Below are 55,690 nucleotides of genomic sequence, written 5' to 3'. Positions count from 1 at the left end.
CCTCCACCGCGCGGCCGCCGCGCCCGGGCCCGCTCACGGCGGCGCTCACCTTCGGCTGGCGGGGCATGCTCAAGGTCCGGCACGTGCCCGAGCAGCTGCTCGACGTCACCGTGACGCCGGTGATGTTCGTGCTGATGTTCACGTACCTGTTCGGCGGCGCCATCGCCGGTTCCACCAGCGCGTACCTGCAGTACATCCTGCCCGGGATGCTGGTGATGTCGGTGCTGTTCACCACCGTCTACAGCGGCGTCTCGCTCAACACCGACCTCACCAAGGGCGTGGTCGACCGGTTCCGCTCGCTGCCGATCTGGCGTCCGGCCCCGCTGCTGGGGTCGCTGCTCGGCGACAGCGTCCGGTACGTGATCGCCGGCACGGTGATCATCGTGCTGGGCGTGGTGCTCGGTTACCGGCCCGAGGGCGGCGCGGCCGGGGTGGTGGCGGCGCTGGGGCTGGTCGTCGTCTTCTCGTTCGGCCTGTCGTGGGTCTTCTCCGTGCTCGGGCTGCTCATGCGCTCGCCGAACGCGGTGATGAACGCCGGGTTCACCGGCATCTTCCCGCTGACGTTCCTGTCCAACGTCTTCGTCGACCCCGACACCCTGCCCGGGCCGCTGGCCGCCTTCGTCGAGGTCAACCCCGTCTCGGTGCTGGCGACGGCGTCGCGGTCGCTGATGGCGGGGCAGTCCGACGGCGTCGCGATCGGCGTCTCCCTGGCGGTGGCTGCCGGTCTGGCCGCGGTGTTCCTGCCGGTCACCACCCGGCTCTACCGCAGCCGCTGACGCGCAACTCCGGGGAACGTGCGGTCCGGACTGGCCGCGGGGCAGAACCTTCCCCGGAGTTGCGCGGGCTCAGCGGCCCAGGTGCGCACGGATCGCCGCGACGACCATGCGGTGGTCCTCGACCTGCGGGAGCCCGGAGACCACGACCGCGCCGATGGGGCCCACCGACCGCACGATCACGGGGAAGGCGCCCCCGTGGGCGGCGTACCGGGCCGGGTCCAGCCCGAACTCCTCCTCGAACGTCGTCCCGCGCTCGATGGAGGCCTGCCGCACGTAGAGGCTGCTGTGCCCGAAGCGGTGCACCACCCGCGTCTTGCGCTCGATCCACCGCTCGTTGTCGGGGGTCGCCCCGGTCAGGGCGGCGGAGAACAGCCGGTGGCCGTTGCGGACGACGGCGACCGCGACCGGCGCGGCGTCCCGGCGGCCGGCCGCCACGAGCGCGGCGCCGAGGTCCCAGGCGTCGTCGTTGGTGAAGCTGCTGAACTGCAGCTCCCGCTCCTCGGCGGCGAGCTCGGCGAGTTCGGGGAAGGCGTCGGCCATGGCCCCTTCCTACCCGGCGTGCGCGCGCGGCCGTCGGCGGGACGGGGTAGAGGTGGGGCACCCGAGCCGACAGGGGTGCGCGATGACAGTCACCGAACGGGTGGACCGGTTCCAGCGGCGGCACCCCGCGGCGGGGTTCCCGATCGCGGTGCTCTACAAGTTCTTCGACGACGACGGCCACTTCCTCGCCGCGCTCATCACCTACTACGGCTTCCTGGCGCTGTTCCCGGTGCTGCTGCTCCTGGCCACCGTGCTGGGGCTGGTGCTGGCCGGCAACCCCGAGCTGCAGCGGCAGCTACTGGACTCCGCGCTCGCCGAGTTCCCCGTCATCGGCGAGCAGCTGGGCACGCCCGAGGCACTCGGCGGCGGCTTCACGGGGGTGGTCGTCGGCGGGCTGGTCGCCCTCTACGGCGCGCTGGGGCTCGGGCAGGCGATGCAGCACACGATGAACACCGTGTGGGCCGTGCCCCGGCACAACCGGCCCGACCCGATCACCGCGCGCGGCCGCAGCCTGCTGCTGCTGTGCACCCTCGGGGTGCTGGTGCTCGCCTCGACCGTGCTCTCCGCACTGGGCAGCGGCGCAGCGGCCTACGGCGGCGGGTTCAGCGGGGCGGTGCACGTCCTGGTGACCGTGGGGTCGGTGCTGGTGAACGCCGCGGTGTTCGTGCTCGGCTTCCGGATCACCACCGCGCGCCGGCTCCGCACCCGGCAGGTGCTCCCCGGCGCCCTGGCCGCCGCGGTGCTGTGGCAGCTCCTGCAGTCCTTCGGCGGCGTGTACGTCGCCCGCGTCGTCGCGAACGCCAGCGCCGTCGACGCGGTGTTCGCGCTGGTCCTGGGCCTGGTCGCGTTCATCTACCTGGCGGCCGTCGCGCTGGTGCTGTGCGCGGAGGTCAACGTCGTCCGGGTCGACTCCCTCCACCCCCGGGCGCTGCTCACCCCGTTCGTCGACCACGACGACCTCACCGAGGGCGACGAGCGGGTGTTCGCCGAGGCCGCCCGCGCCCAGCGGGCGGTGCGGCACCAGCGGGTCGACGTCGCCTTCGAGAAGGAGGGGGCCGACGACGGCCGGCCGGAGCCGCACGCGCAGGACTGAGGCGGCCCCGCTCAGGGCTGCGGGGCGCCGTCGCCCGGGTCGGTGCGGGGGGCGTCCGTGCCGGCCCGCCCGTCGATGCGGAGCAGCGCGGTCTCGAGCCGTTCCCGCAGCTGCTCGTCGATCCCGGGCGACCAGCGGCTCCGGTGCCGTTCGCTCTCGGCCGTGGCGACGACGACCGCCGGCTGGTCGAAGCGGAGCTGCCGGCGGGCGGCCGCGTCGTCCGCCGGCCGGTCGTCGGAGAGCAGCTCCAGCGGCAGGTAGTCAGGGGCCTGGGGTTCGTGCCGACCCCTGGTCAGCGGGGTGAAGTCCCACGGGGACGTCACGCCGGGCGCCGATGGTCGCGACCGCACCGCCGCCAGGGTCAGCGCCCCGGCGACCAGGGTGCTGACCGCAGCCGGCAGCACCAGCCAGTGGTCGAGGTCGGGCGCGAGGGCGACGATGCCGGCCCCGACGAGTGCGGCCAGCGTCGAGATCCCCGCCAGTCCCTTGGCGAAGCCGAGCAGGCGGCTGAGCATGGGGTGGGCGTCCTGCTGGGCGGCGACGGTGCTGCCGAAGCTGATGAAGACGACCAGCAGGGTCACCGCCAGCTCGGCGTCGGTGCCCCCGTCGCCCCACCGGGTGAGCGTCAGCACGAGCAGCATGAGGCTGTTCACCCAGCACGCGATGGTCATGGACAGCAGCCAGCCGCTCACCTCCGCGCGCAACTCCACCTGCGCGTGAGAGAAGGCGCCCGAGGGGACGTCGGTCAGGTGCAGGTCGACCGTCGGGTGCATCCCCGAGACCTGGTCGAAGGGCAGGTCCCCGGCACCCCGGCCCAGCACCTCCGTGGCGGAGCCCGGGGGACCGGCGGTGGACACCTCCTCGGGAGGGTCGGTCGGCCTGGAGGCGAGGGCCTGCCCGGCCCGGATCACCGCTCCGGGCGGGGCCGTGACCTCCAGGTGGAAGCTCTGGGCGCTCTCGGCGGCGTAGACGGGGAAGCGGATCCGCACCGGGTCCACGCCCAGACCTGCCCGCAGGCGGGACAGGCGTGTGCGGTTGTCGGCGGGCCGCAGGCTGTAGGCGGTCGGCCGGCCCAGGTCCGGGTGGGCGCGCAGCCCCGTCGTCCCCGCCTCGTAGCGCAGGTCCAGCGGCTCGTCGTACCCGAACTTGACGATCCGCCGGGTGAGGTCCTCCCGCTGCAGGAGCAGGCACATGACCCAGCTGTCGAGCAGCCGCTCGCAGGTCATCAGGAACAGGGCGTCGTCGCGGAGGGCCCGGTACCCGGGGTCGTGCAGGAGGTCGCGCATGGCCTGGTGGACCTGCGGCCGGTCACCGAAGACCAACCGGTCCACCAGCCGGTCGACGGGCGGGGGGAGGTCGGCCTCGGGGTGGCCGTCCCCGATCGACGCCGCCAGGCCCTTGAGCGCCGCCGCGGTCAGTGTCTGCTGCTGGCGGAGACCGAGCAGGGACAGCGCGGTGCCGGCGTGGTCGCGGAGGTCGAACTTCACCAGGCTCCGCTTCTGCAGCAGTGCCATCGGGACCGTGTCGAGCACCCTCCCGGCGAGCTCCAGGCTCGGTGTGTAGGGCGGCAGGATGAAGTCGACGGTGACCTGGCGCCGGACAGTGCGGCCGTCGATGAAGGTCACCGCCTCCGTCCTGCGGCGGACCCAGTCCCGGCTGTTCAGCCAGAGGTGGAGGATGCGCAGACCGCAGTGGCGGCACAGGGCGACGTTGTAGTCCTGCACCTCCCGTGTCGAGGCGAACCGGTGGTGGTGCGGCCCCAGGGCGTCCCAGGGGAAGCGGACGACCGGCCTCTGCACGCGCGGCTCGGACGGGGCGGCCACCCCGAGGTCCTCGGCGTCCCCGACGGTCATGCGCTCGACCTCTCACCGTCCACCCGGCCTGCGGTGCTCGGGTCGAGGAGAGCACGACCGCCCGGCCGGCGCATGCGCAGCGGGTTCGTGTGGGTAGCCACGCGTCGTGACCAGTGGGCCCCGTCGCGGGCGCGGGGCCTGATCCGGATGGGGCCGCTCGAGGGCGTGCGGCGCGCGCTGACCGGGTCGGGTGCGGTGCGCCGGCCGGAGCTGCGCACCGGCGAGGGCCGCACCGCCTCGCGCCTGGAGCTGTTCTTCGACCTCGCCTTCGTCCTGGTCGTGGCGGAGCTCGCGATCGCGCTCCGGGAGGACGTGACCTGGCACGGGGAGCTGCTGTTCGCCGGCCTGTTCACCACCGTGTGGTGGGCGTGGGTCAGCGCGACCCTCTACGCGAACCGGTTCGACCACGACGACGTCGTCTACCGGCTGCTGAAGCTGGCCAGCATGGCCGCCGTCGTCGGGCTGGCCGCGTCGGCCACCGGCGCGACGGGGGAGTGGTTCGCCGTCTTCGTGGGCTGCCAGCTGCTGCTGCGGGCGACGCTGCTGCTGCAGTACTGGCGGGCGTACCGGCACGTGGCCGAGGCGCGTCCGGTCGTCCGGCTGTACATGGCCGGGGCGGCGGTGGGCGCCGCGCTGTGGGCGGTCTCGCTGCTGGTGCCGCGGCCGGCGGCCTACGGGCTGTGGGCCGCCGCCCTGCTGGCCGAGGCGCTGGTGCCGCTGCTGGCCACCCGCTCCTCGGCCGACGTCCCCCTGCACGTCGAGCACCTGCCCGAGCGGTTCGCCCTGTTCGTGATCCTGGTGCTGGGCGAGTCGGTCGCCGCGATCGCCCACGGGCTGACCGACGCGCAGTGGTCGTCGTCCGCGCTGCCGGTGGCGCTGCTCGGCTTCGTGCTGGCGGCCGCGCTGTGGTGGAGCTGGTTCGACCTCGCCGGCGCCCGCGCGAAACGCCTGCTCGACGAGGTCGGCGAGGTCCCCAGCGACCACTCCCACGACGTGTACGTCTTCGCCCAGCTGCCCCTCACCCTCGCGCTGGCCACGGTCGGCGCGGGCCTCGAGCTCGCGGTCGTGCAGAGCGGGCAGGGCGACGTCCCGCCGGGCACCCGCCTGCTGCTCGCCGGCGGCGTCGTGGTCTACCTGCTGTCGATCACCGTCACCGACGCCGGGATGTCGCGCCGCACCCGCCGCGGCTGGTGGTGGCCGCTGGCCGCCGCCGTCGTCGCGGGCCTCGACGCGCTCCTGGACCTGCCCGCGGTGGCCGTGGTCGGCGGACTGGCCGCCCTGCTGGTCGCGGTGGTGGCGGTCGGGACGGTGGAGCGGGCGACCGGCCGGCTCCCGGTCTCACCGGCCTGAGCTCAGAGGAACGTGACCCAGCCGTCGGCGACCACCGACTGCCCGGTGATGAAGCCACTGCTGCGGGAGCAGAGGAAGGACACCGCCGGGCAGAGGCCGTCGGGGAGCATGCCGCGCGGCACCGAGCGGCCTCGCGCCGACGTCGCGACGTAGCCGGGGTCATCGAGCGCACGGCGGCCGAGTGTCCGGCGACCGCGGCGGGATCTCCCGCCGCCCACCGGGACGGCCGTCCACTGGGTGAGACCCACGTCACACCCCGGTTTGACGGCACCGGGCGGGAGCGAGAGGCTGCCGACGTACCGGTGCCGGAGCCCACGGCCCGCAGTCGCGGACCGTCTCCGGCCAGGAACGACTGGGCATGCCCCCGGCCGAGGAGGTCTCCGTGACAGCCACGCAGGAAAGTCGGACGCGAGCCGGCGACAAGCTCCTCGGCAAGGTCGCCTTCGTGACCGGCGGCACCCGGGGCATCGGTGCGGCCATCTGCCGCAGCCTGGCCTCCCAGGGCGCGGACATCGCCGCCGGCTACAGCGGCAACACCCAGGCTGCCGAGGCCTTCGCCAGCGACTTCGGCGCCACGTTCCCCACCAGCCACGCCACGGTCCACCGCGGCGACATCGGGTCCGCCGAGGACTGCAAGCGCACCATCGGCGAGGTCATCGAGCAGCACGGCAGGCTCGACATCCTGGTCAACAACGCCGGCATCACCGCCGACAAGACGGCGCTGAAGATGACCGCCGACGACTGGCGCCGGGTCATCGACGTCAACCTGTCGGGCGCGTTCTACCTCTCCCAGGCCGCGCTGACCCACATGCTCGAGCGCGGCAGCGGCCGCATCGTGATGATCTCGTCGGTCATCGGTGAGACCGGCGGCATCGGCCAGGCGAACTACGCGTCGGCGAAGGCGGGCCTGCTCGGTCTCACCAAGACCCTCGCCCTCGAGACCGCCATGCAGCTGCAGCGCAAGGGCATCACCGACGGCCCCGGCATCACCGTCAACGCCGTCACGCCGGGCTACATCGCCACCGAGATGCTCGACACCGTCCCCGAGAAGGTGCTCGACGGGCTCAAGGCGAAGATCCCGCTCGGCCGGCTGGGCCGCCCCGAGGAGATCGCCCGCGTCGTGCACTTCCTCGCCGCCGACGCCTCCTCCTACATCACCGGGCAGACCTGGGGTGTCAACGGCGGCCTGGACATGTAACAGGTCGGGAGGGACGAGCCGACCGATCCGAACCGGGAGGGGTGCAGGGTGTTCAGCCGCATCGCCGTCGTCAACCGGGGCGAGCCCGCCATGCGGCTCATCCGCGCCGTCCGCGAGCTCGATGCCGAGCACGGGTCGCGGACCCGCGTCATCGCCCTGCACACCGAGGCCGAGCGGCGGGCCACGTTCGTCCGCGCCGCCGACGAGGCCGTCCTGCTCCGGGAGACCGGCGCGGGCAACCCGTACCTCGACCACGCCGAGCTGGCCCGCGCGCTGCGCGCCAGCGGCGCCGACGCGGCCTGGGTGGGCTGGGGCTTCGTCGCCGAGGACCCGGCCTTCGCGGAGCTGTGCGCCGACCTCGGGGTCACCTTCATCGGGCCGACGCCGGAGTCGATGCGGCTGCTCGGCGCCAAGATCGAGGCGAAGGCGCTGGCGGAGAAGGCCGGCGTCCCCGTGGCGCCGTGGAGCGGCGGCCCGGTCGAGACCGTCGACGAGGGCCGCCGGCACGCCGAGACCATCGGCTACCCGCTGATCGTCAAGGCCCGCAGCGGCGGCGGCGGCCGCGGCATCCGCGTGGTGCGCAGCGAGGCCGAGCTCGAGGAGGCGCTGACCCGCACGCAGGCCGAGGCGCAGCGCACCTTCGGCGACCCGGTCGTGTTCATGGAGCGGCTGGTCGAGGGCGGCCGGCACGTCGAGGTCCAGGTCATCGCCGACCAGCACGGCACGGTGTGGGCACCCGGGGTCCGCGACTGCTCCGTGCAGCGGCGCAACCAGAAGGTGCTCGAGGAGTCCAGCTCCCCGGCGCTCAGCGACGAGCAGGACGCCGCCCTGCGCGGCTCGGCGATCGCCCTGGTCAAGGCCGCCGGCTACGTCGGCGCGGGCACCGTGGAGTTCCTGTACCAGCCCGACGAGCGGCTGTTCACCTTCCTGGAGGTCAACACCCGCCTGCAGGTCGAGCACCCGGTGACCGAGGAGGTCACCGGGCTGGACATCGTCAAGCTGCAGCTGCACGTCGCCGCCGGCGGCCGCCTGGAGGGCGACCCGCCCCCGGCGAACGGGCACGCCATCGAGGCCCGGCTCAACGCCGAGGACGCCGAGGCCGGGTTCGCCCCGGCGCCCGGCCGCGTCGAGCTCATGCGGCTGCCCACCGGCCCCGGGGTCCGCGTGGACACCGGGATGAGCGTCGGCGACGTCATCCCGCCGGCCTACGACTCGATGGTCGCCAAGGTCATCGCCTGGGGCCGGGACCGCCCCGAGGCGCTCGCCCGGCTGCGCTGCGCCCTGCGCGAGACCACCGTCGTGCTGCGCGGCGGCACCACGACCAAGTCCTTCCTGCTGGACCTCCTCGACCGGCCCGAGGTGGTCTCCGGCACCGCGGACACCGGCTGGCTGGACCGTGAGGGCACCGGCGGCGGCGTCCCCGACGCGGCGTCGGCGTGGATCGCCCTCGTCCAGGTGGCCATCGACGTCTCCGACGCCGAGGAGGCCTGGGAGCGCACGGCGTTCCTGGCCTCGGCGCGAGGTGGACGGCCACGCGCCCCGCACGGGGTGGGCCGCCCCATGGACCTCGGCTACCGCGGGCAGGTCTACCGGCTCACCGTCGCCCGCACCGGCCCCGACCGCTACCGGGTGGAGCTCGACGGCCGCTCGGTCGACGTCGAGCTGGACCGGCTCAGCCCGCTGGAGAGCCGGCTGGCCGTCGGCGGCCGGCGCCACGCCATCGTCGCGGTGACCGCCCCCGGCTCCCACCTGGTCGAGGTCGACGGCGTCGCCCACCGGGTGAGCCGGGACGCCGGTGGCACCGTGCGGGCCCCGGCCCCCGCCGTGGTCGTCGCCGTCCGCGCCCGCCCCGGCGAGGAGGTCGAGGCCGGCCAGGCGATCGTCGTCCTCGAGAGCATGAAGATGGAGACCGCGGTGCGCGCGCCCTTCGCGGGCCGGGTCCGCGAGGTGCTCGCCGCGGTGAACGCGCAGGTCGACGCCGGCGCCGCGCTGGTGAGCCTGGAGCGCGCCGGCGGGGACGCCGCCGAGGCGACCGGCGACCGGGTGGAGCTGCCCGGCGGCGAGGTGACCGAGACCTCCGCCGACGCCCGCGAGCGTGCGCGGGCGCTGCTGGCCGGCATGCAGGCGCTGATCACCGGCTACGACGTCGACGCCGCCCACGCCAAGGCACTGGTCGCCGAGTACGGCCGCGTCCGCGGCGAGCTGCCGGTGGACGACCCCGAGCTCGTGCAGGCCGAGCTCGCCGTCCTCACCACCTTCGCCGACCTCGCGGAGCTCTCGCGCAACCGGCCGGCCAGCGAGGAGGAGGAGGCCGACCAGCAGGTCCACAGCCCGCGCGAGTACTTCCACTCCTACCTGCACTCGCTGGACGTCGAGCGGGAGGGCCTCCCGGACAGCTTCCGCGACCGCCTGTCCCGGGCGCTGCGGCACTACGGGGTGGAGGACCTCGAGCCGGTGCCGGCGCTGCAGGAGGCGGTGCACCGCGTCTTCCTCGGCCAGCAGCGCGTCGCCGACCAGCTGCCCGCCGTCCTCGCGCTGCTGGACCGCTGGCTCACCGCCGCCGACCTGCCCGCCGACCCGGTGCGCGCGCAGGTGGGCGAGGTGCTCGACCGGCTCGTCGTCGCCACCCAGCTGCGCTACCCGTCGGTGGGCGACCTCGCCCGCGCCGTCCGCTACCGGCACTTCGAGGAGCGGGTCGTCGTCGCCGCCCGCCAGCAGGTGCTGGACGACGCGCGGCGGCTGCTCACCGAGCTCGACGAGGCCGCCGAGCGGGGCGACCCGCGCACCGGCGTGGACCGCATGGAGGCGCTGGTCGCCAGCCCCGAACCGCTGATCACCCTGCTGGCGCAGCGGTTCGAGCGGGAGACGACCGTCCCGGACCCGGTGCTGGAGGTGCTCACCCGGCGCTACTACCGCAGCCGCGCCCTCCAGGACGTCCGCACCACGCTGCTCGACGGGCGGTCCTGCGTCACCGCCGACTACGAGCTGGCCGGCTCCCGGCTGCACCTGGTCGCGCTCATGGTCGAGGACGGCGGCCTGCCCGCGGCGCTGGCCTCCCTCGAGCCGGTGCTCGCCGGCGTCGCCGACCCGGCCGGCCTGGTCGTCGACCTCTACCTCTCCTGGCCCGACCGGCCCGCCGACGGCGACGAGGTGTCCGCGCGCCTGCGCGAGCAGCTCATCGGGAGCGCGGCGCTGCGGGCCGGCCGCCGCGTGACGGTGAGCGTCTGCACCCCCGACGGCGACGTCGAGGCGATCACCTTCCGACCGGCGCCCGGGGACGTCGACGGCGGCGGGCTGGCCGAGGAGCGGATCATCCGCGGCCTGCACCCGCTGACCGCGCAGCGGCTGAACCTGTGGCGGCTGAAGAACTTCGACGGCGAGCGGCTGCCCTCCCCGGAGGACACCTACATCTTCCACATCTGGGCGAAGGACAACCCGGGCGACGAGCGGCTGATCGCCATGGCCGAGGTGCGCGACCTGACGCCGGTCCGGGACGCCGGCGGGGACATCGTCGGGTTCCCGACCGTGGAGCGGCTGCTGACCTCCTGCCTCGACGGGCTGCGGCGCTCCCAGTCGCGCCGCCGGTCGCGCCGGCCGCTGGAGCACAACCGGGTCTTCCTCTACGCCTGGCCGTCGATCGAGCTGCCCCTGGCCGAGCTGGCCAGCATCGCCCGCACCACGGCGCCGCAGACGGTGGGGGCCGGGCTCGACGAGATCGTGCTGCTGGCCCGGCTCCAGGAGGAGGCCGGCCGCCCGCCGCGCGAGGTGGCGCTGCGCTTCTCCTACCGGCCGGGGACCGGCGTGGTCATGAACATGACCGACCGGCCCACCGAGCCGATGCGGCCGCTGGACGAGTACACCGACAAGGTGCTGCGCTCGCGCGCCCGCGGCGCGGTCTACCCCTACGAGCTGGCCCCGTACCTGGCCGGGCCCGACGGCAGCTTCGTCGAGCACGACCTCGACGACCGCGGCCGGCTGGTGCCGGTCCAGCGGCCACCGGGGCGCAACCGCGCCGGGCTGGTCTGCGGCGTCGTCACCACCCCCACCGAGCGCTACCCCGAGGGCGTCACCCGGGTGGCCCTGTTCGGCGACCCGACCAAGCAGCTGGGCACCGTCTCCGAGCCCGAGTGCGCCCGCGTCGTGGCGGCGCTGGACCTGGCCGAGGAGCGCGGCATCCCGGTCGAGTGGTTCGCGCTGTCCTCCGGTGCCCGCATCTCGATGGACAGCGGCACCGAGAACATGGACTGGGTCTCCCGGGCGCTGCGCCGCATCATCGAGTTCACCCAGGCCGGCGGCGAGATCAACGTCGTCGTCGCCGGGATCAACGTCGGCGCCCAGCCCTACTGGAACGCCGAGGCCACGATGCTCATGCACACCAAGGGCATCCTGGTCATGACGCCGGACAGCGCGATGGTGCTCACCGGCAAGCACTCCCTCGACTACTCCGGCGGGGTGTCGGCGGAGGACAACTTCGGCATCGGCGGCTACGACCGCGTGATGGGGCCCAACGGGCAGGCGCAGTACTGGGCGCCCAACCTCACGGCCGCCTGCCAGCTGCTCACCCAGCACTACGAGCACACCTACCGGGCGCCGGGGGAGCGGTGGCCCCGCCCGGGCCGCACCACCGATCCGCGGAACCGCGACGTGCGCGACTTCCCGCACACCCACCCGGCCAGCGACTTCACCCGGGTCGGCGACATCTTCTCCCCGGAGACCAACCCCGACCGCAAGAAGGCCTTCGACATCCGCACGGTCATGCGCGCGGTGGCCGACGCCGACCACCCGACGCTGGAGCGCTGGGCCGGCATGGCCGACGCCGACACCTCCGTCGTCTACGACGCGCACCTGGGCGGCCACCCGGTGACCCTGCTGGGCATCGAGTCCCGGCCGGTCCCGCGGCGGGGCAGCTACCCGGCCGACGGGCCGGACCAGTGGACGGCGGGCACCCTGTTCCCGCGGTCGTCGAAGAAGACCGCCCGGGCGATCAACGCCACCAGCGGCACCCGGCCGCTGGTGGTGCTGGCCAACCTGTCCGGCTTCGACGGCTCCCCGGAGTCGCTGCGCAACCTGCAGCTGGAGTACGGCGCGGAGATCGGCCGGGCCATCACGAACTTCGACGGGCCGATCGTCTTCTGCGTGGTCTCCCGGTACCACGGCGGCGCCTTCGTCGTCTTCTCCGGCGTCCTCAACGACAACATGGAGGTCCTCGCCGTCGAGGGCTCCTACGCGTCGGTCCTCGGCGGGGCGCCGGCCGCCGCCGTCGTCTTCACCCGGGACGTCGACCAGCGCACCGCGAAGGACCCCCGCATCCAGGAGCTGGAGGCCGCCATCGCGGCCGCCGACGGCGTCGAGGCCGCGCACCTGCGGGTGCAGATGGCCGAGCTGCGCACCGCCGTCCGCTCCGAGAAGCTCGGTGAGGTGGCCGCCGAGTTCGAGGCGATCCACAACATCGAGCGCGCCCAGCAGATGGGCTCCGTGCACGCGATCATCCCCGCCGCCGAGCTCCGCCCGCGCCTGATCGACGCGGTGGAGCGGGGGATGGCCCGCACCGCCACCCCGCCGTCCCCGTAGCCCCCGCCGTCCCCGTAGCCCCGAGGAGAACTGGCATGAACGCGTTCGTCCTGAACCGGCACGGCCGCATGGTGTTCCCGTCCAACATCGTCCCGGAGCTGGACTTCTCCACGGTGGAGACCCTGGAGCAGCTCGACAGCGTCATCCGCCGGGACTTCGAGACCAAGGCGCCCAGCGGCACCGACATCCTCGACAAGGTCCGGACCGGCGGCTACGCGACGCGGTACGCGCTCATGCGCGACCTCGCCCTCAACCTGTTCTGGGCCAACCGGTTCTCCATCACCATGTACGAGAAGCGGCCCACCCGCTGGGCCGACGTCCCTCGGAACCGGCCGGACGTCTTCCTCCCGGTCGTCGAGCCGTGGGAGGAGGGGGAGACCAAGGTCGCCGCGGTGCAGGAGGCGTACGCGACCCTGCCGGCGCAGTGGGACGCCGAGGTCGAGGACCGCATCTTCGGGGTCCTGTTCGACGTCTTCGGCAACCGCAAGCACCACGCCACCACGCTGCCGGCGATCAAGCCGACCGTGGCCGAGTTCCTGGAGAAGCCCGGCAGCCTCACCTTCCGGCTGCCCAGCTACGACCCCGACTACCCGGTCTACGGCTACCGCGACATCCTCGACTGCGACGAGGATGTGCCCGAGCTCGAGGCGCTGCACCGCTGGGCGATGGTGCTGCACAACCAGTACCCGTGGGACCGCACCCAGGTGGAGCTGGCCGAGGCGAGCCAGCTGTCCGACGACGACTACGTCGTGGTCTTCACCCCCCGCGACAAGGCGGTGCGCGACTTCCTCCGCCGGCTCGAGGACGGCGCGCAGAGCCGGCCGGCGCCGCAGCCGCGGGAGTCCCGGCAGCCGGCGCGGCCGTACCGCGAGATCGACGTCCGCCGCGACTTCCGGGTCATGCCGCGGCTGGAGTCGCTGGCCGCGGTGCACGGCGACCAGGTGTGCCGCAACGACGACCTGATCCGCAACACCGCCTACAACTGGTCGCCCATGAGCGCCGAGGAGATCAGCCAGAAGACCGGCATCGAGCAGCGCCGGTACAGCTCGGTGACGGTGGAGGAGCTCGCGCTGCAGGCCGCCGAGGCGGCGCTGGCCAAGGCCGGCCGCGAGCCCGAGGAGATCGGCGCGGTGCTGGTCTGCACCTGCACCAGCTCGCGGCTGATCCCGTCGCTGGCCACCTACCTGTGCGGCCAGCTCGGCATGTACCAGGTCGCCGCCGCCTACGACCTCATCGCCGCGTGCGCCGGCATGCCCTACGGCCTGGCCGACGCGACCCGGCTGCTGCAGGAGGTCGAGCGGCCGGTGCTCGTCGTCTGCGTGGAGAAGTTCTCCGACAAGATCGGCAACGTCCGCACCTCGCGGATGATCTTCGGGGACGGCGCGGCCGGGCTGGTGGTCGGCCCGGCTCCGGAGGGCGCCGACCCCGACCTGCTGGTCATGAAGACCTACGCCAGCGGGCCGGCCAGCGAGGTGAACTCGATCCTGTGGCCCAACCCGGAGTTCGACAACAACATCACCGTGTTCGGGCCGCAGGTGAAGGCGCTGGCCGGCCGGTACCTCGCGCAGATGATCGAGGAGCTCTCCGCGCTGCCCGACCCCGACGGCCGGGCCGGCTCCCTCATGGAGAGCGTCGACCTGATCGTGCCGCACCAGGCCAACAAGACGATGGTCATCCAGCTGGCCGAGCGCGCCGGGCTGACCGCCGACCAGCTCTACTTCAACATCGAGCAGGTCGGCAACACCTCCTCGGCGAGCATCCCGCTGGCCATCCACGACGCGGTGCGCGACGGCGTCCTGACCGGGCCGGTGCGCATCTTCGCCCCCGGGTTCGGCGCCGGCGCCGTGGCGGGCTACGCGGTGATGCGGGTCGACCCCGCCGTGGTGGCGGTGCAGTCGGCCTCGGCACCGGAGGCGGCGCAGCAGCCGGCCGCGGCGGCCACCGAGCCTGAGCCGGGGGAGCTGCCCAAGCCCTCCGACGACGTCGGGGTCGCCTTCGGCTGACCCGCAGCACTCCGAGCGGAGGAGGAGCCGTGGCGCACAGCACCCCCGAAGGGGACACCGCGGACAACGAGCGGCTGCTGGAGGACCACCGCGACGGGCACCCCGTGGTGCCGTACCGGGCGCTGTGGGCGGTGCTGCTGCTCGGCTGGGTGGTGAGCTACGCCGACCGGACGGTCACCGGACCGGTGATCGCCTGGATGATCGAGACCGAGTCCGGGTTCATCGGCGACGCGAGCAACCCCGCGACCGTCGGCGGCCTGGTCGGCTCGATGTTCTTCCTGGGCTACATGCTCACCCAGTACCCCGGCGGCCGGCTGGGGGACCGGTACGGCCACCGGGAGATGATCGTCGTCTCCCTGCTGGCGGCGGGCGTGCTCACCGTCGTCTCCGGCCTGGTGACCGGCCTGGTCGCCTTCGTCGCCGCGCGCGTGCTGACCGGTCTGGGCGAGGGCGTCTTCTACTCCAACGACCGCACGCTGATCATCAACCACACGCCGGTGGCCCAGCGGACCCTCGGCCTGGGCGTGGTCATCACCGGCCTGTCGATCGGCCTGACCCTGGGCATCGTCCTCACCCCGGTGCTCATCGACTGGGGCGGCGCCCTCGGCATGGGGGACGGCGCCTGGCGGATGCCGTTCTTCGTCTTCGCCGCCGCGACGCTGGTCGTCGTCACCGTCGCCTACACGTTCTTCCGCGCCCGGCTCGGCGGCCCGATGCGGCTGGGGGCGCCGTTCGCGCAGCTGGCGCTGTTCTCCCTGCCCACGTTCGTCGTGATCGTCGCGCTGTTCCTGCTCGCCGAGAGCCTCGAGTGGCCGGAGTGGCTGACCGCGACGATCGCCTCGGTCATCGCGCTGGTGTACATCGCGGTGATCGTCAGGGGCGTCAAGCGGTCCGGGCGCGGTCCGGCGCTGCTCAACCGCAACCTGTGGCTGATCTACGTCGCCTACATCGCGATCCTGTGGAACCTGTGGTTCTTCAGCTTCTGGTCGGTGCAGATCGTCCGGGAGGCGGCCCAGAGCAGCCTGATCGCGGCGGCCCTCACCGCGGCGTTCAACGCCGGCGCCGGCATCCTCGGCTTCCCGGTCGGTGGGTGGCTGGCCGACCGCGCGGTGCGCACCGGCCGCGGGCGCAAACCGCTGGCCCTGGTCTGCACCGGCGTCTACTCCCTGCTCGTGCTGGTCTTCGGCTGGAGCATCTCCGGCGGCCGGGAGCCGTCGCTGCTGCTGCTCGGCCTGCTGCTGTTCTCCTCCGGCGTCTTCTTCAACGCCCTGCAGCCGATCGTGCAGGGCATGACCGGCGACCTGGTGCCCGCGGGGGAACGCGGCTCGGCCTTCGGGATGCTCAACCTGGTCTCGGAGATCGGCGCCGTGCTCAGCCCGGTGGTCAGCGGGATCCTGCGCGACGCGACCGGCAGCTGGGCGACCGGCGTCTACGTCGCCGCCGGGATCATGATCGTCTCCTTCTTCCTCTACGCGCTGGTGAGGGAGGCCCCGGCCCACCACGAGGACCCCGTCCCCGCCTGAGCCCCACCCCGGAGGAAACCCCATGTCGCAGCCCGTCGCGCACGCCGCCTTCCGCAGCTTCCCGTCCAACGCCTGGTACGCCGCGGCGTGGGACCACGAGGTGGGCCGCAACCTGCTGCCCAAGACCGTCGCCAACCGGCCGGTCGTCTTCTACCGCACCGCCGCCGGCCGCCCGGTCGCGCTCGCCGACGCCTGCTGGCACCGGCTGGCCCCCCTGTCGATGGGCAAGCTGCGCGGGGACGACGAGGTCATGTGCGGCTACCACGGCATCTGCTACGACGCCGACGGCCGCGCCACGTTCATGCCGGCGCAGGAGACGATCAACCCGAGCGCCACCGTGCACTCCTACCCGGTGGTCGAGCGGCACCGGTACGTGTGGGTGTGGCCGGGGGACCCCGCGCTGGCCGACCCGGCCCTCATCCCGGACCTCCACGTCAACGAGCACCCCGACTGGGCCGGGGACGGCAAGACCATCCACGTCAACTGCAGCTACCAGCTGATCGTCGACAACCTCATGGACCTCACGCACGAGCAGTTCGTGCACGGTTCGAGCATCGGCCACGACTCGCTGTCGGAGTCCGACTTCGAGGTCACCCACGACGAGCGGACGGTGACGGTGACCAAGTGGATGCTCGGCATCGACCCGCCGCCGTTCTGGAAGCGCAACCTGCAGGACCGCTTCCCCGACTACGAGGGCCCGGTCGACCGGTGGCAGATCATCCACTACACGGCGCCGTCCACCGTGGCCATCGACGTCGGGGTGGCCAAGGCCGGCACCGGCGCGCCCGAGGGCGACCGCAGCCAGGGCGTCACCGGCACGGTCATCAACACGATGACCCCGGAGACCGACCGCACCTGCTTCTACCTGTGGGCCTTCGCCCGCGACTGGTGTCTGGACAAGCAGGTCATCACCACCCGGCTGCGCGAGGGCGTCTCCGGGGTCTTCTTCGAGGACGAGGTGATGCTCGAGGCCCAGCAACGGGGCATCGAGGCCAACCCCGGCTACGACTTCTACAACCTCAACATCGACGCCGGCAGCATGTGGACCCGCCGGATCGTGCAGCGCATGATCGACGCCGAGCTGGGGTCCGACGCCGTCCCGCCGGCCGAGACCTCCGGGGACGCCGCGGTGGCGATGGGCGCGGTCACCGCCGCGGCCAACGCCGCCGGCCACGAGGAGGGCACGGGGCTGGCCGCCGAGGTCGCCGGGGGCATCGCCGGGCACCGGCAGCAGCCGACCGTCGGTCTCATGGGCCGCGGGCTGTAGGAGATGGCGGCCACCAGCACCAAGAAGTGGCGGCGGGCCCGCGTGCTCGACGTCTGCGAGGTCGCCCAGCACGTGCGCCAGGTGGTGCTCGAACCCGAGCACCTGGAGGCACCGGCCCCGCCGGGCAGCCACATCGACATCGGCGTCTACGTCAACGGCCGGGCCGACGTCCGCTCGTACTCCGTCGTCGGGATGGGGGCCTACGGCACCGAGATCGTGCTCGGCGTCCAGCTGGCCCGGCAGAGCCGCGGCGGGTCGGCGTACGTCCACGCGCTGCGCCGCGGCCAGGAGGTGTCGATCACGCAGCCGCTGCAGAACTTCCCGCTCAGCTACGGCAAGCCCGCCTACGTGCTGGCCGCCGGCGGCATCGGCATCACCGCCCTGGTCGCGATGGGGAAGGCGCTGAAGGAGCGCGGCGCGGACTACCGGTTCGTCTACGGCGCCCGGTCCCGGGCGCTCATGGCCTTCGCCGACGAGCTGGTGGCCGAGCACGGCGACCGGATGGACCTGCGGGTGGACGACGAGGGCACGGGGCTCGACGTCGGTGAGCTCGTGGCCGGGGTGCCCGACGGCGGGGAGCTCTACGTCTGTGGCCCCACCCCGATGCTCGACGCGATCAAGGCGGCCTGGGCCGCGGCCGGACGGCGCCCGGCGGACCTGCGGTTCGAGACCTTCGGCAGCAGCGGCCGGTTCGCCCCCGAGGCGTTCACGGTGCGCATCCCGCGGCTGGGCCTGGAGACGCTCGTGCCGCACGACGTGTCGATGCTCGAGGCGCTGGAGGCCTGCGGCGCGGACATGATGTTCGACTGCCGACGGGGCGAGTGCGGCCTGTGCCAGGTCAAGGTGCTCGGTGTCGAGGGGGTCATCGACCACCGCGACGTCTTCCTGAGCGACGCCCAGCACCAGGCCGGTGACCGGCTGCAGTGCTGCGTCTCGCGGGTGGTCAGCGCCCGCACCGGTGGGCTGGCCGGCGCCGACGGGCAACCGGCCGCGGTCACCATCGACGTTCCCTGACCGGCGCGGGCGGGCCCCGTCCTGACCGGCGCAGGCGTCGCCGCCGGCCGGTCGTCGCCGCCGGTTCTGCGGTGTTCTCGCCGTTCCTGCGGTGGTGCAGGGCCGCAGAGGCGGGCGGAACACCGCAGGAGCCGCCGCGAGCGGCCGGCGCGGGTCAGCGGGCCAGGAAGTGCACCCCCAGCCACAGCCAGACGGCGAGGACCGCCAGCCGGCCGGGCGTCGTCCGCATGGCGGCTGCGACCGCCCGCCCGACGGGTGCCGGGCCGACGCCGCGCCGGGCCGCGGACTGCAGCGCGAGCGCGGCGAGCAGGAGGACGAGGAAGCCCGCGGGGCCGACCGCGCCGGCGCTCACCGGGACCGCCGGGCGACGCGCGGGCGGGCGGCGAGCCACGCACCGGCCGCCAGCCAGCACGCCGTCGCGGCGGCCCGCACGAGCGGGTGGGCCAGCACGGGGTCCGCGAGGTCGCTGAGCGTGGGCAGGCCGCCGTCGGCCAGCGCCGCCAGCTCCCACGCGCCGGCCGCCGCCAGCCAGACCAGCCAGGGCAGCCCGCGCCGGCCGACGGGGGGCGCGGCCCCGCCGGCCCGGCGGAGGAGCGCCACCCCCGACACGACGAGGCCGGCTCCGGCCACGGCCACGAGCGCGCCCACGGACAGCTCACCGGCGACCGCGACCGTGACCACGCAGGTGCCGGACAGTGCCGCCAGCGTCAGCCGGCGAGCGGCGGGGACAGGCGCCACCTGTGCATGATCGCGCCTCCCGGGACGCCGCCGACCGGCCGGAGCTACGTTGGGCGGATGGCATCGCCGGAGGAGGGCCCGGACCGCTCGGTCCGGCCGATGGAGAGCTCCATCCGCACCGGGCTGCCCGGCGGCTCCAGCTACGCCGGCTACCTCGACCTGGACCGGCTGCTCAGCGCGCAGCACCCGCGCAGCGAGCCGGAGCACCACGACGAGCTGCTGTTCATCGTCCAGCACCAGACCAGCGAGCTGTGGTTCAAGCTGGTGCTGCACGAGCTGCGGGCCGCCCGCCGCCACCTGGCCGACGACGAGCCGGCGCCGGCGCTGAAGTGCCTGGCCCGGGTCAAGAACATCCAGCGCACGCTCACCGAGCAGTGGTCGGTGCTGGCCACCCTGACCCCGCGGGAGTACGCCCAGTTCCGCGGGGTCCTCGGCGCCGCGTCGGGCTTCCAGTCCGCCCAGTACCGGGCCGTCGAGTTCATCCTCGGCAACAAGAACGCCGGCGTCCTCGCGGTCTTCGACGCCGACCCCGGCGCCCGCGCGGCCCTCGCCGGCCTGCTGGAGGAGCCCACCCTCTACGACGAGTTCCTCCGCCTGCTGGCCCGCCGCGGCTTCGCCGTCCCCCAGGAGGTGCTGACCCGGGACGTGCGGGAGCCGTGGACCTTCCGGCCGGAGCTGGTGCCGGTGTTCCGCACGGTCTACGAGGACCCCGCCGCGCCGTGGGACGTGTACGAGGCGTGCGAGAGCCTCGTCGACATCGAGGACAACGTGCAGTTCTGGCGGTTCCGGCACCTGCGCACGGTGCAGCGCACGATCGGCGGCAAGACCGGCACCGGCGGTTCCTCGGGCGTGGCGTTCCTGCGCCGCGCGCTGGACCTCACCTTCTTCCCCGAGCTGTACGCCGTCCGCACCGAGATCGGCACCTGAACGGGCTTGTCCCGGCCGGTCGGAGGGGACGAGCATGGCGGCGCCGTCCAGCGCGAGGAGGCCGCGATGACCCAGGACCCCACGGACCCGGCCGGTGACTACGGCTACGACCTGGCCCACGACGACGCGGGCGCCGCAGCGGCGCCGCCGCCTCCGCACCCGGGGCCACCGCCCTCGGCCGGCCCCGCTGAGGACGGCGGCGACTACAACTACGACGAGGCGCACGACTTCCGGTCGCGGTGACCGGCCGGCCCGCCGGTGCCCCAGCTGCTCGTCGTCCACCACACGCCCTCACCGACCCTCCAGGCGGTGCTCGAGGCCGTGCGTGAGGGCGTCGCGCTGGTGGAGGGGGTGGAGCTGGTCGTGCGCCCGGCGCTGTCGGCCGGCGCCGCGGACTTGCTCGCCGCCGACGGCGTCGTGCTCGGGACCCCCGCCAACATCGGCTACATGTCCGGGGCGCTCAAGCACTTCTTCGACTCCGTCTACTACCCGTGCCTGGACGCCACGGTGGGCCTGCCGTACGGCGTGTACGTGCACGGCAACGACGACACCGCCGGCGCGCTGGCCAGCATCGCGCGGATCACCGGTGCGCTGCGCTGGAAGCAGGTGGCCGCGCCGCTGAGCCTGGTGGGCGCGCCCGGCCCGGCGGACCTGGAGGCCTGCCGGGAGCTGGCGGCGACCGTCGCGGTCAGCATCTGACGACGGGAGGTCCGGGTGGACGGCGTCCTCGTGGTCGACGCGCTCGTGGCCGTCCTCGCGGTGTCGCTGCTGGCCCCGCTGGTGGTCGGGCTGCTGCCCCGCCTGCCCGTGCCGCAGGTCGTGCTGCTGCTGGTCGGCGGCATCCTCATCGGACCGCAGGTGCTGGGCCTGAGCTCACCGGGCGGCGTCCGGGTGCTCGCCGACGTCGGCCTCGGCTTCGTCTTCCTCCTGGCCGGCTACGAGGTGGACCTGCGGTTGTTCCGGGAGGACGCCGGGCGCCGGGCCGTCGTCGCCTGGCTGGTCTCGCTGGTCCTCGCCCTGGGCGTGGTGGCGCTGCTGGCCGCGGCGGGCCTGGTCCGCGCGTTCGTGCCGGTGGCGCTGGCCCTGACCACCACCGCGCTCGGCACGCTGCTGCCGGTGCTCCGCGAGAACCGGCTGCTCTCCGGGCGGCTCGGGCGGTACCTGCTGGCGGCGGGCGGGGTGGGCGAGCTGTTCCCGGTGCTGGCGATCGCCCTGTTCCTGGGCTCCCAGAACCGCTTCACCGCGCTGGCGTCGATGGGGGCGGTCGCGGTGCTGGCGGTGCTGCTCGGGCTGGGCCGCCGGGCGGTGCGCGACGGCGGGCGGCTGGCCACGGTGGTCCTGCTGGGGCAGCACGAGACCGCCCAGATCACGCTGCGCGCCACGATGCTGCTGCTGATCACGCTGATCGCGGTCACCGACCAGTTCCACCTCGACGCCGTGCTGGGGGCCTTCCTCGCCGGCGTCGTCCTGCGGCGGTGGGCGGGCGAGGGCTCGCCGGTCCTGGAGTCCAAGCTCGACGCCGTCGGCTACGGGTTCTTCATCCCGGTCTTCTTCGTGTACTCGGGCATGAGCCTGGACCTGCACTCGATCGCGGAGGCGCCGCTGCGGGTCGTGCTCTTCTTCGTCCTCATGTTCGCCGTCCGCGGGCTGCCGGCGCTGGTGGTCTACCGCGGCGTGCTGCCGTGGCGGCAGCGCGGGCAGACGGCGCTGGTGACGGCGACCGCGCTGCCGGTGCTGGTCGCGCTGGCCGAGATCGGGCTGCGCAACGGGACGATGCTGCCCCAGAACGCGGCCGCGCTCGTGGGGGCCGGCGTGCTCACCGTGCTGCTGTTCCCCGCGCTGGCCGTGGCCCTCGGCCCCGAGCAGCCGGAGGGTCAGCCCGCCGTCCCGGCCCCGCGGGGGAACAGGCGCCGCTCCAGCGGCCCGGTGGCGAACAGCAGGAGGAGAGCGAGGTAGTTGACCGCCGGGACGAGCACCCCGAGGACGAACGCGACGACGAAGGTGCCCGTGGTGACCAGCGCCGGTGCGGGGTGCTCCGGCTGGACCCCCGCGCGCCGCAGGCCGGGTCGGCCGCGGACGAGGAGGGTCAGCGCGGTGAGCATCGCGGAGCTGACCGTCATGGTGCCGATGTACAGCGCCACGGCCGGCCGGTCATTGCCGTAGACGGCGACCACCTGGGTGGTGAACGGCAGGACGACGATCGTCAGCAGCCAGGCGAAGTTGACCAGGACGAATGCGTGGTCGTAGGCGGCGACCTGCTCGACGATCCGGTGGTGGACCATCCACAGCCGGGCGATGACCAGGAAGCTGAGCAGGAACGCGCCGAACTGGGCGGCGTCCGCGGCGAGGACGTCGGCGAGATCGTCGTCCAGCTCCGCGTCGGCCAGGACGTCGACCAGCGGCAGCACCAGCAGGGTGATGGCGATCGCCACGACGGCGTCGAGGAAGGTGACCAGGCGGTCGAGCCCCCGCTCGGTCGGCACGGTCCGGGGCCGGGTGGAGTCCGGTCTCATGCGGGGAGACGATCCGCCGCCGGGCTCCCGGCAGCACCCCCCTCCGGCGCCGGCGCCCGCCGGTCGCCACGGGGTGCGAGCGGGTCCGTGCGCCGCGGGCCTCACCGGTGGATCTCGACGAGCAGCACCCACGCGTTCGTCGTCGCCCCGCCCATGCCGAGGACCATGGCCGCGGCCAGCCACCACAGGTCGCCGCCGGCACCGGCCAGCAGGGACGCCGCGCAGGTGACGAGCGCGGCGGCCGGCAGGAGCACCGTCGCCGCGGGCACGAGCACCCGGTACCGCGGGGTGGTGCGGTCCGGCTGGCCGCGCAGCAGGGGCGGCAGCGCGGTGGCGGCCAGCAGCACGCCGATCGCCGCCAGCTCGACGGCCAGGGCGCGGACCGGCTGGGGGACGAGGACCAGCACGCCGGCGATCAGGAGCGCCATGAGCAGCGCGAGGGTGCGCGCGGCCCGCCCCGGCAGGTCGCGGAACTCCAGGATGCGGGCCAGGTTGATGGAGACGGCCACGAAGATCAGGCCGGCCAGCGCGGCACAGGCACCGACGGTGGCCACGGCGAAGTCGTGCCAGGCGTCAGGGATGGCGGTGTCCACCGCGCCGTCCTCTCAGGTGCCTCACCCCTCCGGGTGCGGCGCGCCGACCACGGCCCCGGGCCGCGCCGTGTGCGGCACGTCGGCGAACAGGTCCACCAGCGCGTCCCAGCGGGTCCGCCGCCCGGGCGGGAAGCGGGCCTCCGACCGCTGCCGCCGGACCGAGCCGGCCGGGTACCACCGGCGTCCCCAGAACGAGTGCGGCCGGGCCAGCCGGAACGCGCCGACCGCCGCCACGAGCGGCACGAACACCCCCACCACGCCCAGCACCGCCCGCCCCTTGAGGATCGCGACGAGGGCGAAGGCCAGGTTGACCGCGACCGTCAGCGCGAGCGGCACGTCCCCGGGGAGCTGCTGGGCGTCGAACGGGTTGGCGCCGATCAGCAGCAGCACGCCCACCACGACCGCCAAGAGGACGGCGTCGATCGAGCTGCGACCCTCGTGCGACCAGTAGACGTCCTCCAGGTGCAGCCACAGGGCGAACTCGTCGAGGGTGAGCGCCGCGCCGACCCCGAACAGGACGGCGAGCACGTTCTGCCAGGCACCGGCGGGCCGGTAGGTCAGCTCGACGAGGCCGGTGCCGAGCAGCAGGAAGATCCCGTACACCTCGTGGTGCAGGTGGACGCCGCCGACGCTGGCGTCCCGGAAGGGGCCCCGGCCGGTGCGGATGGCGCGGGTGACGAACCGCGTGGCCAGGAACGTCACCAGGAACGCGCCGAGCATCCAGGCGACGACGATCCGCCGGCCGGTCAGCGCCGGGAGGAGCTCCAGCTCGATGCCCACAGCGCCACCGCCCTCTCGCCAGGCCCCCGATGGTGCCGGGGGAGGCGGGGGCGGGACCAGAGGCCGTCGTCCGAGGGACCGCCGCCCCTGGCGTCCGGACCGGAGAGGCGGGACGGTCCGCGCGGACAGCCGGACCCGCGGAGGGAGAGCCCCGTGCCCCAGCCCCGACCGCCCCGCCCCTCTCGTCCCCGCCGCTGGTCGGCCGCCGGAGCCGCCGCCGGGGTCGTCGCCGTCCTGGCGCTGGCCGGGTGCGACGCCGGCAACGAGGCGGAGACGCTGGAGGAGACCCCCGACACCGCGGGGGTCGACGGCTCGGTGGGCCAGGTCTCGCTCGACGACTTCTTCCTCGACGCCGAGGACACCGTCGCGGCGGGGGCGTCCGTGCCGCTGCGCGGGGTGGTCACCAACGACGCCGAGGACGCCGACCGGCTCGTCGGCGTCACCACGCCGGCCGCGCAGTCGGTCCAGCTGCTCGACGAGTCCGGTCAGGCCAGCCCCGCCGGCATCGAGGTACCGGCCGGCGGCCAGGTGGAGGCCGTCACCGGCCCGGTGCGGTTCCAGCTGGAGGGCGTGACGGACCCCATCGCACCCACCGACACCGTGCGGGTCACCTTCACCTTCCAGAGCGCCGGGGAGGTGGCCCTCGACGTGCCCGTCGCCCCCGGCCCGGGTCCGGTGGACTGAGCCGCACGGGGCGGGTCGAGCGGCCGGGCGCGGGTACGGCAGCGGCGTGGACGGCGGCGCGGGGCCCCGGGAGAGCACCGTCCGGTTGCACGACGGCCGGGTGCTCGCCTACGCGGAGTACGGCGACCCGGACGGCCGGGTGGTGCTCGGCTGCCACGGCTCGCCGAGCTCCCGGCTGGAGCGGCACGTGGAGGACCCGGAGGACTACCGGCGGTGGGGCGTGCGGTTCGTGGTGCCCGACCGGCCCGGCTTCGGCGACTCCGATCCGCGGCCCGGCCGGCGGGTGACCGACTGGCCCGACGACGTCCGCCAGCTGCTGGACGTCCTCGGGGTGGGGCCGTTCGACGTCCTCAGCCTCTCCGGTGGCGCCGCCTACGCCCTGGCCTGCGCCGCCGCCTTCGGGGACCGGGTGCGCGGCGTCGGGGTGCTGGGCGGGGCGCCGCCGCCCGACGTCCCGTGGCCGTGGGCGTGGCCGGACTGGGTGCCGCACCAGCTGCGCTCGGCCGCCCGCAGCACGTCGCCGGTGGCCGCGCTGCTCAAGCCGCTGTTCGTGCCGGCCGCCCGCAGCCCGGCGCTGATCCCGCGGTACCTGCAGGCGCGGCTGAACCCCTCCGACCGGCGAGTCCTCGGGCGGCCCACCGTCCGGCGGCTGCTGGTCGCGACCTTCGCCGAGGGCCTGCGCCACGGGCCCGGCCCGGTCGCCGAGGACCGCGCCCTGCTGCTGCGGCCGTGGGGCTTCCCGCTGTCGGCGGTGCGCCAGCACGTGCACGTCTGGCACGGCACCCAGGACTGGCAGGTGCCGGTCGGGCTGGCCCGGGTGCTCTCCGCGCTGCTGCCGCGCAGCACGGTGCACTGGGTCCCCGGCGAGGGCCACTTCTTCGTGTTCGACCACGCCGCGCGCGTGTACGCGGGGCTGCGCGGCTGAGTCCCCGGTCGTCGTCCCGGATGGCGGCGGAACCCGGGCGGGTGTGCGATGGGACGGCGCCGTCGATGCTCCGGGAGTCGCCATGCCCCGCCGTGCCCCCACCCTGGTCGCCCTCGCCGCGCTGGCCGCCGGCGCCGTCGCCACCGCCCCGCCGGCCGCCGCCGCCCCGGACCGGCAGCCGGTCGCGATCGGCACCGGCGGTGCCGTCGCCACCGTGGACCCCGACGCCACGCGGATCGGCCTGGAGGTCCTCGCGGCCGGTGGCAACGCCGCCGACGCGGCGGTCGCCGCGGCCGCCGCGCTCGGGGTCAGCGAGCCGTACTCGGCCGGCGTCGGTGGCGGCGGCTTCTTCCTCTACCACGACGCCGCCTCCGGCGCGGTCTCCTCGATCGACGGCCGCGAGACCGCGCCGCAGGCGATGGGCCCGGACGCCTTCCTCGACGCCGCCGGCGCCCCACTGCCCCTGCAGGAGGCGGTGCAGAGCGGCCTGTCGGTCGGCACGCCCGGGACGCCGCTGACGTGGGAGCGCGCGCTGGCGGAGTTCGGCACGCTGTCGCTGGCCGAGGCACTGGAGGGGGCGACCCGGCTGGCCGAGGACGGGTTCGTCGTCGACGAGACGTTCCGGCAGCAGACCGCGGACAACGAGGCGAAGTTCCGCCGCTTCGCCGCCTCCGCGCAGCTGTGGCTCCCGGGCGGCGCGCTGCCCGAGGTGGGCTCGGTCTTCCGCAACCCTGACCTGGCCCGCACCTACGAGGAACTCGCCGCCGAGGGCGCCGAGGCGTTCGCCACCGGGGAGCTCGCCGGCGACGTCGTCCGCACCGCCCAGGACCCGCCGGAGGCCGCCGGCGCCGCCGCGGTGCGCGGCGGCCTGCTCACCGAGGCCGACCTCGCCGCCTACGACGCGCCGCTGCGGGAGCCGACGCGGGTGGGCTACCGCGGCCTCGAGGTGGTCGGGATGGCGCCGCCGTCCAGCGGCGGCTCGACGGTGGGGGAGGCGCTGAACGTGCTCGAGCGGTTCCCGCTGGGCTCGCTGTCCGACGCCGACGCCCTGCACCTGTACCTGGAGGCGTCGGCGGTCGCCTTCGCCGACCGCAACGCCTACGTGGCCGATCCCGCGACCACCGACGTGCCGCTGGCCGAGCTGCTGTCCGACGGCTTCGCCGCCGAGCGGGCCTGCGCGATCGACCCGGCCCGTGCGGCTCCCCGGCCGGTGGCCGCGGGAGTCCCGGACGGCGCCTACGAGCCGTGTCCCGCACCGGCGGGCACGACGGTCGGCGGCGACAGCGAGGGCCCGTCGACCACCCACCTCACCGTCGCCGACGCCCAGGGCAACGTGGCCGCCTACACGCTCACCATCGAGCAGACCGGCGGCAGCGGGATCACCGTGCCCGGCCGCGGGTTCCTGCTCAACAACGAGCTGACCGACTTCACGTTCGCCGCCGCGGACCCGGCCCGTCCCGAGCCGAACCTGCCGGGGCCGGGCAAGCGGCCGCGCAGCAGCATGGCGCCGACGATCGTGCTGGACGACGGCGCGCCGGTGCTCGCGCTCGGCTCACCCGGCGGCGCCACGATCATCACCACGGTGCTGCAGACGCTGGTGGACCGCCTGGACCGCCACGCCGACCTGGCCGACGCGATCGCCGCGCCCCGCGCCAGCTCCCGCAACGGCACCACGACGGACGCCGAGCCGGCCTTCCTGGCCGCCCACGGCGCGGACCTCACCGCCCGCGGGCACGCCTTCGCCGAGGTGGCCGAGATCGGCGCCGCGACCGGCGTCGAGTTCCTGCCCGGCGGGCTGCTGCTGGCCGCGGCCGAGCCGGAGCGCCGCGGCGGCGGCAGCGCCGGCGTCGTCCACGACGTCCTCGCCGACGCCGGGTAGCGGCCCCGGCCGGCGGACGCCGCCGCCGGTGGTGAGCACGAGCGGGAGCGCCGTCGTCGTGGTCGCCCTGACCGCGCGTGGCCGGGGTCAGCCGGCCGGTCGCCAGCCCAGGGCCGGACCCAGCCGGGTCGCGATGTCGGTGAGGATCTGCTCGTAGTCGGCGTCGGTGAAGCTGAACGGCAGCGCGAACACCACCTCGGTGACCTCCTGGAAGCCGGCGTGGGCGGACAGCTGCTCGGCGATCTGCTCCGACGTGCCGACCAGGTCGCGGGCGAACAGCAGCCGGGCCGGGCCCTGCGGTGCGGCGGTCCGCGGGGTGCGGGCAGCGGCGTAGGCGGCGTACCGCTCCCGCTGGTCGGCCGTGGCGCTGTCGGTCGGGATGACCACCAGCCCCTGCGAGACCCGCGCCGCGGTGCCGTCGGGGTGCGCGGCCCGGAACGCCCGGACGTGCGAGCGCTGGATCTCGGCGAAGTCCTCGGACTCCTCGGCCTTGACCACGCTGCTGGTCAGGAAGTTCATCCCCTGCTCGCCGGCCCACTGCGCCGAGCGCAGGCTCCCGCCGCCGTACCAGATCCGCCGGCCCAGCCCGGGGGAGTGCGGCTGGACCCGGTCCGACCACTCCTCGACCACGCCCTCCCGCCCGGCGAAGGTGCTGGCCCGCTCGCCGCGGACCAGGCGCAGCAGCCGGGACACCCGCTCGTAGGAGAAGTCCTCGGCGTCGGCGGTGTCCGGGTAGAGCGCGTCCTTGACGTCGTCCCAGTGCATGGGCGGGCCGACGCTCACCCCGGGGTTGAGCCGGCCGCCGGAGAGCACGTCGACGGTGGCGAGGTCCTCGGCCAGCCGCAGCGGGTTCTCCCACCCCAGCGGGATCACCGCCGTGCCGAGCTCGATGCGCCGGGTGCGCTGGGTCGCGGCGGCGAGGACGGCGACCGGTGAGGAGATGCCGTACTGCAGGTGGCGGTTGCGCACCCACGCGCTGTCGAAGCCGAGCCGCTCACCGAGCTCGATGACCCGCAGCGTCGTCTCGTGACCCGCGGCCGGGTCGGCGCCGTCGAAGGAGCCGATGGTCAGGAAGCCCAGCTTCTGCAGCGGGGCCGAGGGTGCGGGCATGCGGTGATCATCGCCGACGGGGCAGGAGCCGGCGCGACCGCGCCCGGTCGGCAGATGTCGCCGACGTGTCGACAGGGATCCCGGCGCGGGTCGGTCCCCGTCCGGCCCGCGACACGCCCGTGGACGGCGCGCCGGTCGGCCCGCGGTGTGGGCAGCGACACACCCGCGGCTGACCAGGCAGGTCGCCCCGGGTGGGCCGCTCGGCCTTGACGGTGCCCGTCGTCGCTCACCTACAGTCGCCCACCGAACACCGCCCGTAGCGGAATGCCCCCGGCACTGGAGAGAGCACATGCACCACCCCCGGATCCGCGGGCCCCTGGCGCCGGTGGAGGGCCGACCGTGACGGCGGTCCTCGTCGAGCAGATCACCGCCGAGCACCCCGCGGTCGCCCTGGGCGCTCCCCGGTCGCGCCGGGCGCCCTCGGCCGGGCGGCAGGCCGTCGCGTGGCTGGCCTTGCACGCCCTCCTCGGAGCGGCCCCGCTGGCCCTGTGCTCCACCGAGGCCCAGCCCGGGCGGGGGTTCGTGGTGAACCTGTCGGTGGCGCTGGGCTTCCTCGCCCTGTCGGTGCTCGGGCTGCAGTTCGCCCTCGCCGCCCGCTTCACCCGGGCGACCGCCCCGTTCGGCATCGACTGGGTCCTGCGCTACCACCGGCAGGTCTCCTTCCTCGCCGTCGTCGCGGCTTTCGGACACCCGCTGCTGCTCTTCCTGGCCGACGGCCGCTACCGGGTGTTGCTCGACGTCCTCGACGCTCCGCTGCGCGCCCAGTTCGCGTGGCTGTCGGTGGCCGCGCTGGGCGTGCTCATGGCGACGTCCATCTGGCGGCGGGCCCTGCGGATCAGCTATCCGGTCTGGCACGTCGTGCACTCGCTGATGGGCGTGACCACCGTGCTGGCCGGGCTCGGGCACGCGTTCCTCGTCGGCCGCCACTTCAGCGAGCCGTGGGTGCGCGGGACCTGGGCGGTCTACACCGCCGCGTTCCTCTGGCTGGCGGTGTGGGTGCGGCTGGTCAAGCCGCTGCGGCTGCGGCGCCGACCCTGGCAGGTGGTCGAGCTGTGGCCCGAGCCGGGCGGCAGCGTGACCGTCGGGCTGGAGCCCGCGCACCGCCACGGCGGCCAGGACTTCTCCTTCCAGGCCGGTCAGTTCGCCTGGATCCTGCCGCGCCGCACCGCCTTCACCCCGACCTACCACCCGTTCTCCATCTCCTCCAGTGCCGAGCGCCGCCGGGTGGAGTTCACGATCAAGCAGGTCGGCGAGTTCACCCGCTCCATCCGCCGGCTGCGCCTGGGCGACACCGTCTACGTCGACGGCCCGCACGGCTCGTTCACCCTCGAGCGGCACCCGGGGATGGGGTTCGTGTTCGTGGCCGCGGGGGTCGGTGTCACGCCGTTCCTCAGCATGCTGGCCACCCTCGCCGACCGGGGCGACCGGCGTCCGTGCTGGCTGTTCCTCGGCAACCGCACCCAGGACCAGATCACCGGGATCCGGCAGCTCGAGCGACTCCGGGGCCGGCTGGACCTCACCGTGGTGCACGTGATCAGTCGGCCCACCGAGACGTGGCCGGGGGAGCGCGGGCGCATCGACGAGCGCGTGCTCGCCCGGCACCTGCCGGCCCACCACCGCTCGCTGCAGTACTTCGTCTGCGCGCGCGAGGAGATGGTCGGCGCCGTGCGGAACTCCCTCGGCGGGCTCGGCGTCCCCGCCGACCGCATCCACAGCGAACAGTTCGGGATGGTGTGACGTGCGCACTCCGGGAACGACCTCGGCGGCCTGGGTCGTCAGCTGGGTCCTGCTCGGCCTCTGCGTCCTGTGGGCGGCGGTCCACGGCTGACCCGGTGGCCGTGCCTGGTCCCGCGCCCGTGCGGGTAGGGGCCACGGACAGCCCCGGGGACGAGGAGGTCCGGCGATGGCGGATCGGGACGACGAGTACGCGGCCGCGGGCCGCCCGGCCGACGGGCCCCGCACGCCCGCGACCCCGGCCGAGGCGGTGCCGCCGGATCCGCCCGTGGAGCGGGGCGTGCCCACGCGCGGCGACACCGACGTCCCGGTCGAGGAGGCGCCCCGTGAACAGGCGCCGGCCGACCCCTACGAGGCGCCGTCCGGCCACGCCTGACGGGTCAGCCCCGGTTCAGGTGCTCCTCGACGGCGGCCCTCGTGACGCCCTGGGCGGCCAGCACGCCGGTGCCGTCCTCGGCCTCCAGCACCGCGAGCAGGAGGTGCCCGCCGCCGATGGCGTCGTCCCCGCGGCGCAGCGCCTCGCGGAAGGTGAGCTCGAGGATCCGTCGGGCGTGCGCGTCGAACGGGATCAGCTCGGGGACGTCGGCGGCGGCCGGCGGCAGCGTCGCCGTGGCGGTCCGCCGGACGGCGTCGAGCGACGCCCCCGCGGCGACGACGGCGCGGGCCGCCTGGCTGCCGTCGTCGGCCACCAGCGCGAGCACCAGGTGGGCCACGCCGATCGTGGCGCTGCCGGCCGCGCGCGCCTCCTCCTGGGCGCGCACGACCGCGGCCCGGGCCTCGTCGGTGAACCGGCTGAAACCCTGGCTGGGGTCGAGGGGTACCTCGCCCGCCTTCGCCACGAAGCGCTTCTGGGCGGCCTGCTTGGTGACGCCCATGCTGCCGCCGATGTCGGACCACGACGCCCCCGCCCGGCGGGCCCGGTCGACGAAGTGCCCGATGAGGTGGTCGGCCACCTCGCCGAGGTGTTCACCGAGCAGGACCGCGCCGGAGAGCTGGTCCAGGGGCGTCTCGTGGGCCCGGGTGATCGCGGCGATGAGGTCGTCGAGCCGGACGGCGCCGGCGGGCTGCGTCATGCCGTCAACCGTAGGTTGACGCCATGCCAGCGTCAACCCTGCGTTGACGGTTACCGTGTCGGCGCCTCTGCTCCCGACGTCTGGACGCCGATGCCGACCGACCCCCGCCCCTGCGGACGGCCTGCGTGATCGGCCGACGGCCACGACGGGTGCTCGTCCTCGGCGGCGCGCGGTCGGGGAAGTCGACCTTCGCCGAGCGGGCGCTGGCGCGGGTGCGCGAGGTGGAGTTCGTGGCCTGCGGCCCGGCGCCCGGCCCCGGCGACCCGGAGTGGGCCGACCGCGTCGCGCGGCACCGCGCCCGCCGCCCGCCGTCCTGGCGCACCGTCGAGACCCTCGACCTGGCCATGGTCCTGAGCCGCCCCGGGCCACCGGTGCTGGTGGACTGCCTGACCACCTGGCTGGCCGGGACGATGGACGCCTGCGGGGTGTGGTCCGCCGAGCCGGGCGCGGACACCCGGCTGGCGGCGGCGGTCGACGGGCTCGTGGCGGCCTGGGCCGGGACGCGGCGTGTGGTGACGGCGGTGAGCAACGAGGTGGGCAGTGGCGTGGTGCCCGCGACCCCTTCCGGCCGCCGTTTCCGGGACGAGCTCGGCGCCCTCAACGCCCGGGTGGCCGCGGCCGCCGACCGCGTCTGGCTGCTCACCGCGGGCGTCCCCCAGCGGCTGCGCTGACCGCCCGCTACTGGTCGTCGAGGTCCCGCTCGGTCACCAGGTGGACCGCCGCCTCCTCCGCGGACGCCGCCCCGCCGTCGATCCCGCGGTCGAAGGCGACCAACTCGGCCTCCGTGTCGGCGCCCGTGCCGTCGTCGTCCTCGGCGAGCCGGCCGGCCCGCAGGTCGCCGACCTCGTCGTCGAGCAGCTCGCCGTCGGTGTCGGAGGTGTCGCCGAGGCCGTCGCCGTCGTCGGGCACGGGATCGGCCAGCTCGCGGGCGAGCCGGCCGTCGAGGCTCTCCCCGCGCTCCTCCTCGTCCCCGGTGGTGCCCCAGTCGTCGACCGCCCACGGGCGCTCAGCCGGGGACCAGCCCTCGTCGAGGGGGTCGGAGCCGCGGTCGTCGAGGGTGTCCTCGGGCTCCAGGACGCCGGAGTCGTTCTCGCCGTCGAGGTCGTCGGGCGTGCCGTACGGGAACATGCGCCGCCTCCTGGCGTCGTCGTCGCCACCGTCCGCCCCAGCCTGCTCCGGACGGGGGCAGCGGCACCAGCCTCGGACGCGACGAGGGGCCCCGGCGCGGTGCGCCGGGGCCCCTCGTCGAGCGGAGGTCAGACGGGGCGGACGTTCTCCGCCTGCGGGCCCTTCTGGCCCTGCGTGACGTCGAACTCGACCTGCTGGCCCTCGTCCAGCGAGCGGTAGCCGTCGCTGACGATGGCGGAGTAGTGGCAGAAGACGTCGGCGCCGCCGCCGTCCTGCGCGATGAAGCCGAAGCCCTTCTCCGCGTTGAACCACTTCACAGTGCCCTGGGCCATGTGCCTTCTCGTTTCCGTGCTGGGGGTGTCCGCGCCGGCGTGTGCCGGTGCGGGGTCGCCGCACCGACCGGCAGGACCGAGAGGAACGTCAGGCAGAGACGACTGCGGACGTCCGTGAACGAGGCAGAGGCACAACAGCGACCACGACCCACTGTACGGGATCCAGCGCCCGCGCCCGGGCCGGTTCGGTCACACCCACCCGTCGGGGGTGCCCGCGGCCGCCGGGGGTCACCAGCGCAGCGGGTCGGTCACGCGGGAGTGGGCGGTCCGGCAGGCCCGGCAGTTGCCCCAGGTGACGATGGCCAGCGGCGTCGTCGGGGCGCCGCACTCGGGGCACTCCACCGGCTCGTCCCCTCGGGCCCGGGCGTCGGTGATCGCGCGGGAGCGATCCTCGTGGATGGTCTCGTCACCCCGGCAGGGGCACCCGAGATGGGCTTCGGCGCAGCGTCCGCGATGACCGGTGATGGGGTCCCCCTTCGCTCCGGGGGGACGCTACCCCTGCCGCCCGGTGCTCAGCGCTTGGCGCGGCTGACCCGCAGCACCATGCCGTCCGCGCCGGCGAGCACGGTCAGCCCGCCGCGGCGGAACCGGGTACGGGAGGGGGCGTTGGGGTCGGGCGTGACGTCGTCGGGGGCGTCGAGGCAGCGCTGGATGTCGCCGTCGGCGAGCTTCATGCCGGTCGCCGCCTCCCGCGCGCCGCGGGTCATCCGCAGCCCGCCGGCGCGCGGGGAGCCGCGCTCGGGCGACCGGCCGGCGGAGCGGGTCCGCGCGGCGGGGATCGGGTCGGGGGCGGTGTCGTCGGTCGTGGACGACGGCGGGGCCAAGAACGTGAGGGCAGGTGCAGCCATGCGGTCCTTCGGTTCGTCAGCGGGGCGGGGCTCCGCTCCGCGGTGGGAGGCGCCGGGTCGGCGCGCGTCGCGCGTCCGTCGGGTGTTCCCCGTGCGGGCACCGGACCGGGCCCGCACCCCCACGCTACGCGCCCGGCCCTGCGACGGCCCGGCCCGCGTCCCACGCCCGGGGCTGCGGAGGGGCCGGCCGCCCCGGCCGTGTCCGATGCGGAGAGCGAACCACTGGCGCCGGAGCGTGCTCGCCAGGTCCACTGGGCACCTCGTTCCCGAGTCCACCCGCAGGAGCCCTCCCATGACCGCGTCCCGCGACGCCGCGACGCCGGCCCGCGCCGCCGCCCCCAGACCGACGATCCGCTGGAGGCGGCGATGACCACCACGGCGACCCCGGTCACCGTGCACGAGACCCTGGCGACCCGGGTGCTCACCGGCGCCGGCGCGCGCCGCCTCGTGCCCGAGGAGGTCGCGCGGCTGGGCGCCGGCCGGGTGCTGCTGGTGGCGACCCGCTCGGCCGGCGCGGCCGCCGACGCGGTCGCCGCCGGGCTCGGCCCGCGACTCGCCGCCCGCTTCGACCGGCCGGCGGTGCACACCCCGGTGGCCGTCACCGCCGAGGCGATGTCACTGGTGCCCGAGACCGGCGTGGACTGCGTCGTCGCGATCGGCGGCGGGTCGGCGATCGGCCTGGCCAAGGCGGTGTCGGCGCGGACGGGCGTGCCGCAGGTCGCCGTCCCGACGACGTACGCCGGGTCGGAGGTGACCCCGGTGCTCGGCGAGACCGAGAACGGCGTGAAGACGACGCGGCGGGACCCGGCGCTGGCCCCCGGCACCGTCGTCTACGACCCGGAGCTCACCGTCGGCATGCCGGCCGGTCTCACCCGGACCAGCGCCATGAACGCGCTCGCCCACGCGGTCGAGGCGCTGTGGGCACCGGATCCATCCCCGGTGACCGACGCGCTGGCGACCGAGGCCGTCGACGGCGTCCTCGGCGCGCTGCCGGAGGTGCTGGCCGACCCGGCCGGGCTGCCCGGGCGCAGCCGGCTGCAGGCGGCCGGCTGGCTGGCCGGGATCTGCCTGGCGCAGACGCGGATGGGCCTGCACCACCAGCTCGCGCACGCCCTGGGCGGGGCGTTCGACCTGCCGCACGCCGAGCTGCACACCATGCTGCTGGCCCACGTCATGGCCTTCGACCTGCCCGCGGCCCCCGCGGCGGCGGCCCGGCTGCGGCGCGTCGCCGGGCCGGACCCGGTGGCGGCGGTCTCCGCGCTGGCCCGGGCCCACGACGGGCCGACGACGCTCTCCGACCTGGGCGTGCCGCGCGACGGGCTGCGCGCGATCGCCGAGCGGGTCGTCGCCGCCCCCTACCCGAACCCGCGGCCGCTGGACGTCGGATCGGTCGCCGCGCTGCTCGACCGCGCCTGGTCGGGCGAGCACCCCGCCTGAGAGGCCGTGGGGGGGGGGGGGGGGGGGGGGCGGGGGGGCCCCCCGCGCCCGCCCCCCCCCCCCCCCCCCCCCCCCCCCCCCCCCCCCCCCCCCCCCCCCCCCCCCCCCCCCCCCCCCCCCGCGCCGAGGACGCTGTCCGCATGGACATCACCACCGTCAACGACCGGCACCTCTACGAGGGGCGGGTGGTCCTGCGGGACGCCGAGGACCCGAGCCGTGTGGTCGACCTGCCCCCGCGGATCCTCCGGTTCGGCCCGCCGGGCTGGCTCACCGTCGTCGACCACCTGACCGAGGACGCCGACGTGGAGCTCTACCCGACCAGCCGCGTGCTCGCGGTGTCGGCGCTGCGGGAGGTCGGGGGAGGCGCGCTGCGGTCCAGCGCCACCCACTGAGGCGCGGTCAGCCGCCGGCCAGCAGCGCGCGCACCGCGTCGAGGGTGTCGGCCTCGGCCGGTGTCTTGTCCGGCCGGTAGCGCAGCACCCGGGCGAAGCGCAGCGCGACCCCGCCGGGGTAGCGGGGGCTGCGCTGTGCGCCGTCCAGGGCGATCTCCACGACCAGCTCCGGCCGCAGCAGCACGCCCCACTCCGGCCGCTCCCGGGCCAGCTCGGGAAAGGTCGCGGTCTGCCAGTCCAGCAGCTCGTCGGTCATGCCCTTGAAGGTCTTGCCGACCATCACCGGCTCCCCGCCGTCGGGGTCGCGGGCGCCCAGGTGGATGTTCGACAGCTTGCCCGCGCGGCGGCCGTACCCCCACTCCGCGCCGAGCACGACGAGGTCCAGGGTGTGCACCGGCTTCACCTTCTGCCAGGCCCGCCCGCGCCGACCCGCGGCGTAGGGCGCGTCCAGGGCCTTGACCACGACGCCCTCGTGTCCCGCGGCGAGGGCGCCGTCCAGCACCGCCGCGGCCCGGTCCGGGTCGGGGGAGCGGACGCCCGGCATGCGGAGTGGGGCGTGCTCGTCGGCGGCCAGCAACCCGGCCAGCGCGTCGAGGCGGACCGACAGCGGCTCGTCGAGCAGGTCGCGGCCGTCGAGGTGCAGCAGGTCGAAGAAGAACGGGCTCAGCAGCACGCCGGCATCGGAAGCGTCACTGCCGAAGCGGCTCATCGTCTCCTGGAAGGCCCGCGGCCGGCCGTCGTCGTCCAGGGCGAGGGTCTCGCCGTCGAGGACGGCGGTCGTGCACGGCAGCGCGCGGACCCGGTCGACCAGCTCCGGCACGCCGTCGGTCACCTCCCGCAGCGTGCGGGTCCAGACCCGGACGTCGTGGCCGTCCCGGTGCACCTGGATGCGGGCGCCGTCCAGCTTGAACTCCACGGTCACGTCGGCGCCGAGGTCCTCCAGGGCCGCGTCCAGCGAGGAACCCGGGCTGGCGAGCATGGGCCGCACCGGCCGGCCGACCCGCAGGGAGACGGCGTCGAGCGCGGCCGCGCCGCCGGTGAGGGCGGTGGCCGCGGTCTCCGGGAGGCTGCCCGACAGCATGAACGCCCGCCGGACCCCCGCCGCCGGGACGCCGGCCGCCGTGGCCACCGCGTCGAGGACGACGCCCTCCAGTGCGCCCTGGCGCAGCTCGCCGGTGAGCAGGCGGACGAGGAACCGCTGCTCGTCCGCGGTGGCCGCCCCCAGCAGGGCGCGCAGCAGCGTCTCCCGGCGGGCGGTGGAGCCGGCCCCGCCGGTCGCGGCGAGCTCCCCCAGCGCCGCGTCGACGGCGGTCACGGCGAGGGCCGGCGCCGCGGCGGGCTCCCCGGTCAGCGGGGCGAGCGTGCGCCAGCCGACGCCGAGGCGGCGCTGCAGCGGCTCACCGGCCAGCCATGCGGTGACCGCAGGCACCTCGTCGTCCGTGGCGCGGCGCAGCAGGTCGGCGATCGCCGTCGCCTTGGCCGTGCGGGAGCGGGTGGCCGCGACGGCGGTGGAGGCGGCGACGACGTCGGCGAGCAGCACGGGGGGATCGTGGCAGGGGGGGGGGGGGGGGGGGGGGGGGGGGGGGGGGGGGGGGGGGGGGGGGGGGGGGGGGGGGGGGCGGGCGGGGGGGGGGCGCGCCGCCCCCCGCCCCCCCCCCCCCCCGCCCCCCCCCCCCCCCCCCCCCCCCCCCCCCCCCCCCCCCCCCCCCCGGGGTACCGCGATCAGGTGAGGGCGCGGCGCAGGGCGTCGATGCGCGTGCCCCAGATGCGGCGGGACAGCGACGCGTCGGGCGCGAAGGTCTCCGCCGCGTGGTAGCTGCCCGGGTACACGTGCAGCTCGCACGGCACACCGGCCGCCATCAGGCGCTGGGCGAAGCCGATGTCCTCGTCGCGGAACAGGTCGACGGTGCCGACGTCGATGAAGGCCGGCGGCAGCCCCGAGACGTCCACGGCCCGGGCCGGCGCGGCGTACTCGTCGGCCGGCTTGCCGCCGAGGTACCAGGCCCAGGCCTCGACGTTGCCGGCGCGGTCCCAGATGCCGATGTCGGTGATCTCCTGGCTCGACGCCGTCTCGTTGCGGTCGTCGATCATCGGGTAGATCGGCATCATGAACCGGATGGCCGGGCCGCCGCGGTCGCGGGCCAGGAGCGCGGTGGCGATGGTCAGGCCACCGCCCGCGCTGGCCCCGTAGACGGCGATCCGGTCGGCGTCCACCCCGAGGTCGGCGGTGTTGGCCGCCATCCAGCGCAGCCCGGCGTAGCAGTCCTCGACCGGGGCGGGGTGGGGGTGCTCGGGGGCCAGGCGGTACTCCACCGAGACCACCACGGCGCCCAGCTGCTCGCACAGCATCGTGGCGGCGACGTCCTCCCCGGCCACGTCGCCGAGGATCATCCCGCCGCCGTGGATGTAGTAGACGCCCGGCAGCGTGCCGGTCGCGCCGGCCGGGCGGTAGATCCGCACGGAGATGTCCGGCTCGCCCTCCGGCCCGGGGACGGCGCGGTCCTCCTTCGTGACGTTCGGGTTCTCCGGGACGTCCATGGACGCGAGGATCTGCTGCACCGCCGCCCGCCGGGCCACGATGTCGGGGATCGAGTTGAAGCCCCCGGGCAGGGCCTCCAGCAGCCCGTCGAGCGGGACGCGGCACTCGGGGTCGATCAGCTCACGGCGGGACATGGGTCCTCCATCGGGTCGGGTGCGGGGCGGTGCGCGGGACCGGCGAGGGTGCGGCCGGGGGACGAGGGTGCAGCGGCGGGCGGGTGCGGCGCCCGGCTGGCACGATGACCGGGAGAGGGGGTCCGGTGACGTCGTCGTTCGAGGTCCCGCTCACGCGGCGGGAGGCGGTCCTCCGGCGGCTGCGGCAGGAGATCACCTCCGGGCAGCTGCCGACGGGCACCGTGCTCAAGGACGCCGAGCTCGCGGCGCGGCTGGGCGTGAGCATCACCCCGGTGCGCGAGGCCATCACCCAGCTGGCCGCCGAGGGCCTGGTCGACGTCGCGCCCAACCGCACCCGGAAGGTCGCCGGCCTCACCCAGAAGTCGGCGCTCGAGCTGGTCGACGTCATGGAGCTGCTGGCCTGCGCCGGGTTCGCCGGGGGCGTGGACAACCTGACCGAGGAGCACCTCGCCCGTCTGCGCACCCGCTACGCGGAGTACACCGCCGCGCTCGCCCGCGGCGACGTCACCACGGCCTCGGCGGCCGGGGCGGACTTCAGCACGATCGTGGTGATGGCCAACGGCAACCGGGAGCTCCAGTCGATGCTGGACCTGGTGGTGGTGCGGGTGCTGCGCATGCTGGCCATGGACTCCCACAGCGACTCCTGGCGGCCGTGGGTCGAGGGCTACGGCGCCGTGCTGGAGTTGCTCGAGCGGGGCGACCGCGCCGGGGCCGTGGCCCGCTACCGGCAGATCTACGTCGAGTTCCGCGCGGCGGTGGAGCGCTCCCTGTGGCCCGGGGACGGCGGAGGCACCTGACGGCGCCGGCGCCGGGGCGCGGCGCCGACCCGGGTCACGGACGTCGTCGTCCGTGACCCGGGCGCCGCGGCAGGTGGTGGTCACGCGTTCAGGAGGAAGCCCTCGTAGCCCTTGGCGGCGACCTCGTCGCACTTCTTCCGGTACTCGCCGACGCCGCCGGGCGTAGGGCATGAACGCCCGTGGCTTGCCGGGGACGTTCGCGCCCATGTACCAGGAGTTCGCCTTGGGGTAGAGCGTGTACGAGGCGATGAGGTTCACGTGGTCGACCCACGCGTCCTGGGCCTCCTGGCTGGCCTCGATCGTGCGCAGGCCCTGGTCGCGCAGGTGGGCGATGGCGTCGCACACCCAGTCCACGTGCTGCTCGATCGACACGATCATGTTCGACAGCACCGACGGGCTGCCCGGGCCGGTGATCATGAAGAGGTTCGGGAAGCCGGCCGAGCCGATGCCCAGGTAGGTCCGCGGCCCGGCGCTCCACGTCTCCTTGAGGGAGGCCCCGCCCCGGCCGCGGATGTCGACGTTGGTCAGCGAGCCGGTCATGGCGTCGAAGCCGGTGGCGTAGACGATGGCGTCGAAGACGTACTCGTCGGCCGCCGTCCGGATGCCCTTCTCGGTGATCTCCACCAGCGGCTCGCGCTGCAGGTTGACCAGGTGCACGTTCGGGCGGTTGTAGGTCTCGAAGTACTGCGTGTCCAGGCAGGGGCGCTTGGTGCCGATCGGGTACTCGGGGCACAGGTCCGCGGCGGTCTGGGGATCCTCGACGATCTGCTTGACCTTGCGGTGGACGAACTCCCGGGCGAGGTCGTTGGCCTCCTGGGAGAGCGTGAGGTCGGTGTAGGTGGTCAGCAGGTTGACCAGGCTGCCGCTCTCCCAGGCCTCCTCGAACCGTGCCTCGCGCTCCTCCGCGGACACCTCCAGCGCCGACTTCGTCGCCGGCGCGATCGGGACGCCGAACGCGGACTCCTTCTGCGCCTGCCGGTAGGACCGGTACTGCTCCTTCATCTCCGCGATCTCGTCGGGGCGCAGCTTCCGGTTGCGGGCGGGCAGCGAGTACGCGGGGGTGCGCTGGAAGACCGTCACGTCGGCGGCCTCGGCGGCGATGACGGGGATCGACTGCACGCCGGAGGACCCGGTGCCGATGACGCCGACGCGCAGGCCGGTGAAGTCCACGCCCTCGTGCGGCCAGTGCGCGGTGTGGTAGCTGGCGCCCTTGAACGTCTCGCGGCCCGGGATCTCCGGGTGCTTGGACGCCGACAGGCACCCGGTGGCCATGACCAGGTACGGGGCGGTCACCGCGTCCCCGTGCTCGGTGCGGACCTCCCAGGTGCCGGTCTCCTCGTCGAAGTGCGCGGCGGTCACCCGGGTGCGGAAGACGATGTCCCTGCGCAGGTCGAAGCGGTCGGCGACGTGCTGGGCGTACCGGAGGATCTCGGGCTGGGTCGGGTAGCGCTCCTGCCACTCGAAGTGCTGCTCCAGGTCCGGGTCGAAGGAGTAGGAGTACGCCAGGCTCTCGATGTCGACCCGCGCGCCCGGGTAGCGGTTCCAGTACCAGGTGCCGCCGACGTCGGTGCCGGCCTCGAACACCACCGCGGTCAGGCCCATGCCTCGGAGTCGGTGCAGCAGGTACATGCCGGAGAAGCCGGCGCCGACGATGACGGCGTCGACGGTGGCCGGTACGGACGGGGTCGCGGCCTGGGGGTCGGCTGCTGGTGCGGACACGGGTCCTCCTGGGCGGAGCCGGGATGGGGTGGGGAAGGCACGCCGGCCGGGACGGCCGTCGTGGAGTGGGGGAGCGGGCTCAGGCGGGCTGAGAGGCGGTGCGCGCGGCGATCGCGGCGGTGACGTGGTCGATGGCGGTCGCGGATCCGGGCAGCAGGCCGACCATCGTGAAGAAGCCGTGCATCTGGCCGTCGAAGCGGCGCAGGTCCACCGGCACGCCCGCCCAGGCGAGCCGGCGGGCGTAGGCCTCGCCCTCGTCCCGCAGGACGTCGTGCTCGGCGGTGATGACCACCGCCGGCGGCAGGCCGGAGAGGTCGGCGGCCCGCAGCGGTGCGGCGTCCGGCTGGAGGCGGGAGTCCGGGTCGGGCGCGTAGTGGTCCCAGAACCAGACCATGCTGTCGCGCGAGAGCATCAGCTGGTTGGCCGGGTCGGCGTAGGACTCGGTGTCCATGCCGGCGTCGGTGACGGGGTAGACCAGCACCTGCAGGTCGATGTCCGGCGCGCCGGCCGCCCGGGCGCGCTGGGCCAGGACGGCCGCGAGGTTGCCGCCGGCGCTGTCGCCGCAGACGACGAGGGGGCCGCTGCCGCCGAGCGACTCCCGCCGCTCGGCGATCCACCGCAGCGCCGTCCACGAGTCCTCGACCGCGGTCGGGTACCGGTGCTCGGGGGCCAGCCGGTAGTCGACGAGCACGGTGGCCATGCCGGTGCGGTCGGCCAGCACGCGGCCGAGGGTGTCGAACTCGGGCGCGGTGCCGATGACCCAGCCGCCGCCGTGGAGGTAGACCAGCACACCGCGCGGTGTCGGGGTGGGGGTGAGGACCCGGACGAGGATCTCGCCGCCGGCCACGGGGACGCGCTCGTCGCGGACCTCGTGCACCTCCGGCCCCGGCCCGTACAGCTCGCGCAGCGCGGCGGTCAGCCCGCGGGCCTCCTGAGGGGTCATCTCGTGCAGCGGCGGACCGCCACCGGCTGCCATCTGGGTCAGGAAGGCCGTCGTCGCCTCGTCCAGTGCCATGCGCGTTCCCTCGACGTCAGTGGGGCTCTGGCCATCGGGGTCCGCTCGTCACCCGATGGGATGTGATCGCCGCCACAAAATAGGATGCATCGTCGCCGAGGGTCAATGTGCCGCCGGCCCACAAAAGTCACGGTCCCGGTGGACACGACGACGGCGGCACGGATCCGCAGCGGCTCACCGCGCCGGCTCGGCGGGAATCGCCGGGACCCCCGTTGGCGGGCCGACGCGTCAGCGCGTGTGGTGCGCCGCCCGGTGCTCGGCGAGGGCGTCCAGGCCGAAGTCGCCCTCCGGGTCGCGCCACACCGAGTGCGCGTGGTTGGCGCCGTCCTGCGTGTCGTCCCACTCCACGAGCAGCCGCGGCCCCTGCAGGCGGAAGTAGTGCGGCCGGCCGGGTTCGGTGGAGCCGGCCCACGCGAAGTGGACGCCGTCGACGTCCACGGGTGGGGCGACGCCGTCGGGAACCCGTCCCAGGTGCGCCGCGAGCAGCGCCTCGAGCAGGGCCCGCTGGGTGCCGTCCAGCTCCCCGGCCGCGAGTCCGCGCGGCTCCCGCGTGAGGGCCAGCCGGCCGTCGTCCGGCCCGGGGTCCCCGTCGTCGCCGGGGAGCAGCCGCGGGCGGTTGCGGCTGACGATGTCCGACGGGGGGCGGTCGAGGAGCACCGCCCGGGCACGCAGGTCCGGCGCGAGCGACCGGACCAGCTCCCGCGCGAGGTCCTCCGTGCCGCCGAGCGCCCGCAGCGCGCCGCCCCCCAGCAGCGGGGCCGCGGCCGGATTGGCCCCGAGGAAGCACGGGGTCACCGCCCGCACCCGCCCGTCCACCACCAGGTTGTTCAGCGAGACGTGGTGCCCGCCGAGACGCCAGCCCCACGGGTCGGTGCCGCCGGGCTCGCCGAACACCCGCAGGTAGTACAGGCCGGGGTCGCGGTACCGCTCCCGGCCACCGCGTCGCGGGAAGCCCTCGGCGCGGTCGAGCACGTTCTCCAGGCCCAGGACGGCGCAGACGGTCACGTAGCCGGCCGTCGACAGGCCCGTGCTCACCAGCTCCATCGCGAGCGACTGCTGGAGGGGGCGCTGCGCACCCAGCGGCAGCCCGCCGTGGTCGGTGGGGACGTAGTGCCAGCGCACCCGCTCCCGTTCCGCCGACGGGCCGGCCACCGGCCCGGGGCGCCGGGCGAGGTCCCGCTGGCCGGGGTCGAGCGAGGCCAGCCACGCCGTCGCCGCGGCGGCCATCCGGCCGGCGACGACCGCGGGGGCGGGCCGTCCGTCGTCGAGGGGATCCATCAGCCGGTCCGTTCCGGCGGTGGGTGGGCCCGCCCACCCACCGCCGCGGACGTCAGGCGCCGCCGGCGTCCTGCTGGCCGATCCGCTCGTCGGCCATGTCGCCGACCTTGTCCGACTGGGCGTCGAACTTGCCGCCGGTCCTGTCGTCGGCGAACTGCTCGGCCTTGTCCAGCCCCTGGTCGCTGACCTTCTCGCCCTTCTCGCTGTCGAGGGCCTGCTTCGCCTTGTCGCCGAGTCCTCCGACGTCCATGTCGTGCTCCTCCCTGTGGGGTGTGGGCGCAGCGCCCCTACCCGGCCCGGGCCGCGCCGATGCCTCCCTCCGCGCCGTCCCGCAGGAGGGCCAGGAAGGCGTGGGCGCTCGGCGTCGAGGGCTCCGGGGCGCGGTGCACGAGGCCGATCGGGTGCCGGGCGGCGGCGTCGCCGACGGTCAGGACGGCGACGTCGGCGACCCCCTCGGCCGCCGAGGCGGGCACCAGGGCGGCGCCGAACCCGAGGCCGGCGAACCGGACGACGGCGTCGGAGCTGCCCAGCTCGAAGGCGATGGTCCGCTCGACCCCCGCCCGCTCGAACGCCGCGTCGACCTGCAGCCGCAGCCCCGACTCCGCGCGCATCTCCACGAACTGTCCTACCGCGGCGAGCGCGGCCGGCGAGGTGTGGCCGGCTGCGGCCAGGGCGTGGGTGCGGGGGACGACGGCCACGAGCGGCTCGTCGGCGAGCAGGTGGTGCACGACCCCCGGGGGCACCTGGTCGGCGGCCAGGCCGACGAACGCGAGGTCGAGGTCCCCGGTGCGGACCTGCTCGGCCATGTGCCGGCTGCCGGAGTCCTGCACGGCGATCTCCACGGCGGGGTGCCGCTGGTGGAAGGCGAGCAGGGCCTGCTCGAGCACCGGCACGCCGCGGCCGGCGGTGCCGACCATGCCCAGCCGCAGCCGCCCGGTGACCACCCCGGAGAACTCGTCGAGCACGGCCCGCGCCACCTCGGCGCCCCGGAGCAGGGCCCGGGCGTGGGGGAGGAGCAGCTCCCCGGCCGGGGCCAGCCGGACCGAGCGGCTGGTGCGGTGGAACAGCGTGACGCCGAGCTCCCGCTCGAGCCGCGCCACCTGCGCGCTCAGGGCGGACTGGACGACGTGGCAGCGCGCGGCGGCCCGGGTGAAGCTGCGCTCCTCGGCGACGGCCACCACGTACTCCAGCTGCCGCAGGTCCATGGCCGTCTCCGCTCGCCGGGGGCTCGTGGGGACAGTGTGCCGCCCGTCCGTCTGTCAGCAGGATTGTCGACAACCCTGCCGACAGGACGATAGGGTGTCGGGGAGCGCACGAGGGAGGTCGCCGTGGACGTCGGATCGCAGGGCCGCGAGGCTCCCGAGAACCGCCTGCGCGCGGCGATCACCCGCGGCGACATGCCCCCGGGGCACCGGCTGGTCGAGGCCGACCTCGCCGAGGCCTTCGGCGTGAGCCGCAACGCCGTCCGCCTGGCGCTCGACGTGCTGATCGCCGAGGGGCTGGTCGAGCGCATCCCGAACCGCGGCGCCCGGGTGCGCACCGTCTCCGTCGCCGAGGCCGTCGAGATCACCGAGTGCCGCCTGGTCCTCGAGGGCCTGCTGGCCGCCAAGGCCGCCGAACGGGTCACCGCGGCCGACGCCGAGCGGCTGCGCGGCCAGTGCGACCGCATGCAGCGGGCCGTGGCCGACGGCGACCTGCTCGAGTACTCCGCGCTCGTCGCCGAGCTGCACTCGGTCATCCGCGCCACCGCGCGGCAGGCCACCGCCGGCCGGATGATCGAGCGGTTGCAGGCCCAGATCGTGCGCCACCAGTTCCAGCTGTCCCTGCGGCCCGGCCGCGCGCAGCAGTCCCTCACCGAGCTGCGGCGGGTCGTCGAGGCCATCGTGGCCCGCGATCCCCGGGCGGCCGAGGCGGCGGCGCGCAGCCACTTCGAGAGCGTCGTCGCCGCCCTCGCCCGACCCACCGCCGACTGACCCACCACCTCCGAGGAGATGCCCGTGTCCCAGAACCCCGCAGCGCACGCCGTTCGCCAGGCGGTGGCGGCATGAGGACCGTCGTCGTCACCGACCCGCCCCGCGCCGACGTCGGCGAGGCCGAGACCCTCGGCACCCGCGGCGTGGCCACCGTGCACGAGGCGCTGGGCCGGGTCGGCTACCTCGGCCCGGAGTACCGGCCCGCGTGGCCGGGCGCACGGATGGGCGGCACCGCCGTCACCGCCGTGTGCTGGCCCGGGGACAACCTGATGATCCACGTCGCGGTCGAGCAGTGCCGGCCCGGCGACGTGCTGGTGGTCGCCACCAACTCGCCGTCCACCGACGGGCTGTTCGGGGAGCTGTTCGCCACGTCGCTGGCCCAGCGGGGCGTCCGGGGCGTGGTCCTGGCCAGCGGCGTCCGCGACGTCGCCGAGCTGCGCGAGATGGGCTTCCCGGCGTGGTCCCGGGCGGTGAGCGCGCAGGGGTCGGTCAAGGCGACCGCCGGTGCCGTCAACGTGCCCGTCGTCCTGGGCGGGCAGACGATCCACCCCGGTGACGTCGTCCTCGGCGACGACGACGGCGTGATGGTGGTGCCCCGGGCCGACGTCGGCCGGGCGCTGACCGCCTCGCAGGCCCGGCTGGACAAGGAGGCCGCCACCCGCGCCGCCTTCCAGCAGGGCGAGCTGGGACTCGACCGGTACGGCCTGCGCGAGCGGCTGCCCGAGTTCGGCATCGAGTACGTCACCTACGAGGAGTACGCGAAGGGCGCCGGCGGTGAGTGACACCCCCGGCTACGACGTCACCGGCGTCCGCTGCACGCTGCTGCGCGGCGGCACGTCCCGCGGCCTGTACCTCGAGGCCGGCGACCTGCCCGCCGACCCCGCGGCCCGCGACGACCTGCTGCTGCGGCTCATGGGCACCCCCGACCCGCGGCAGATCGACGGTCTGGGCGGCGCGACCTCGCTGACCAGCAAGGTCGCCGTCGTCGGCCCGTCGGCCCACCCGGATGCCGACGTCGACTACCTGTTCCTGCAGCTCGGCGTGGACGAGGCCACCGTCGGCGACCAGCAGAACTGCGGCAACATCCTGGCCGGCGTCGGGCCGTTCGCGGTGGAGCGCGGCCTGGTGCCCGCCGGCGCCGAGGAGACCACCGTCCGCATCCGGATGGTCAACTCAGACAGCATCGCCGTCGCCACGTTCCCGACGCCGGGCGGCCGGGTCGAGTACCGCGGCGACGTGGCCATCGCCGGCGTGCCCGGCACGGCCGCTCCCGTGCTGCTCGCCTTCAGCGACACCGAGGGCTCGGCGACCGGCAGCCTGCTGCCCACCGGCCACCTGCGGGACACGATCGACGGCGTCGAGGTCACCTGCGTCGACAACGGCATGCCGGTGGTCGTCGCGACGGCCGGGTCCCTCGGGCTCACCGGGTACGAGCCGCACGAGCAGCTGGCCGCCGACGCGGCGCTGCTCGAGCGGGTCGACGCCCTGCGCACCAAGGCCGGCCAGCTCATGGGCCTCGGGGACGTCACCCGCTCGTCGGTGCCCAAGACCGTGCTGCTCGCGCCCGCCCGGGACGGCGGGCAGGTGAGCACCCGGTCGTTCATCCCGGTGCAGCCGCACACCTCGATCGGCGTCCTCGCCGCGGTGAGCGTGGTGACCGGGATGCTGCTGCCCGGCGCCGTGGGGCACGAGCTCACGGCGGCCTGGCCCGAGGGCCGGTCGCAGGTCGACGTCGAGCACCCCACCGGCCACCTGCTGGTGGACGTCGTCGTCGACGCCTCGGCCACCCCGCCCCGGGTGCTGCGCTCGGGCGTGGTGCGGACCGCCCGCAAGCTGTTCGACGGGACGGCGTTCCCGCGGGCCGCGGAGGGCGCCGCGTGACCGCCCGCATCGCCCTGCTCGGGCTCGGTGAGGCCGGGTCGGAGATCGGCCGCGACCTGGTCGCGGCCGGCGCCGACGTCCGCGGGTACGACCCCAAGCGCATCGTGGTCGAGGGTGTGCAGCCCCGCGGCAGCGAGGCCGAGGCGGTCGCCGACGCCGACCTGGTGCTCAGCGCCAACAGCTCGCACGACGCGGTGACCGCGCTCGTCAACGCGCTGCCGGCGCTGCGTCCCGGCACCGTGTGGGCCGACCTGAACACCGCCTCGCCCGGGGTGAAGGCCGCCCTGGTCGAGCAGCTGGCCGGCCGGGAGGTGCCGGTCGTCGACGTGGCGCTGATGTCGCCGGTGCCCGGCAAGGGGCTGCGCACCCCGATGCTGGTCTCGGGTGAGGGTGCGGCCCGCTACGCCGAGGTCCTCGCCTGCTTCGGCGTCGAGGTCACGATCCAGCCCGGCCCCGCGGGGGAGGCGATCTCCCGCAAGCTGCTGCGCAGCGTCTTCTACAAGGGGCTGGCCGCCGCGGTGGTCGAGGCGCTGGCGGCCGCCGAGGCCGCCGGCTGCGCCGACTGGCTGCGGGACGACATCAGCGCCGAGCTGACCGGCTTCGACGAGCGGACCATCGACCGGCTGGTCGACGGAACCCACCGGCACGCGCGGCGCCGCGCCGACGAGATGACCGCCGCCGCCGACCAGCTCACCGAGCTCGGCGTGCCCCCGCGGATCGCCGCCGCGGCCCGCGACCTGCTCGTCGAGCTGCGGGACCGCCAGGACAGCTGACCGGCGCGGCCGCCGGACACCGGACCACCACGCGAGGAGACACTGCATGATCATCGACTGCCACGGCCACTACACGACCGCACCGGAGCCGCACACCGCCTGGCGCGAGCAGCAGCGGGCGGCGTTCGACGCCGGCCAGGAGCCCCCGGCCTACCCGGACGTCCCCGACGACCTGATCCGCGAGACCATCGAGGGCAGCCAGCTGCGGCTGATGACCGAGCGCGGCATCGACCTGACCGTCTTCTCCCCGCGCGCCTCGGCGATGGGCCACCACGTCGGCGACGAGGCCGTGAGCACCCGCTGGACGCAGGTCAACAACGACCTCATCGCCCGGGTCGTGGAGCTGTACCCGGACTCCTTCATCGGGGTCTGCCAGCTGCCCCAGTCGCCCGGCGTGCCGATCGAGCGGTCGGTGGCCGAACTGCGCCGCTGCGTCGAGGAGCTCGGCTTCGTCGGCTGCAACCTCAACCCCGACCCCAGCGGCGGGAACTGGACGTCGGCGCCGCTGACCGACCGCAGCTGGTACCCGTTCTACGAGGCGATGGTCGAGCTGGACGTGCCGGCGATGGTGCACGTCTCGGCGGTGACCAACGAGAACTTCCACGCGACCGGGTCGCACTACCTCAACGCGGACACCACGGCGTTCATGCAGTTCGTCCAGGCCGACCTGTTCACCGACTTCCCGGGCCTGCGGTTCGTCATCCCGCACGGCGGTGGCGCGGTGCCCTACCACTGGGGCCGTTTCCGCGGGCTGGCCGACATGCTGAAGCGGCCGGCGGTCGAGGAGGCGGTGATGGGGAACGTCTTCTTCGACACCTGCGTGTACCACCAGCCGGGCATCGACCTGCTGTTCGACGTGATCGACATCGACAACATCCTGTTCGGCTCCGAGATGGTCGGCGCCGTCCGCGGGATCGACCCGCGCACCGGTCGGTACTTCGACGACACCCGCCGGTACGTCGAGGCGCTGGACCTGACGCCGGAGGACCGCACGAAGGTCTTCGAGGGCAACGTCCGGCGGGTCTACCCGCGGCTCGACGCCGCCCTGGAGGCCCGCGGCCGCTGAGCGACCGTCCGCGCGACCCGGGCCGGGGTGACCACCGCGGTCACCCCGGCCCGGTCGTCCGGACCCCCGCCGTCCATCGCGACCGGCGATCGCTGGGGCCACATCACGGTGTTGGACTGATCGCCGGCCCTCTCCGAGACTCGGTGTGCGGCGCAGCCACCGGACCCGTGCCGGCCGGCCCCCGTCGCTCCCCGGACCGTCGACTGGAGACGTCATGCCCCCGCTGCACGAGATCGCCCACCTCGCCCACGTCGAGCTCAGGACCCCGGTGCTCGAGCAGAGCGTCGAGTTCTTCACCGACTACCTGGGGCTGACCCGGACCGGCGAGGACGGGGGCTCGGTGTTCCTCCGCGCCTGGGACGACTACGAGACGACCACCATCAAGCTCACCGCGCACCGGGACGCCGGCGTGGGCCGGACCAACCTGCGCGCGGCCGGCCCCGAGGCCCTGCAGCGGCGGGTGGCGGAGATCGAGGCCACCGGCCGGGGGATCGGCTGGCAGGACGGCGACCCCGGCTACGGGCCGACCTACGTGTTCACCGACCCCGACGGCCACGAGCTCGGCCTGTACTACGAGACCGAGTGGTACCGGGCGCCGGACGAGCTCAAGCCGGCGCTGAAGAACCAGGCCCAGGCCCTCCCGTCGCACGGGGTGGCGGTCCGGCGCCTGGACCACATCAACTACCTGGGCGTCGAGCCGGTGGTCAACCGGGACTTCCTCCGCGACACGCTGGGCGCGCTGGTCACCGAGCAGATCGTGCTGGACGACGGCACGGTCGCCGGCAGCTGGACCACCTTCACCAACAAGACCTACGACGCGGTCTACACCCGGGACTGGACGCAGACCCCCGGCCGGCTGCACCACGTCGCCTTCGCCGTCGACACCCGCGACGGCATCCTGCGCGCCGCCGACCTCGCCCTGGAGCAGGGCGTGCACATCGAGACCGGCCCGCACAAGCACGCCATCCAGCAGACGTTCTTCCTCTACGTCTGGGAGCCCGGCGGCAACCGGATCGAGCTGTGCAACGCCGGCGCCCGGGTGATGCTCGCCCCCGACTGGCAGCCGGTCGACTGGACCGAGGCCGAGCGGGCCAAGGGCCAGGCCTGGGGTCTCAAGACCATCGACACCTTCCACACCCACGGCACCCCGGTGGTCCCGCCGGCGGAGCCGGCCGGCGCCTGACCCACCCCGCGGACGGCGACGCCCCGCCAGGAGACCTGGCGGGGCGTCGCTGCGTTCTCAGAGGGTGCGCTCAGTCCTCCGCGTCGAGGGCGGCCGCGACGCGGCGGTGGGCCTCCCAGATCTCCTCCGGCAGCCCCGGGAACGCCGACAGGTGCTCCTCGCGGTGCGCCATCTCCTGCCGCCACCGGGCGGTGTCGATGGTGAGGATCGTGTCGAGGTCGGCCGGGGTGATGTCGACGCCCTCGAGCTCCAGCTCCTCCTTCGTCGGCACGATCCCGACCGGCGTCTGCGTGCCGGTGACCTCACCGTCGCGCAGCCGCATGAGCCACAGCAGCGGGCGCAGGTTGTCCCGGTAGCCCGGCCACAGGAACCGGCCGTCCTCGCCCCGCTGGAACCAGTTCACGTGGGCGAAGATCGGCTGGTCGGTGGCGGCGCCGATGACCTTCAGCCAGTGCGCGGCGTAGGGGCCCTCGGGGTAGGACATGAACGGGCGCATCGACATCGGGTCGTAGCGCAGGACGCCCTCGGTGCCCTCGGCGGCGAAGGTGGCCTCCGCGCCGAGGGTCAGGCCGTCGTAGACGCCCTCGGCGAGGTCGGTGATCGCGCGGATCAGCGGCTCCCGGTCGCGGGTGCGGCCGCCGAAGATGATGCCGTCGATCGGCACGCCCTTGGGGTTCTCGAAGTCCTCCGCCACGTTCGGCACGTTGGCGAGGGTCGTGGTGAACCGGCTGTTCGGGTGCGCCCAGGGGGCGTCCTTGGCGTCCGCCGGCCGCTCCGAGACCAGCTGGCCGGCCCAGTCCCGCCAGCCGGTCGGGTCCGCCGGCGGCTGGGGGGTCTTGCCCTCCCACCACACCTCGCCGGTGGACTCGTTGTAGGCGACGTTGGTGAAGATCGTCCCGGTGCCCTCGGCGATCGAGTCGACGGCGGTGGGGTTGGTCTTCTCGTTGGTGTCCTTGGCGACGCCGAAGACGCCGAACTCGGGGTTGATGCCGTAGACGCGGCCGTCCTCGGGGTCCACGCGCAGCCAGGCGATGTCGTCGCCGTAGAACGACACGTGGTAGCGGTCGCCCAGGGCGTCGGGCGCCAGCATCATCGCCAGGTTGGTCTTGCCCGAGGCGCTCGGGAAGCCGCCGCAGATGTGGTACGTGCGGCCGGTCTGCTTGTCGGTGATGCCCAGCAGCATGAACTGCTCGGCGAGGAACTCACCCGAGGCCCAGCCGTCGTAGGCCGCCTGCCGCAGGCCGTGCGCGATCTTGCCGAGCAGCGCGTTGCCGCCGTAGGAGGACCCGTAGTGCAGGATCGTCCGCTCGTCGGCGACGGTGACGAAGTACCGCTGGTCGTCCTCGGTGCCGTGGCCCAGGTTCTCCAGGTCGCCGGTGACGTGCACCGCGCGCACGAAGCTGTCCTGGTCGGCGAGGTCGTTGACGTGGTCGACCCCGACGCGCGCCATGCGGATCATGTGCAGCACGACCGTGCGGGTGTCGGTCAGCTCGACCCCGGCGGCGTAGGGCTCCAGCGGCGAGCCGGGCGGCGCCATCAGGTAGGGGACGACGTACATGGTCTTGCCCGCCGACGCCCCCCGCATCCGCTCCTCGAGCAGCGGCCGCATCTCCGAGGCCGGGCGCCAGTTGTTGTAGACGCCGGCGTCGGCCGGGTCGTTGGTGGCGACGACGGTGCGCTCCTCGGAGCGGGCGGTGTCCTTCGGGTGGCTGCGCGAGTAGTAGCGACCCTCGCCCGCGGGGAGCAGCTCCCCGGCGTCCAGCGACTCCTGGATGAGTCGGGCGTCGTCGGAGGCGTTCACCACCTCGATCCGCTCGGCGCCGGTCAGCTCCGCGTACCGGTGCACGAACTCGCGCACGCGGGCGTTCTTCAGTCCTGCCTCGTCCAGCACGGCATCAATGGCGGCCACGACCCACCTTCTCCCTCACCTGGTACTCCCGCCACCGCGCCACCCGAGACGGGTGCGGTGGGGGCCTGCTGGGAGTGGAACCTAACGGAGGGGCACCGGCGTATCACCCGCGGCGGTGTGCCGGGCCAGGTACCGCTCCGCGACGAGCAGGTTGGGCACCCAGGACAGGAACGGCACCAGGAGGTACGCGCGGTGGAAGGCGACGGCGGCGTCCACCCCGGCCAGGGCGGTCTGCCCGGCGATGAGCACGGCCAGCCACAGCCGGAGCGTGACCGCGGCGTAGGTGAGGGCGAAGGTGCGCACCATCCAGCGCCGGTGCGCGGCGACGTCCCCGCGGCGGATGGCCCGGAACGCCGTGGCGGCGCAGGCCAGCCACAGCAGCGCCAGCAGGCCGAACCCGGCGGTCCCGACCGGTCCGGCGAGGCTGAGCGGCGCGAGGACGAGGCCGGCCGGCCCGGCCACCGCGATCGCCGTGACGGTGACGCGTCCGACGGCCCGGTGGACCTGCGGGGCGCGCCGCCGCAGGCGGGCGGCGAACTGCAGCGGCGACAGCAGCAGCGCGAGGCCGCCGGCGCCGACGTGCAGGTAGAAGGCCAGCCGGACCGGCGCCGAGCGGTCGGCGTGGTTGGCCGCCACCTCCAGGCCGTCGAGGTCGGTGAGCGGGGCGGTCAGGTAGGGCAGCGGGGCGAACACGGCGACGGCCAGGGCGCTGAGCAGCAGCCACCAGTACGCGCCGCGGGTCCGCCACGTCGAGGCCGGCACGGTCGCCGTGGGCGCGGTCCGCGTCATGCCGAGCACCCCGAACTCCCCGTGCCGGTCGTCCCCGTGGCCTGCGAGGATCGCCGCGCCGACCGTCGTCCACCAGGGTCCGAGGTCGCCGGGGGAGCGGTCAGCGGCCCAGCACCTTCTCCTCCAGCCAGTCGTTGCCGAACGCGCCCCGCGGGTCCATGCGTGCGACGAGGTCCACGAAGTCGGCGTGCCGCTCGTACAGCGGGGCGATCTCGGCCGCACCGGCGGCGAAGACCTTCCCCCAGTGCGGCCGGGCGGAGAACGGCGCGAGCACCCGCTCGAGGTCGGCCACCACGGCGTCGACGCCGGCCGGGTCCCGCCGCCAGGTGAAGTGGAACGCGACGGCGTCCCCGCCGTACGAGCCGCTCAGCCACAACCGGTCGGCAGCGACGGTGCGGATCTCGCAGGTGAGCAGCAGTGGCCGGAGGCGCGCCCCGAGGCCGCGGATCGCGGTGATCGCGTCGAGGGCCCAGCGGACGGGGAGCAGGTACTCCGACTGGATCTCGTCGCCGACGCTCGGGGTGAAGCCCATGCGGAAGTGCGGCAGGCGGTCCGACCAGAGCCCGCGCCGGCCGAGCTGCGGGGTGCACGGGGTGGGGTCCAGGCCGGGGACCGGGTTGCGGTCGACGGTGGCCGGGACGGCGCCGAAGAGGTCGCCCTCGGGGGCAGGGGTCCCATCGGTGCGGGACTTGACCCACACCATCTCGACGTCCTCGCCCCACAGGGTGAAGAGGCTGACGCTGTAGCCGGACGCGACGACCTCGTCGAAGTGCTCGGCGAGGGCGCCCCACGACAGCCCCTCGAACACCCGCTGCTCCACCTCGAACGCGGGCTCGACGTCGAGGGTGAGGGCGGTGACCGCGCCGAGGGCGCCGAGCCCGACCACCATCCCGTCGAAGTCCGCGTCGCCGCGGGCGGCGCGGACGAGCTCGCCGTCGGAGGTGACCAGCTCCAGCGCCGCGACGGCGGTGGCCAGGTTGCCGTTGGTCACGCCGGAGCCGTGGGTGGCCGTGGCGACCGCCCCGGCCACGGAGATGTGCGGGAGGGACGCCGTGTTGTGCAGCGCGGCACCGGCGTCGCGCAGCACGTCGGCGAGTTCGCCGTACCGGACGCCGCCGCCGAGCGTGACCGTGCCGGCGGCCAGGTCGACGTCGATCCCGGCGAGCGGGGAGCCCGCGGCGTGCACGGCCTCCAGCGAGAGGAGCTCCGCGGAGTCGGCGATGCCGGTGAAGGAGTGCCGCGAGCCGAGCACCCGGATGCGCGGGGCGGCGGCGACGATCTCCTGCACCTGCTCGAGGGTCGTCGGCCGGTGCAGCCGCTGCGCCCGGTAGGTGTGGTTGCCGGCCCAGTTGGTCTCGACGGTCACGGCGGAACGCTACCCACGTCCGCCGTCCCGAGGGGCCGTCAGCGGGCGGCGGCGAGGGCCCGGTCCACCGGCGGCGAGCGGCGTACGGTCACCGCCCGCCCGGCCCGCTCGGCGGCGTCGAGGTGGTCGAGGAGCAGCTCCAGGGCGGGTGCGGACAGGCCGGTCACCGAGCCGGCGTCGATCACCTCGACCCGGACCGGCTCGCGGCCGTAGCGGCGCAGGAAGGCGGCGACGGCCGCCTCGTCGACGTCCCCGGCCAGGCACAGGGTGCGCCCGCCGGCGGTGTTGAACAGGCGGACGACGCCGCGCGCGGCCGGGTCGTCGGACGGCGGGGGAGTCACGCTCCCAGTCTGCCGACGACGACCGGGTGCGGCAGCCGCGACGGCAGCGGCCCCCCACCCGGGATCGGGTGGGGGCCGCTGGAGGGAACCCCGGTGCGGGCCGGTCGTCAGGCCCGGTAGTTCACGTGCGGGTGGTCCATGTGGTTGGCCGTCGCGCCGCCACGGTCGGCCATCGCCTTCCAGGCGCCGGTCGGCGAGGTCAGGATCCGCTGCTGCCAGATCACGTACTCCACGCCGAGCTCGTCCCAGTGGGCGACGTGGTAGGCCACGATCGCGTCGCCGAGCGCGGCGTCGGAGCCGACCATGTAGTCCAGCGCGAGGCCGGACGGGTGGCCGTGCGGGTCGGCGGCGCTGGCGCGGGTCCCGCCGATGGTGATGCCGGCGACGCCGGGCACGTTGGTGACCAGCGCGTCGGCGGCGGCCTGCGCGCTGGGCTGGACGGCGCCGGCGCTGTTGCTGATCACCGCGGCGGCCGGGGTCGGCTCGACCTCGGGCAGCGGGGTGACCTCCGGCGCGGGCGCCGCGGCCGGCTCCGGCGTGACGACGGGGGCGGGATCCACGTCGGGAGCGGAAGCCGGCGCGGCCACGTTGGCCGGCGCGGCGTCCACCGGCGCGGCGTCCACGGGGGCAGCCGCCGCCGGGGCAGCCGCCGCCGGGGCAGCCGCCGCCGGAGCAGCCACCGCCGGAGCGGCCGCCGCCGCCGGAGCGGCCGCCGCCGCCCCGCTGGTCAGCAGCACCTGACCCGGGAAGATCAGGTTCGGGTCGGCGCCGATGACCGCGATGTTGCGCTCGTAGAGCGACCGCCATGACTCCCCGTGGGCGGCGGCGATCTCGGCCACGGTGTCGCCGCGCCGGACGGTGTGGTCGGCGGACGGCGCGGCGGTGTCGGCGGCCGGACCCTCCGGGGCGGGCGCCGCGGCGGGCGCGGCGGCGGGAGCCGCGGGAGCCGCGGGAGCCGTGGCGGCGGCGGTGGTGCCGTCGGTCAGCAGCTTGCCGCAGGCCGGCCAGGCGCCGATGCCCTGGCCGGCGAGCACGTGCTCGGCGATCTCGACCTGCTGGGCGGGGGTGGCGAGGTCCGCCCGGGGCGCGAAGTCGGTGCCGCCGTACGCGGCCCAGGTCGACGGGCTGAACTGCAGGCCGCCGTAGTAGCCGTTGCCGGTGTTGATGGCCCAGTCGCCACCGGACTCGCACTGGGCCACGCCGGTCCAGTCGTGGGTGGTGGCGGCGTTGGCCGGGGTGCTGAGGATGCCCATCCCGACGACGGTGGCGCCGGCTGCGACGGGGGCCTTCGAGAGCGCCTTCTTGGTGCGGACGTAACGAGGCGCGCGGTGCTTTGCCATGGGTGTGTGGTCTCCGATCACCGCCGGCGAGGTGAGCTGTCGGGTTCGGGCGATCGGTGCCCGGCCGCGGTGCGCGGCTTCACCCCGAGGCGCGTCGGACGCGCCGGGAACGTTGGGTCCCCCACCCCTGCCCTGAGGGATCTGGTTGGCAGCCGGTGGGCAGGGTTTGGCGGACCGGTGCCACGTTCTCTTAGCTGAACGCAGCCAAAACGCTACGACCCGTGATGTGGACTGTCGCCGTAACGCCGGTCACAAGCGAGGGGCCGTGCGGGGAAGTCGCTGGTCGCGCCGCGAGGTGCGGGTGGG

General features: G+C 75.0%; 51 protein-coding genes, 1 pseudogene and 1 riboswitch (1 of these 53 only partly in view). Of the genes and pseudogenes, 28 read left to right on the top strand and 24 right to left on the bottom strand.

What is annotated here, in order from left to right; genetic code table 11:
• Nucleotides 1–776, top strand: partial view of an ABC transporter permease gene (locus ACI784_RS12480; protein WP_457013692.1) — the 3' portion only. 58 nt of this gene lie to the left of the window's left edge; 776 of the gene's 834 nt are visible here — the last part of the coding sequence; its start codon lies off the left edge, out of view; the stop codon is at nucleotides 774–776.
• Nucleotides 777–845: 69 nt separating this feature from the next.
• On the opposite strand, the gene ACI784_RS12475 is transcribed toward ACI784_RS12480, so the two are convergent.
• Entirely contained in the window at nucleotides 846–1,316 is a 471-nt protein-coding gene (locus ACI784_RS12475; RefSeq protein WP_456925282.1) for a heme-degrading domain-containing protein, read from the bottom strand.
• An 82-nt stretch (nucleotides 1,317–1,398) separates the two neighbouring features.
• Between ACI784_RS12475 and ACI784_RS12470 the strand changes: the two genes are divergently transcribed.
• The gene (locus ACI784_RS12470) at nucleotides 1,399–2,409 is read left to right on the top strand and encodes a YihY/virulence factor BrkB family protein (protein ID WP_456925281.1); all 1,011 of its coding nucleotides are present in this window, start codon (nucleotides 1,399–1,401) and stop codon (nucleotides 2,407–2,409) included.
• An 11-nt stretch (nucleotides 2,410–2,420) separates the two neighbouring features.
• On the opposite strand, the gene ACI784_RS12465 is transcribed toward ACI784_RS12470, so the two are convergent.
• A complete protein-coding gene (locus ACI784_RS12465; protein WP_456925280.1) occupies nucleotides 2,421–4,262 on the bottom strand; it encodes a hypothetical protein in 1,842 nt (613 codons plus the stop codon).
• A gap of 147 nt (nucleotides 4,263–4,409) precedes the next feature.
• Between ACI784_RS12465 and ACI784_RS12460 the strand changes: the two genes are divergently transcribed.
• The 7 genes from ACI784_RS12460 to ACI784_RS12430 all read left to right on the top strand — a co-directional run bounded on the left by ACI784_RS12460 (nucleotide 4,410) and on the right by ACI784_RS12430 (nucleotide 18,188).
• Entirely contained in the window at nucleotides 4,410–5,612 is a 1,203-nt protein-coding gene (locus ACI784_RS12460) for a low temperature requirement protein A (RefSeq protein ID WP_456925279.1), read from the top strand.
• A gap of 382 nt (nucleotides 5,613–5,994) precedes the next feature.
• Nucleotides 5,995–6,810 carry a 3-oxoacyl-ACP reductase FabG gene (fabG, locus tag ACI784_RS12455; protein ID WP_457013691.1) on the top strand — a complete coding sequence of 272 codons (816 nt, stop codon included), beginning with the start codon at nucleotides 5,995–5,997 and terminating at the stop codon, nucleotides 6,808–6,810.
• Nucleotides 6,811–6,858: 48 nt separating this feature from the next.
• The gene (locus tag ACI784_RS12450; RefSeq protein WP_457013690.1) at nucleotides 6,859–12,381 is read left to right on the top strand and encodes an ATP-binding protein; all 5,523 of its coding nucleotides are present in this window, start codon (nucleotides 6,859–6,861) and stop codon (nucleotides 12,379–12,381) included.
• A gap of 35 nt (nucleotides 12,382–12,416) precedes the next feature.
• Nucleotides 12,417–14,384 carry a 3-oxoacyl-ACP synthase III family protein gene (locus ACI784_RS12445; protein WP_457013689.1) on the top strand — a complete coding sequence of 656 codons (1,968 nt, stop codon included), beginning with the start codon at nucleotides 12,417–12,419 and terminating at the stop codon, nucleotides 14,382–14,384.
• A gap of 29 nt (nucleotides 14,385–14,413) precedes the next feature.
• Entirely contained in the window at nucleotides 14,414–15,907 is a 1,494-nt protein-coding gene (locus ACI784_RS12440) for an MFS transporter (protein WP_456925275.1), read from the top strand.
• 22 nt (nucleotides 15,908–15,929) lie between these two features.
• Complete coding sequence (locus ACI784_RS12435) at nucleotides 15,930–17,174, top strand: aromatic ring-hydroxylating dioxygenase subunit alpha (protein ID WP_456925274.1); 1,245 nt, start codon at nucleotides 15,930–15,932, stop codon at nucleotides 17,172–17,174.
• A 3-nt stretch (nucleotides 17,175–17,177) separates the two neighbouring features.
• Nucleotides 17,178–18,188, top strand: coding sequence for a PDR/VanB family oxidoreductase (locus ACI784_RS12430; RefSeq protein WP_457013688.1), 1,011 nt, complete (start codon nucleotides 17,178–17,180; stop codon nucleotides 18,186–18,188).
• 154 nt (nucleotides 18,189–18,342) lie between these two features.
• Here ACI784_RS12430 and ACI784_RS12425 read toward each other — a convergent pair whose 3' ends face one another.
• Both ACI784_RS12425 and ACI784_RS12420 read right to left on the bottom strand, forming a co-directional pair.
• Complete coding sequence (locus tag ACI784_RS12425) at nucleotides 18,343–18,540, bottom strand: DUF6186 family protein (protein ID WP_457013687.1); 198 nt, start codon at nucleotides 18,538–18,540, stop codon at nucleotides 18,343–18,345.
• Nucleotides 18,537–18,926 (bottom strand): hypothetical protein, encoded by a 390-nt coding sequence (locus ACI784_RS12420; protein ID WP_456925271.1) that lies wholly within the window; start codon nucleotides 18,924–18,926, stop codon nucleotides 18,537–18,539. The genes ACI784_RS12425 and ACI784_RS12420 overlap by 4 nt, the downstream gene beginning before the upstream one ends.
• A gap of 57 nt (nucleotides 18,927–18,983) precedes the next feature.
• Between ACI784_RS12420 and ACI784_RS12415 the strand changes: the two genes are divergently transcribed.
• The 4 genes from ACI784_RS12415 to ACI784_RS12400 all read left to right on the top strand — a co-directional run bounded on the left by ACI784_RS12415 (nucleotide 18,984) and on the right by ACI784_RS12400 (nucleotide 21,809).
• On the top strand, nucleotides 18,984–19,853 hold the full coding sequence (locus tag ACI784_RS12415; protein WP_457013686.1) for a tryptophan 2,3-dioxygenase: 870 nt from the start codon (nucleotides 18,984–18,986) through the stop codon (nucleotides 19,851–19,853).
• A gap of 66 nt (nucleotides 19,854–19,919) precedes the next feature.
• Nucleotides 19,920–20,096, top strand: coding sequence for a hypothetical protein (locus ACI784_RS12410; RefSeq protein ID WP_456925269.1), 177 nt, complete (start codon nucleotides 19,920–19,922; stop codon nucleotides 20,094–20,096).
• Nucleotides 20,097–20,111: 15 nt separating this feature from the next.
• Nucleotides 20,112–20,552 (top strand): NAD(P)H-dependent oxidoreductase, encoded by a 441-nt coding sequence (locus tag ACI784_RS12405; protein ID WP_457013685.1) that lies wholly within the window; start codon nucleotides 20,112–20,114, stop codon nucleotides 20,550–20,552.
• A 15-nt stretch (nucleotides 20,553–20,567) separates the two neighbouring features.
• Complete coding sequence (locus tag ACI784_RS12400; RefSeq protein WP_457013684.1) at nucleotides 20,568–21,809, top strand: cation:proton antiporter; 1,242 nt, start codon at nucleotides 20,568–20,570, stop codon at nucleotides 21,807–21,809.
• Here ACI784_RS12400 and ACI784_RS12395 read toward each other — a convergent pair.
• The 3 genes from ACI784_RS12395 to ACI784_RS12385 form a co-directional block, all read right to left on the bottom strand.
• A complete protein-coding gene (locus ACI784_RS12395; protein WP_456925266.1) occupies nucleotides 21,728–22,366 on the bottom strand; it encodes a TMEM175 family protein in 639 nt (212 codons plus the stop codon). The two genes, ACI784_RS12400 and ACI784_RS12395, sit on opposite strands and share 82 nt — an antisense overlap.
• A 101-nt stretch (nucleotides 22,367–22,467) precedes the next feature.
• Nucleotides 22,468–22,959, bottom strand: a complete 492-nt coding sequence (locus tag ACI784_RS12390) for a hypothetical protein (RefSeq protein WP_457013683.1) — start codon at nucleotides 22,957–22,959, stop codon at nucleotides 22,468–22,470.
• A gap of 21 nt (nucleotides 22,960–22,980) precedes the next feature.
• Complete coding sequence (locus ACI784_RS12385) at nucleotides 22,981–23,739, bottom strand: hypothetical protein (protein ID WP_456925264.1); 759 nt, start codon at nucleotides 23,737–23,739, stop codon at nucleotides 22,981–22,983.
• Between the two features lie 153 nt (nucleotides 23,740–23,892).
• Here ACI784_RS12385 and ACI784_RS12380 point away from each other — a divergent pair, with 153 nt between their 5' ends.
• From ACI784_RS12380 to ggt, 3 genes are all read left to right on the top strand, one after another.
• Nucleotides 23,893–24,423 carry a copper chaperone PCu(A)C gene (locus tag ACI784_RS12380; RefSeq protein WP_457013682.1) on the top strand — a complete coding sequence of 177 codons (531 nt, stop codon included), beginning with the start codon at nucleotides 23,893–23,895 and terminating at the stop codon, nucleotides 24,421–24,423.
• Between the two features lie 46 nt (nucleotides 24,424–24,469).
• Nucleotides 24,470–25,348 (top strand): alpha/beta fold hydrolase, encoded by an 879-nt coding sequence (locus tag ACI784_RS12375; RefSeq protein WP_457013681.1) that lies wholly within the window; start codon nucleotides 24,470–24,472, stop codon nucleotides 25,346–25,348.
• A gap of 82 nt (nucleotides 25,349–25,430) precedes the next feature.
• Nucleotides 25,431–27,227, top strand: coding sequence for a gamma-glutamyltransferase (gene ggt, locus ACI784_RS12370; protein WP_457013680.1), 1,797 nt, complete (start codon nucleotides 25,431–25,433; stop codon nucleotides 27,225–27,227).
• An 87-nt stretch (nucleotides 27,228–27,314) separates the two neighbouring features.
• On the opposite strand, the gene ACI784_RS12365 is transcribed toward ggt, so the two are convergent.
• Nucleotides 27,315–28,337, bottom strand: coding sequence for an LLM class flavin-dependent oxidoreductase (locus ACI784_RS12365; RefSeq protein ID WP_456925259.1), 1,023 nt, complete (start codon nucleotides 28,335–28,337; stop codon nucleotides 27,315–27,317).
• Between the two features lie 339 nt (nucleotides 28,338–28,676).
• On the opposite strand from ACI784_RS12365, the gene ACI784_RS12360 reads away from it, so the two are divergent.
• Nucleotides 28,677–30,074, top strand: a complete 1,398-nt coding sequence (locus tag ACI784_RS12360) for a ferredoxin reductase family protein (protein ID WP_457013679.1) — start codon at nucleotides 28,677–28,679, stop codon at nucleotides 30,072–30,074.
• 166 nt (nucleotides 30,075–30,240) lie between these two features.
• Nucleotides 30,241–30,447, top strand: a complete 207-nt coding sequence (locus ACI784_RS12355) for a hypothetical protein (RefSeq protein WP_457013678.1) — start codon at nucleotides 30,241–30,243, stop codon at nucleotides 30,445–30,447.
• Between the two features lie 4 nt (nucleotides 30,448–30,451).
• Here the strand turns inward: ACI784_RS12355 and ACI784_RS12350 are convergent, their stop codons facing one another.
• Nucleotides 30,452–31,144, bottom strand: a complete 693-nt coding sequence (locus ACI784_RS12350; protein ID WP_457013677.1) for a Clp protease N-terminal domain-containing protein — start codon at nucleotides 31,142–31,144, stop codon at nucleotides 30,452–30,454.
• 125 nt (nucleotides 31,145–31,269) lie between these two features.
• Between ACI784_RS12350 and ACI784_RS12345 the strand changes: the two genes are divergently transcribed.
• A complete protein-coding gene (locus tag ACI784_RS12345; protein WP_457013676.1) occupies nucleotides 31,270–31,815 on the top strand; it encodes a bifunctional adenosylcobinamide kinase/adenosylcobinamide-phosphate guanylyltransferase in 546 nt (181 codons plus the stop codon).
• A 7-nt stretch (nucleotides 31,816–31,822) separates the two neighbouring features.
• On the opposite strand, the gene ACI784_RS12340 is transcribed toward ACI784_RS12345, so the two are convergent.
• The 3 genes from ACI784_RS12340 to ACI784_RS12330 all read right to left on the bottom strand — a co-directional run bounded on the left by ACI784_RS12340 (nucleotide 31,823) and on the right by ACI784_RS12330 (nucleotide 33,452).
• Complete coding sequence (locus tag ACI784_RS12340; protein WP_456925254.1) at nucleotides 31,823–32,272, bottom strand: DUF5709 domain-containing protein; 450 nt, start codon at nucleotides 32,270–32,272, stop codon at nucleotides 31,823–31,825.
• A gap of 128 nt (nucleotides 32,273–32,400) precedes the next feature.
• Complete coding sequence (locus ACI784_RS12335) at nucleotides 32,401–32,604, bottom strand: cold-shock protein (RefSeq protein ID WP_135147180.1); 204 nt, start codon at nucleotides 32,602–32,604, stop codon at nucleotides 32,401–32,403.
• A gap of 512 nt (nucleotides 32,605–33,116) precedes the next feature.
• A complete protein-coding gene (locus ACI784_RS12330; protein ID WP_457013675.1) occupies nucleotides 33,117–33,452 on the bottom strand; it encodes a hypothetical protein in 336 nt (111 codons plus the stop codon).
• Between the two features lie 366 nt (nucleotides 33,453–33,818).
• Here ACI784_RS12330 and ACI784_RS12325 point away from each other — a divergent pair, with 366 nt between their 5' ends.
• Nucleotides 33,819–34,889, top strand: coding sequence for a maleylacetate reductase (locus ACI784_RS12325; protein WP_457013674.1), 1,071 nt, complete (start codon nucleotides 33,819–33,821; stop codon nucleotides 34,887–34,889).
• A gap of 140 nt (nucleotides 34,890–35,029) precedes the next feature.
• Nucleotides 35,030–35,281: a hypothetical protein gene (locus ACI784_RS12320; RefSeq protein ID WP_456925925.1), complete on the top strand. Its 252-nt coding sequence runs from the start codon at nucleotides 35,030–35,032 to the stop codon at nucleotides 35,279–35,281.
• 7 nt (nucleotides 35,282–35,288) lie between these two features.
• Here the strand turns inward: ACI784_RS12320 and ACI784_RS12315 are convergent, their stop codons facing one another.
• On the bottom strand, nucleotides 35,289–36,821 hold the full coding sequence (locus ACI784_RS12315) for an ATP-dependent DNA ligase (protein WP_457013673.1): 1,533 nt from the start codon (nucleotides 36,819–36,821) through the stop codon (nucleotides 35,289–35,291).
• Between the two features lie 182 nt (nucleotides 36,822–37,003).
• A complete protein-coding gene (locus tag ACI784_RS12310) occupies nucleotides 37,004–37,954 on the bottom strand; it encodes an alpha/beta hydrolase (RefSeq protein WP_457013672.1) in 951 nt (316 codons plus the stop codon).
• 104 nt (nucleotides 37,955–38,058) lie between these two features.
• Between ACI784_RS12310 and ACI784_RS12305 the strand changes: the two genes are divergently transcribed.
• Nucleotides 38,059–38,751, top strand: coding sequence for a GntR family transcriptional regulator (locus ACI784_RS12305; RefSeq protein WP_457013702.1), 693 nt, complete (start codon nucleotides 38,059–38,061; stop codon nucleotides 38,749–38,751).
• A gap of 993 nt (nucleotides 38,752–39,744) precedes the next feature.
• On the opposite strand, the pseudogene ACI784_RS12300 reads toward ACI784_RS12305, so the two are convergent.
• The 5 genes and pseudogenes from ACI784_RS12300 to ACI784_RS12280 form a co-directional block, all read right to left on the bottom strand.
• Nucleotides 39,745–40,470 (bottom strand): annotated as a pseudogene (locus ACI784_RS12300) (flavin-containing monooxygenase); the annotation flags it as partial.
• Between the two features lie 79 nt (nucleotides 40,471–40,549).
• Entirely contained in the window at nucleotides 40,550–41,485 is a 936-nt protein-coding gene (locus ACI784_RS12295) for an alpha/beta hydrolase (RefSeq protein WP_457013671.1), read from the bottom strand.
• Between the two features lie 228 nt (nucleotides 41,486–41,713).
• Nucleotides 41,714–42,763, bottom strand: coding sequence for a DUF3500 domain-containing protein (locus ACI784_RS12290; RefSeq protein WP_456925905.1), 1,050 nt, complete (start codon nucleotides 42,761–42,763; stop codon nucleotides 41,714–41,716).
• A gap of 52 nt (nucleotides 42,764–42,815) precedes the next feature.
• Nucleotides 42,816–43,013 (bottom strand): antitoxin, encoded by a 198-nt coding sequence (locus tag ACI784_RS12285; RefSeq protein WP_456924553.1) that lies wholly within the window; start codon nucleotides 43,011–43,013, stop codon nucleotides 42,816–42,818.
• Nucleotides 43,014–43,050: 37 nt separating this feature from the next.
• Entirely contained in the window at nucleotides 43,051–43,968 is a 918-nt protein-coding gene (locus ACI784_RS12280; RefSeq protein ID WP_457013670.1) for a LysR family transcriptional regulator, read from the bottom strand.
• 123 nt (nucleotides 43,969–44,091) lie between these two features.
• Here ACI784_RS12280 and ACI784_RS12275 point away from each other — a divergent pair, with 123 nt between their 5' ends.
• From ACI784_RS12275 to ACI784_RS12250, 6 genes are all read left to right on the top strand, one after another.
• Nucleotides 44,092–44,736, top strand: a complete 645-nt coding sequence (locus tag ACI784_RS12275) for a GntR family transcriptional regulator (RefSeq protein WP_456924551.1) — start codon at nucleotides 44,092–44,094, stop codon at nucleotides 44,734–44,736.
• Between the two features lie 71 nt (nucleotides 44,737–44,807).
• Nucleotides 44,808–45,518: a 4-carboxy-4-hydroxy-2-oxoadipate aldolase/oxaloacetate decarboxylase gene (locus tag ACI784_RS12270; protein ID WP_457013669.1), complete on the top strand. Its 711-nt coding sequence runs from the start codon at nucleotides 44,808–44,810 to the stop codon at nucleotides 45,516–45,518.
• Nucleotides 45,511–46,617: a 4-oxalomesaconate tautomerase gene (locus tag ACI784_RS12265; protein ID WP_457013668.1), complete on the top strand. Its 1,107-nt coding sequence runs from the start codon at nucleotides 45,511–45,513 to the stop codon at nucleotides 46,615–46,617. Before ACI784_RS12270 ends, ACI784_RS12265 begins: the two co-directional genes overlap by 8 nt.
• Nucleotides 46,614–47,390, top strand: a complete 777-nt coding sequence (locus ACI784_RS12260) for a DUF1932 domain-containing protein (RefSeq protein ID WP_457013667.1) — start codon at nucleotides 46,614–46,616, stop codon at nucleotides 47,388–47,390. Before ACI784_RS12265 ends, ACI784_RS12260 begins: the two co-directional genes overlap by 4 nt.
• 46 nt (nucleotides 47,391–47,436) lie before the next feature.
• On the top strand, nucleotides 47,437–48,456 hold the full coding sequence (locus ACI784_RS12255) for an amidohydrolase family protein (RefSeq protein ID WP_457013666.1): 1,020 nt from the start codon (nucleotides 47,437–47,439) through the stop codon (nucleotides 48,454–48,456).
• A 214-nt stretch (nucleotides 48,457–48,670) separates the two neighbouring features.
• Nucleotides 48,671–49,639, top strand: coding sequence for a VOC family protein (locus tag ACI784_RS12250; protein WP_457013665.1), 969 nt, complete (start codon nucleotides 48,671–48,673; stop codon nucleotides 49,637–49,639).
• A gap of 70 nt (nucleotides 49,640–49,709) precedes the next feature.
• Here ACI784_RS12250 and ACI784_RS12245 read toward each other — a convergent pair whose 3' ends face one another.
• From ACI784_RS12245 to ACI784_RS12225, 5 genes are all read right to left on the bottom strand, one after another.
• The gene (locus ACI784_RS12245; RefSeq protein ID WP_456924544.1) at nucleotides 49,710–51,548 is read right to left on the bottom strand and encodes a phosphoenolpyruvate carboxykinase (GTP); all 1,839 of its coding nucleotides are present in this window, start codon (nucleotides 51,546–51,548) and stop codon (nucleotides 49,710–49,712) included.
• An 81-nt stretch (nucleotides 51,549–51,629) separates the two neighbouring features.
• Complete coding sequence (locus tag ACI784_RS12240; protein WP_457013664.1) at nucleotides 51,630–52,337, bottom strand: DUF2306 domain-containing protein; 708 nt, start codon at nucleotides 52,335–52,337, stop codon at nucleotides 51,630–51,632.
• 100 nt (nucleotides 52,338–52,437) lie between these two features.
• The gene (locus ACI784_RS12235) at nucleotides 52,438–53,703 is read right to left on the bottom strand and encodes an FAD-binding protein (protein WP_457013663.1); all 1,266 of its coding nucleotides are present in this window, start codon (nucleotides 53,701–53,703) and stop codon (nucleotides 52,438–52,440) included.
• A gap of 38 nt (nucleotides 53,704–53,741) precedes the next feature.
• A complete protein-coding gene (locus tag ACI784_RS12230) occupies nucleotides 53,742–54,044 on the bottom strand; it encodes a hypothetical protein (RefSeq protein ID WP_456924541.1) in 303 nt (100 codons plus the stop codon).
• 107 nt (nucleotides 54,045–54,151) lie between these two features.
• Complete coding sequence (locus tag ACI784_RS12225) at nucleotides 54,152–55,384, bottom strand: LysM peptidoglycan-binding domain-containing protein (protein ID WP_457013662.1); 1,233 nt, start codon at nucleotides 55,382–55,384, stop codon at nucleotides 54,152–54,154.
• A gap of 6 nt (nucleotides 55,385–55,390) precedes the next feature.
• Nucleotides 55,391–55,541: riboswitch (cyclic di-AMP (ydaO/yuaA leader) on the bottom strand.
• Between the last annotated feature and the right edge of the window lie 149 nt (nucleotides 55,542–55,690).

Source organism: Geodermatophilus sp. SYSU D01186, from assembly GCF_054050215.1.
This window is presented reverse-complemented; position numbering and strand designations above follow the sequence as displayed.

Excerpts from the sequence above, each read along its gene's own strand:
- ACI784_RS12350 (WP_457013677.1), bottom strand. The coding sequence starts at position 31,144 with ATGACGCAGCCCGCCGGCGCCGTCCGGCTCGACGACCTCATCGCCGCG.
- ACI784_RS12250 (WP_457013665.1), top strand. The coding sequence starts at position 48,671 with ATGCCCCCGCTGCACGAGATCGCCCACCTCGCCCACGTCGAGCTCAGG.
- ACI784_RS12475 (WP_456925282.1), bottom strand. The coding sequence starts at position 1,316 with ATGGCCGACGCCTTCCCCGAACTCGCCGAGCTCGCCGCCGAGGAGCGG.
- ACI784_RS12410 (WP_456925269.1), top strand. The coding sequence starts at position 19,920 with ATGACCCAGGACCCCACGGACCCGGCCGGTGACTACGGCTACGACCTG.
- ACI784_RS12320 (WP_456925925.1), top strand. The coding sequence starts at position 35,030 with ATGGACATCACCACCGTCAACGACCGGCACCTCTACGAGGGGCGGGTG.
- ACI784_RS12465 (WP_456925280.1), bottom strand. The coding sequence starts at position 4,262 with ATGACCGTCGGGGACGCCGAGGACCTCGGGGTGGCCGCCCCGTCCGAG.
- ACI784_RS12330 (WP_457013675.1), bottom strand. The coding sequence starts at position 33,452 with ATGGCTGCACCTGCCCTCACGTTCTTGGCCCCGCCGTCGTCCACGACC.
- ACI784_RS12225 (WP_457013662.1), bottom strand. The coding sequence starts at position 55,384 with ATGGCAAAGCACCGCGCGCCTCGTTACGTCCGCACCAAGAAGGCGCTC.
- ACI784_RS12280 (WP_457013670.1), bottom strand. The coding sequence starts at position 43,968 with ATGGACCTGCGGCAGCTGGAGTACGTGGTGGCCGTCGCCGAGGAGCGC.
- ACI784_RS12270 (WP_457013669.1), top strand. The coding sequence starts at position 44,808 with ATGAGGACCGTCGTCGTCACCGACCCGCCCCGCGCCGACGTCGGCGAG.
- ACI784_RS12310 (WP_457013672.1), bottom strand. The coding sequence starts at position 37,954 with ATGTCCCGCCGTGAGCTGATCGACCCCGAGTGCCGCGTCCCGCTCGAC.
- ACI784_RS12445 (WP_457013689.1), top strand. The coding sequence starts at position 12,417 with ATGAACGCGTTCGTCCTGAACCGGCACGGCCGCATGGTGTTCCCGTCC.
- ACI784_RS12295 (WP_457013671.1), bottom strand. The coding sequence starts at position 41,485 with ATGGCACTGGACGAGGCGACGACGGCCTTCCTGACCCAGATGGCAGCC.
- ggt (WP_457013680.1), top strand. The coding sequence starts at position 25,431 with ATGCCCCGCCGTGCCCCCACCCTGGTCGCCCTCGCCGCGCTGGCCGCC.
- ACI784_RS12365 (WP_456925259.1), bottom strand. The coding sequence starts at position 28,337 with ATGCCCGCACCCTCGGCCCCGCTGCAGAAGCTGGGCTTCCTGACCATC.
- ACI784_RS12290 (WP_456925905.1), bottom strand. The coding sequence starts at position 42,763 with ATGGATCCCCTCGACGACGGACGGCCCGCCCCCGCGGTCGTCGCCGGC.
- ACI784_RS12285 (WP_456924553.1), bottom strand. The coding sequence starts at position 43,013 with ATGGACGTCGGAGGACTCGGCGACAAGGCGAAGCAGGCCCTCGACAGC.
- ACI784_RS12335 (WP_135147180.1), bottom strand. The coding sequence starts at position 32,604 with ATGGCCCAGGGCACTGTGAAGTGGTTCAACGCGGAGAAGGGCTTCGGC.
- ACI784_RS12470 (WP_456925281.1), top strand. The coding sequence starts at position 1,399 with ATGACAGTCACCGAACGGGTGGACCGGTTCCAGCGGCGGCACCCCGCG.
- ACI784_RS12415 (WP_457013686.1), top strand. The coding sequence starts at position 18,984 with ATGGCATCGCCGGAGGAGGGCCCGGACCGCTCGGTCCGGCCGATGGAG.
- ACI784_RS12460 (WP_456925279.1), top strand. The coding sequence starts at position 4,410 with ATGGGGCCGCTCGAGGGCGTGCGGCGCGCGCTGACCGGGTCGGGTGCG.
- ACI784_RS12305 (WP_457013702.1), top strand. The coding sequence starts at position 38,059 with ATGACCGGGAGAGGGGGTCCGGTGACGTCGTCGTTCGAGGTCCCGCTC.
- ACI784_RS12325 (WP_457013674.1), top strand. The coding sequence starts at position 33,819 with ATGACCACCACGGCGACCCCGGTCACCGTGCACGAGACCCTGGCGACC.
- ACI784_RS12355 (WP_457013678.1), top strand. The coding sequence starts at position 30,241 with ATGGCGGATCGGGACGACGAGTACGCGGCCGCGGGCCGCCCGGCCGAC.
- ACI784_RS12240 (WP_457013664.1), bottom strand. The coding sequence starts at position 52,337 with ATGACGCGGACCGCGCCCACGGCGACCGTGCCGGCCTCGACGTGGCGG.
- ACI784_RS12435 (WP_456925274.1), top strand. The coding sequence starts at position 15,930 with ATGTCGCAGCCCGTCGCGCACGCCGCCTTCCGCAGCTTCCCGTCCAAC.
- ACI784_RS12430 (WP_457013688.1), top strand. The coding sequence starts at position 17,178 with ATGGCGGCCACCAGCACCAAGAAGTGGCGGCGGGCCCGCGTGCTCGAC.
- ACI784_RS12340 (WP_456925254.1), bottom strand. The coding sequence starts at position 32,272 with ATGTTCCCGTACGGCACGCCCGACGACCTCGACGGCGAGAACGACTCC.
- ACI784_RS12255 (WP_457013666.1), top strand. The coding sequence starts at position 47,437 with ATGATCATCGACTGCCACGGCCACTACACGACCGCACCGGAGCCGCAC.
- ACI784_RS12395 (WP_456925266.1), bottom strand. The coding sequence starts at position 22,366 with ATGAGACCGGACTCCACCCGGCCCCGGACCGTGCCGACCGAGCGGGGG.